This window comes from Streptomyces sp. NPDC026394, assembly GCF_055567735.1.
The window spans coordinates 114463-170142 of sequence record NZ_JBVHPX010000013.1 but is presented as its reverse complement, the minus strand read 5'-3'; the positions used below and the strand labels follow the sequence as shown (position 1 = coordinate 170142).

The following is a 55680-nucleotide window of genomic DNA, read 5'->3' as shown; positions in this document are numbered from 1 at the left end:
CGAGCTGGGAGACCCCGTGGGGCCGCGGCCGCCCCGGCTGGCACCTGGAGTGCTCGGCGATGGCGCACAAGTACCTGGGCACCGCCTTCGACATCCACGGCGGCGGCGTCGACCTGGTCTTCCCGCACCACGACAACGAGATCGCGCAGGCCAAGGCGTACGGCGACGACTTCGCCGCGTACTGGTGCCACAACGCCTGGGTGACCATGAGCGGCGAGAAGATGTCCAAGTCGCTGGGCAACTCCGTGCTGGTCTCGGAGATGGTCAAGCGCTGGCGTCCGATCGTGCTGCGCTACTACCTGGGCACCCCGCACTACCGCTCGATGATCGAGTACAGCGAGGAGGCGCTGCGCGAGGCCGAGTCCGCGTTCGCGCGGATCGAGGGCTTCGTCCAGCGTGTGGTGGAGAAGGCCGGCCCTGTGGAGCCCGCCGCCGAGGTGCCGCCGGCCTTCGCCGAGGCGATGGACGACGATCTCGGGGTACCGCAGGCGCTCGCCGTCGTGCACACCACCGTCCGCCAGGGGAACTCCGCGCTGACGGCCGACGACAAGGAATCGGCCGTCGCCCGCCTGGCCGAGGTCCGCGCCATGCTCGGCGTGCTCGGGCTGGACCCGCTGGACGAGCAGTGGTCGGGCGGCGGCACGGACCGCGGCGAGGACCTGCACGGCGTCGTCGACTCGCTGGTGCGGCTGATCCTGGACCAGCGCCAGGCGGCCCGTACCCGCAAGGACTACGCGACCGCCGACGCCATCCGCGACGAGCTCCAGCAGTCCGGCCTGGCCATCGAGGACACGCCGTCGGGACCGCGGTGGTCGCTGTCCTGAGCGGGGTCGGCACGGTGGGTCCGGCGCGGCGGGGCAGGCGGGGCTACGGCCTGCCGGTTCTCGACCGGCCGGAGCCCGGCCCGTGGGTGTGGGCCTCGCAGGCCCTCGGCCCGTAGGCTCTGAGCCCGCAGGCCCTCGGCCCGCAGGCCCCGTCCTGCGGGCTCCCGCCCCACCGGGCGCCGGTACCAGCGGGTACCCGTCCCGGCTGGTACCCGCCGCGGCCGCCTCCCCGTGCCGGCCGGTCCCCGTCAGGCGGGTGCCGGTTGGCCGTACCGGCCGTCTCCGGGCGACACTTCTTGCAGACACACAGCAGACACACATCCGTACGTACGTATCCACTCCACGTCGCGAGACGTCGAGAGCAGTGAAGAGACAGGTGACCCATGGCCGGCAACAGCCAGCGCAGGAACCGCCGCACGTCCAACAAGAAGGGTATGCAGGTCGGCAGCGGTGGCCAGCGGCGCCGGGGCCTGGAAGGCAAGGGCCCGACCCCGCCCGCGTCCGCGCGCAAGGGGCATGTGAAGAACCGCATCGCCAACGCCCAGGCCAAGCAGGCGGCCAACCGGCGCCCGGCCCCGCGGCGCGGTGGCGCCAAGGGCACCTCGGAGCTGGTCGTCGGCCGTAACCCGGTCTTCGAGGCGCTGCGCGACGGCGTGCCCGCGACGACGCTGTACGTGCAGCAGTTCATCGAGAACGACGAGCGGGTGCGCGAGGCGCTGCAGCTCGCCGCCGACCGCGGCAACATCAACCTGATGGAAGCGCCGCGCCCCGAGCTCGACCGCATGACCAACGGGCTCAACCACCAGGGCATGGTGCTCCAGGTGCCGCCGTACGAGTACGCGCACCCCGAGGACCTCGCGGCCGCCGCCTTCGACGACGGCGAGGACCCGCTGATCGTCGCGCTCGACGGCGTCACCGACCCGCGCAACCTCGGCGCCGTGGTGCGCTCCGTGGCAGCGTTCGGCGGGCACGGCGTGGTAGTGCCGGAGCGGCGCGCCGCCGGTATGACGGCCGGGGCGTGGAAGACCTCGGCGGGCACGGCGGCCCGTACGCCGGTCGCCCGCGCCACAAACCTGACGCGCGCCCTGGAGGGCTACCAGAAGGCGGGCATGACCGTCGTGGGTCTGGCGGCGGACGGCGAGATGGAGCTCCAGGACCTGGAGGTGCTGGACGGCCCGGTCGTCATCGTCGTCGGCAGCGAGGGCAAGGGCCTGTCGCGGCTGGTCGGCGAGACCTGCGACGTACGCGTGCGCATTCCGATGCCGGGCGGCGCGGAGTCGCTGAACGCGGGCGTCGCGGCGGGCGTGGTGCTGTGGGAGGCCGCGCGGCGGCGCGGGTGAGCCCGGCCGCGAGGCGGTAGAGGGCCGGTCCTGAGGCGGTAAGGGACCCACCACGAGGTGGCAGGGGCTGGGCAGCGAGGTGGTGTGGGCGCGCGGGCGGGGGCTCCGGGTCGCGCGCACGCCCCTGCTCCGTCCGCTGTCCTCGCCGCCGGAGCCACGCGCTCGCCGACGCGGCCATTTCGTACGGACGTGCGAACGGTCATCCGAAAGGCTGTGCGGTGCCGCGTGTGGACCCGCGCCGCCGACGTGCCGAGGTGGCCCTGCGGAGGTCATCCGCCGGGTCGGGGGTGATCCCGCGCTTCCTTGACGGGTCTCGGACAGTTCGGGGCGGTCAAGGCAGTGTCTTAAACGCGGGTCACTCGGTTAGATGAGCGTGGACACCAGAACACCCCGCACGCCTACGGGGGGACGCTCGCCGGGCTTCGATGACGAGCCGGTGCTGAGCTCGGTCAAGGTGCCGTGCGATCCCGCGCAGGTCATTGTCAATCACGCCAGCTTCCGCGTGCAGCTCGCCGCGCCCGCCGCGAGCGGCAACGCGATGGCCGACACCGCGCGCATCCCCGTGGTCCGGGAGCCGGCGGGCGGCAGACGCCGCGCACCCGTGGTGTGGAGCGGCCGCACCGAACCGGGTGGCACCACCGCCGCCACCAGCCAACTCCTCCATGCCGTACGGATGTCGGGCCGGACCACGGTCACCGCCGACGGGAGTGACGACATCGGCACCACGACCCAGGTCCTGCCCAGGGTCCGGCTCGACGAGGAGCAGCCCGGCACGAGCACGGGCACGGGGACCGGCGCGGGCATGGGCGCGGGTACGCTCACCGGCTCCGGCGGCCCGGCCCCCACCATGGTCGGCCAGCAGCGCGGCCCCGTGGACGCGGACACCACCCTGCTCAAGGGCGTGCGCCCGACCACCGGCGCCTACGACCACTACGACGACGAACCGCCGTACTCGGACGAGGAGACGGCGGCGTACGAGCGGTACGGCGACGCGGCCAGGCGGCGCGGCGGCGACCCGACGATCCGGCACGCGTACTACCCCGGCCGCCGGATGAACCTCGGTGTCGTCCTGCTGCCGCTGCGCGTCTTCCTCGGCTTCATCAGCGTGTACGCGGGCATGGGCAAGCTCTGCGACCCCGTCTACTTCGACGGCGGCGAACGCGGCTCGATGGTCAAGTGGCTCCAGTCGCTGCACCCGTGGTCGCTGGTCGCGCCGCTGCGCGACTTCGCGCTCTCGCACCCCGTGGGGGCCGGCCTGACCGTGGCCTTCCTCCAGGTCGTGGTGGGCGTACTGACCATGTGCGGACTGTGGCAGCGGGTCGCCGCCACGTTCGGCGCCCTGCTCTCCGCGACCCTCCTGATGACGGTCAGCTGGCGCACCGTGCCCGTCTACGACGCGCCCGACATCATCTACCTCGCCGCCTGGAGCCCGCTGCTCATCGCGGGCGCGCCGGTCTACTCGATGGACGCCCGGCTCGCCGGCGAGGCGTGGCGGCGGCTGGGCCCGCGCGTCGAGCTGTGGGACCTGCGCCGCCGGGTCCTGCGCCGCGGCGCCGTCCTGACGGCGGTGGTCGCCGGACTGACGCTGCTGGTCGGGTCGCTGCTGGGCGGAGCCGTACGGTCCGCCCAGGTACCGTCCGTACCGGAGCCCGGCGAGCCCGCGACGAACAACCTCCCCGGTTCGCCGCTGCCGCAGCAGTCGCAGCCCGGCGGCCCGAAGGCGCAGCACGGCCCCGGCCACCCCGGCAAGTCGCCGAAGCACCCCGGAAAGCCGTCGGCGGGCGCCTCGCGCAAGGCGGGCTCCCCGAAGTCGAAGACCCCCTCCGCCTCGGCCCCCGGCACGGCCCGGGCCACCGGCAGCGTGAGCGGATCGGCACCGGACTTCGGCCGCTCCTCCAGCGGCACCCCGCCGCGGCAGACCGCTCCGACGCGGGCCCCGGCGACGACACCCCAGGCACCGTCCGTCGGCGGCACCGCCGGCGGCACCAACGGCGGCGCGAGCGACAGCGGTTCGAGCAGCTCCAGCAGTGGCAGGGGGCGCGGGGGCACGCTGGGCGGCCTCCTGGGGTAGGGGAGGGGCTCCTGGGGCGCAGCAAGGCCCCTGGAGCCCCGTGAGACCCTCACAGATGAACGGACCGCCCCCATGGCATCGGCCATGGGGGCGGTTCCTTGCGTCGGCTGTCGATCGGATGCGGCACTCCTCCGATGCGCCCTCATGAGCGCTGCCCGAACGCGTCACCCGTGGGGATGGCTCACCGGTGTGGCTCAATCCCGCTGAGAGCGCAGCTCCTTGGCGGCCTCGGTGAGGTCCTTGGCCGTGTCGATGGCGCGCCAGTACGCGCCGTGCGGCAGCGGGAAGCCGGCCAGTCGCCGCTCCCGGGCCAGACGGGGGAACGTCGTACGCTCGTGGTCCCCGCGCGCGGGCAGCAGCCCGGTGAAGGCGGCGGAGAACACATACACACCGGCGTTGATCAGATAAGGCGAGGGCGGCGACTCGATGAAGTCGAGGACGTGGCCGAACTCGTCGGTCTCCACGGCGCCCCAGGGAATGCGCGGCCGGGCCAGCGCGAGCGTGGCGTCGGCGCCGCGCTCATGGTGGAAGTCCGCCATCTCGCGCAGCGAGAAGCGGGTCCAGATGTCACCGTTGGTCGCGTACCAGGGCTCTTCGGGCCGGGGCAGCGAGGCGGCGGCGTACTTGAGACCGCCACCGCGACCGAGTGGTTCGGTCTCGACAACGGCCGTGACACGCAGGGGTAGTTGTGCCTGGGACAGCCAGTCCTGGAGCACCTCGGCGAGGTGGCCGCAGGAGACGACCGCGTCCGTGACGCCCTCGGCGGCCAGCCAGGCGAGCTGGTGGCCGATGATCGGGGTTCCGGTGCCGGGAATCTCGACCATCGGCTTGGGACGGTCGTCGGTGTACGGGCGGAGTCGCGAACCCTGGCCTCCGGCCAGGATCACGGCCTGCGTGGGGTGCGGGTACGGGGCTGTCATGGTTCGCACCCTATGCGGTGCGAGCCGGGCTCACTGGACAGAGGCGACACCGGTGGCGAACGACGTGTCACAGACCGGTCGGGACCATGCCTGGGCACGGTGCGCGGCGCCGCCGTACTTGGCGACCGCGGCACGGCCGAGGGCGCGCGCGATGGCCACGCAGTGCTTGGCCAGGGAGGGGCGCTTGGTGGTCTCCTCCTGGAGGTGGGTCAGCGCGACACCGGGATTCTTCTCCTGGAGTTCCACCAGGAGCCGGTCGCGGAGCACGTCCTGCGGCGCCCGGGAGCCCGCCTTGGTGGAGGCGTTCTCGGAGGACGCGGTCAGCATCTGCGAGTCCGTACCCGGCGACGCCCACGGGACGCGGGTGACCGCGAGCGTCCCGGACAGGACGAGCACGACGGGAAGGACAAGGGCGAGGGTTCGGCCGATACGGCGGGCTGCGGAGTTCACGGGGCGATGGTAGCGAGTAGTGATGATTTGGCGACATTTAGTCACCGAATCGAGGGATCTTTTCCTCCTAAGTGCGTGCGTGATGTTGACGTACAGGCTCGAAATGACGGCTCTGCCGGGGTATTTGTCGACACGGAGCGTACGGTGACCCGTGCGATGTCCGGGCGTATCGCTGACCCGCGCGGTGTCCCGCACCCTACGGAAAGCGGCGGTGCCGGCCCCGAAGGACCGGCACCGCCGCGTACAGAAGGCGTCAGGTCGTCGTACGGCCGGTGCCCCGCTCATCCACTGAGCGCGTCACCGGCTTCACCGGCTTCACCGGCCGGCTCTGTGGGCTCGACCGTTGGGCAGCTCAGCGACTCGGCGGCCGCTCAGCTACTCCCTCACTCACTCAGCCGCTCACCCGTCGACGTGGAGAAGACGTGCGTCTCGCCCGGCCGCGGCACGACGTGCAGCTCGGTGCCCTTCTCCGGCACCTGCCGCCCGTTGACGCGCACGACCAGGTCCTTGTGCTCGTCACCGACGACCGCGGACCCGTACACGTACCCGTCGGCGCCGAGCTCCTCGACGACGTTCACGGTGACGGCCAGGCCCGCCGGGGCGTCCGCGGCCTCCTTGGTGAGGGACTTCGCGGCGCCGCCGTTCTGCTCGACGATGTCGAAGTGCTCGGGCCGGACGCCGACGGTGACCGTACGGTCGCCCTTGTCGGCGGCCGCGGCCAGTGCCTCCCGGCTGACCGGCACGACGCTGTTGCCGAACTTCACGCCGCCGTCCGTGATCGGCACCTCGACCAGGTTCATCGCCGGCGAGCCGATGAAGCCCGCGACGAAGAGGTTGCTGGGCCGGTCGTACATGTTGCGCGGCGAGTCGACCTGCTGGAGCAGCCCGTCCTTGAGGACGGCGACCCGGTCGCCCATGGTCATGGCCTCGACCTGGTCGTGGGTGACGTACACGGTGGTGATTCCGAGGCGGCGCTGCAGACCGGCGATCTGCGTACGGGTCTGCACGCGCAGTTTCGCGTCCAGGTTGGACAGCGGCTCGTCCATGAGGAACACCTGCGGCTCCCGGACGATCGCCCGGCCCATCGCGACCCGCTGCCGCTGACCACCGGAGAGCGCCTTCGGCTTGCGCCCCAGGTACTCGGTCAGGTCCAGGATCTTCGCCGCGTCCTCGACCTTCTGCCGGATCTCCGCCTTGTTCACGCCCGCGATCTTGAGCGCGAAGCCCATGTTGTCGGCGACGGTCATGTGCGGGTACAGCGCGTAGTTCTGGAACACCATGGCGATGTCCCGGTCCTTGGGCGGCAGGTGGGTGACGTCCCGCTCCCCGATCCGGATCGCGCCGTCGTTGACGTCCTCCAGCCCCGCCAGCATCCGCAGCGACGTGGACTTCCCGCACCCGGAGGGCCCGACCAGGACGAGGAACTCGCCGTCCTCGATCTCGATGTTCAGCTTGTCGACGGCCGGCTTCTCGGAACCCGGGTAGATGCGGGTCGCCTGGTCGTACGTGACCGTAGCCATGGTGTGTCCCTTCACCGGCAGGAACGTGCCGGACGATCCGAGTAAAAGGAGTGGTGTAGTCCACTGCTGTGAACTGTCCGTGACGGTACCCGGGCCGACGCCCGGTGTCAGTAGCCCGCGGGTCACGAAATAGCGGCGCCAGGTAGGCTGCGAGCCTGGGTACACTGCACCAGGCGCGCCTCCTTAGCTCAGCTGGTCAGAGCAACGCTCTTGTAAAGCGTAGGTCGTCGGTTCGAATCCGACAGGGGGCTCAGAGAGGGAAAGCCCCAGGTCACCGGTGGTGGCCTGGGGCTTTCTGCTGCTACTTGATCCAGCGGCGACGCCGGGCGCGTGCGTCCTTGGGATTCGTGGTCTCAGCCCAGGTGCGCATGCCGACGCCCAGCTCGTTCAGGATCGTCCCGCCCGTGTGGCGGCTACTGTCGTGCAGTCGGCGATCACTGATACCGGCCTCGGCCGGGGTCTCCTTGCACTCTTCCCAGGCGTCGCGCGGGTCGATCGGGTGCCCCTCCGGTCGGGCGAATACGAGGTCGTGCTCCTCCCAGAAGGCGCCCGCCTGAGCACGCTCGGCCCCCTGCCGAGCTTTGTGCTCACGCAAGAACGGCATAAGGGGCGGTGGGATGTCCAGGGGACGTTGACTCTCTCTTCTTGCTCTTCGGAGGCGTGCAGATCAGTCCACAGTCCACCGCCCTTCCGTTCCGGACAAGCGCCGGCTTGCTTTGTGCAGTTCTTGGCGCACGGTTCGGGGCAGCCTCTAGCGAGGACACGGGCCTCCTGATGGCGCTGAACGCAGTCGGCCGCGGCCACTTCTCCGCCGAGATGGGGCTGCTGTACTGCAAGTGGCCTGGGCGGCGACCAGCCAGGCAGCCCGGATTCAGGAAGGGGAGCGGGAGGCGCGGTTCGCGGTTGTGGAGGCGCGCGCTCGGGTTCTGGCGGCGATGAATGATTGGCGGTACGGGGCCGCACAGTCACGACTTGAGAGCGGCTGTGGGGTGCCGAAGCCCCCTTGCAGCCGCTCTTCGCTATCTGGCCCGCCGAGTCCGGATCCTGACACGACAATGCCATCTCGCGGTGGCGGGTGAACGGTGCTCGGAGCCAGGCTGGATAGCTGCACCATGGTCTCAGCCGCGCCACCACCTCCGTTAAGGCGTGGTCATGGTTGGTCCTCCCCGCCGCGCCGGGATCTTGTCGCTGTTAGGCTGCTCTGCCCGTACGGCAGATTGGCGCAGGAGAAAAGGGGAGGGCTCTCTTGCCGGGGACTTTCACAGTCGATGTGCGCGAACTCGGCTCCATCTCGCGAAAGCTCGACGAGAGCGTCACCGGGATGCGGACCGTGACGCGCAAGATGGACCAAGCCACCGCAGGACAGCTGGGACACGACTCCTTGGATTCCGCCTGCTCGGACTTTCAGGCGAAGTGGAAGTACGGAATCGGGCAGATCGCCGGGCTGGCGAACTCCATACGCGGATCAGTGGATGCCACTGCGGAATCGTACCGAGCCTGCGAGACGGGAATTCAGCAAGCGTTCGCCAAGGGCCTTGAGGAAAGTCCCCCCGGTTCTTCGTCGCCGCATTCGGCATCGGCATCCGATGCCACGTCCCGGGTCTTCGGGTAGGCGGGTGGGGAGGGGTCATGAGTGGCGGCGGGAAGATACCTTCCGAGGCTGCGGGTTTCCCGGGCCTCGGCTTCGATCCGGCACCCGGAAGTCTCTCGGCGGTGCGTGCACTCTCGGATCAGTCTTTCGAGGCGCACAGAAACCTGAGCTCAGTTTGGCAGACTCTGAACTCCATAACCCGTGGCGGAGGCGCCTGGGAGGGCGTTGCCGCAGACGCGTTTTCCGCGCAGCTGAAGGAACTGCCGAAGCTGGTCGACTCCGCGACGCAAAGCTTCTATGACTGTGGCTTCCAGCTGAACGAGTGGTCCGCGAAGCTGAGCGGCATGAAGTCCCGGTCGGCAGATCTGGAGGCTCGCGCGGTAACCGCCCGGTCTCGTGTGCGGGACGCGGAGGGGAACCCGAACCTGGGACTGGCGGGGCAGACATTCGACACCGATGAAGAGCTGCACAGCGCCGAACAGCGGTTGAACCGGGCAGTGAGAGAGCTTGATGCTGCCAGGAATGCCCTCAATGCTCTCATCCAGGACGCGAAACGTCTCAAGCATCAGCATGACGAGGCTGCGGAGAAGATCGCCGAGGCCGTACGCAAAGCCTCGGAAGAAGCTCCCGACGAACCAGGGCTGCTGGATCGAATCGGCGACGCCATCAAGTCGCTGGCCGAGGCAAACTCCCTTCTGGCGCACCAAGCCTGGGATTGGGTGAAGAACCACGCCCATGCCATCGCTGCTGTCGGTGATGTCCTGTCGACGGTCAGCGCCATACTCGGCGCAGCCGGTGTAGGAATCGCTGCTCTCGGCCTCGTCTTCCCGCCCTCTGAGATCGTTCTTGGACCACTGGCTGCGGGCCTGGAGGTCACATCGTCCGGCTTCGCGGCAGGAGCGCTCGTGCTGCACGGAACCGCTCGTATGGCGGGTGGCGAAGACGTCGTGTCGAACCGGACGCTGGCGCAGGACGCGCTGGGCACGGTCCCGTTCGGGGGCGCAGTTCGCGTCGGAGGCAAGCTGGGCACCGCGATATTCAAGAGCCGTGTGGCGGACGCGGCGTCCAACTTCGGACTGGTCGACTCCTGGGCAGGCCTGTTCGGGGACCCGTCCGTTTTCGAGAACTTCAAGCCGACAGACCGCCGTCAGGCCATGGAGATGGGAGTTCCCGGTGCCGGCCCTCTGCTGGTCGCTATGGAGAACGCGTGGAAGAAGGGCAGCGCGAAAGACCAGGACAGCAACGACGGCGGGTGAGAGACGAGCATGAAAGACGCGGACGAGGCGGCGGTAGCAGCAGGTTTCGACGGACGCCCGACTGTTGAAGTCGTCTTCACCGGGTTCGGGGCGATGCGCGCTGATCGGGTTACCTGGATCGGCGCGGAGTTGGGCTATGCGCTCAGCGCGGATGAACCTTACGGACGAGGGCAGCGCCGTTTGCTCTTCACTCGCGACGACAGCCCGGGGGCCCGGCGGCGTGCCCAGGCGACTCTGGCGCGCGTGCAGGCGGCCGGCTCGTGGACCGCCGCCACTCAGCCTTGGCCAGGAGCTGTTCCCCACAATCCGTCGGCGGCCACTGCACCTCCGCTGATCCATCCGAAGCGTGCTGCGCGGGCACAGAGGCAGGCCAAAGCCTATGAGGGGTGGCATCCGGCGCGGCTGATCAGTGTGTGCTGCGTCTTCGCCGTCGGCTTCTTCACGTTGGCGTGGGCCGTACGTGAGACGGTGCCGACCGCAGTGGGCTCTTGCCTCGTCGGCCTTCTGTGCCTGGTCGGGGCCGTCCTCGGGCCGCGCTACACGAGACGCTGGCACCGAGAGAACCTGCAACTGCTTGAGCGCTTCCGCCGTCAGCAGGCAGCCCAGCTCCCCGTCCCGCCGCCTTCCTTACCTTCCCCTCCCGCGGGGCCGCACCATAACCAGAGGGGGAGCTAGAGTTGGAATTCAACGTACCTGCGGGATTCACGGAAATTCCCCTAGGGATGAGCGTTGAAGAAGCGCGACAGGAACTCATCACTCGCGTGTCCCGGGAAGCTCTCGAAGCGAGGCCCGCAGCCTACGAGAACCTTGTGAGCAACCTGCAGAAGGTGTCGCAGGCGCTCGAAGAGTCCGGGGCGCTGTACGCCGGAACCTGCCTGCGCTCCTACGAAGGTGAGCTGTCCCTCGGCACCTTGCTTGTCACGGTGACGCCCTTCGCATTCGGGGATTCGGCAGTTGCGGCAGACGGAATGGTGCGCGCTCTGATCGCCGCGCGGGGAGATTCTTGGGCAGGAACGGTACTCGGCACCCCGGTCGGACCTGCGGCGGTGCTGACGGGCGTGAACAGTTTCCACATCCCCGCTGAAACCTCCGCATCCGGGGAAGAGCTGAATCTGCCGATGGCAGAAATGCAGGTGTACCTGCCGGTGCCGGAAGGGGTGGAGGGTCAGGAACAGTGTCTCGTCTCCTTCAACCTCACGACGCCGTGCGAGGGCCATTGGGACGCGTACTGCTCCGACATCGTGGCACTGCTGAACAGCGTGACGTTCGACGAGCCGGACCAAACGTTCCCTCAGGGAAGCCCTCAGCCCACCTCACCGAGGACGCCCATGGGCTCCCCAACAACCCCCTCGACCAGCCAACACCATGCTGATGGTGCGGCACCTGCGACACCCTTCGGCTGAGACCTTGACGGAGTTGAGCGGCTGTCGTGTTGGTGTGCCGACGCGAACGCTTCACCGCCCCCCCCGGGCCTACGGCACGTATTCAGTGTCGATGCGGGAGAAGAGCATTTCGCCCTCCTCGGTAGTCGGCTCCCGCCACCGGATCGGCATCTCTGATCCGTGTCGCAAGGCTTGCCGAGTAGCGGCTGGCGGTGCAGTTGTTCCGAAGGCGATACATGTGGAACCCGTTTGTCTGTAGCGCGCCCAGGTGTTCCATGGCCGTCTCCCTTAATTCGAGCATCCGCTGCGGCGTCACCTCGATGGCCAGCTCCGCGTCGGGTCGAAACTGGTCGAGCAGCGGGACCATCCCCCGTACAACGAATCCTTCAGTCCCCTCCTTATCAACCTTGAACACCCTCGCGCGGGTGTTCTCCTCGGGGCTGAGGACGTCCGACAGCGGCTGAGCAGCCACTTCGAAGACGGATTCGGCCTCATCGAGCTTGAACTGCGTGAGGAGCGACGGCACCTGAGTCCCCGGAGAAGGTGAGCCGGCGTGCGGATCGGATCACCCTATGCATGGTGCTCGATCGGGCCCTCGTAAACGATCCCGCAGTACGCGGCCGATACGACGATGTCCGCCGTCTCGACCGGCTGGCCGTCCTCCGAGATGTACGTACGTCTGATGTGAGTCACCAGCGCGCTCTACTGGATGCCGAGGAGGTTGGCCTCCGCGGCCGTGACCTGGGCCCCCACAGGGCGGAGCGGGCCCAGGACATTTCTGTCTCGTACTGCAGGATCAGGATGATGGTGACCCAGGTTGCGACCGCGAACGCGCCGATTTTCGCCTTTTGTGTCGTCATCTGTGATGAGTAGCCCAGTGGAGATGGACATGTCCTGCTGGGAGTGGGGCGGGTACGGCAAGAGCCCATTAGTGCTTGATCGGCGGGCAGTAACCGGTCTTGTCGCCGAGGGTGTTGATTTCGGCGTTGGACCTGGGGTCGCCCGCGTAGTTGATCTGGTTCGTGCAGCTGACGCCGGGCTTCTTGGGGGTGCCGGGCGGCGTGGCGTTCTTCTTCTTGGGGGTCGGGCAGTGGCCGGTTTCTGCGCCGATGCTGTTGATCTCGGCGTTGGACCTCGGGTCGTCTGCGTAGTCGAACTTGTTCGTGCAGCGCTCACCCGTCTCCTTGGAGGCGCTCGACGAAGCGCCGTGGGAGGTCTTCGGGGTGGTCTTGGTCGAGGTGGCGGGTGCCTGCCGGCCACCGTCGGAGGCGGACGACGAAGAGGCCGACGACGAGGATGCGGAGGAGGACGTCGACGGCGAGGAAGCGGCCTTGGTGCCGCCGTCCTGGCCACAGGCGGTGAGACCGAATGCGGCGGCAGCGATGACCACGGCGGCGGCAGCCTTGCGTACGTGACCAAGTGCGGTGAGGTGCGACATGCTTTTTCTCCCCGTTCGGCGTCGGTTGGTGAGAACAAGGTTGTCGGCCACCGCTACCTTTTCGCCGTTGTCCGACTAACGCTGCGCTAACGCGTGACGCGCACGGCCCCGGGGCGGGCCCGTCCCTGCCCCCGTCCAGTGCCGGAGGGCACTGGTGGGACAATCCCGTCATCCGTAACATCAGGGTGAGGGGACTATGCGGGACCGGGAAGCCGTCTGGCGCGAACTGGACAACGGCAACGGGGTGGCAGCCGTCTCCATGGGCTGGCTGCGTGAGCAGTACAACGCCGAATGGGGTCGTCTCAGCATCGGCCGGGCCGCCGAAATCAGTAAGTGGCTCATCGACGACGGCATAGCCCATCTGCCGTCGCCGATGCCGTCCCGGGAGGCCGAGGACGTCATGCTGTACAAACGGGAGTCCCCCGTAGGGCTGCTCATCAGGGCCGCCCGGCTGGAGCCGCCCTTTGCCGAGAAACCGGTGGCCGCGGCCTACTTCCTCTCGGCAGTGCACAGCGCTCAGGCCGCCCCGGGCTCCGGCGCCGACACCATCGCCGCCGACGCATAGGACGATGTGGCCGGACGGGCCGCGTCAGTCGGAAACGGGTACCCGCTCCACAGGAATCCACAGTTCCGCGTCCGCCTGGTTTCCGTTTTCCGAGAGGCGGGTGCGGAGGATTTCGGGCCCCGGCCTGCTCTGGTACGGGTTGGACGGAAACCACTGCGTGAACACGTCGCGCCACAGAATCTGCAGCGCTTCCGGGAACGGTCCGGAATTCTCGAAGACTGCCCAGGTGCCCGGCGGGACGACGAGCGTGTCCAGGTCTTCCAGGTCGTCCTGGTCGGGCGCGTCGGGCGCGTCGTCCAGCGGGCCCGACCGGGTCACCACACCGTGGTAGTAGTCGAGTTCGGTGCCCTCCGCGCGGCTCGGATCGAGGTCGTCGCACACGGCTACGAGTCCTTCCGGCTGCTGGTCGGAGAGCGCGGTGATCCGCTGCATCGTCTCCTGGCCGATACTCCGGACGAATTCCGCGATCGCCGGGTTCGCTCCTTGATGGACGAGCGGGACCCGTGCCTTCTTGCCTACGACGCGGAACTGTTCCTTCTTCACGATCCGGTAGCGCATACTGCTGCTTCCTTCGACGACGAGACGGAAGGACATCCGGGGTTGGGCATGCAGCGGAGCACCGTCCCGCCGTGCTTCGCCCGGTCCCACACCGTGTACGGCCCGGAACGCCCGCGCGAACGCTTCCCCTGAGCCGTATCCGTACCGCACCGCGATGTCCAGCAACGTCCGGTCCTTGGAGAGCACTTCGGCTCCCGCGACCGTGAGCCGCCGACGGCGGATGTATTCGGAAAGAGGCATCCCGGCGAGCGCGGAGAACATACGGCGGAAGTGGTATTCCGACGTCATGGCGATTCTGGCCAGCTCGGCCACCTCGATTCGTCGGCGGATCTGTGCCTCGATGTGATCCAGGGCCTCGTTCAGCGGTTCCAGCACTCCGGTCTCCTTCTCTTACGCCTATGACGGTAGGAAGACTGCATGGTTCCGCACCCGATATCTCGGGTCCGGTTCGGTCGGGCGCGGTTCGGTCGGGTGCGAGGTAGGAGGCGGGCTGGGGCCGGACGCCGACTGTGGCTTTCGGGTGGCGTGTTGGTGGGGGTGGGAAACGGGCGTAGCGGCGTAGGTTCTCGCCATGGCGACGTCGATGAGGGCCGAGGGCTACGGACGGCGGTTGACGCGGGCCGCCCGCGCGGCGGAGGACGCGGGGCTGGCGGGGATGATTGTGACGCCAGGGCCGTTGATGGAGTGGTTGTGCGGCTACACGCCGGCGCGCTTCAGGGGGCTGATGACCGCGCTGGTCGTCACCGCGCAGGGGCAGCCGCGACTGCTGGTACCGGCGGACGAGGAGGCCGTCGCGGAGCAGGCCGCAGGGGCGGGCGCGCTGTCGGTGGCCGCTTGGGCGGAAGGCGCGGACCCGTATGGCCTTGTCGCGAAATGGCTGGGGGAGGGGGGACGTTACGGCGTTTCGGACATGACGTGGGCCCGTGACCTGCTGGCGTTGCAGCGCGCCGCGCCGGGGGCCTCGTACGTCGCGGTGACGGAGGCGCTGCCGATGTTGCGTGCGGTCAAGGACGCTTTCGAGGTGGAACGGCTGGCAGCCGCGGCGGCGGCCTCGGACGCCGTGTACGAGGCGGTCCTCGGCCTGCGTTTCGCCGGGCGGCGGGAGAGCGAAGTGGCTGCGGACATCGCCCGATTGCTCGCTGAGAACGGTCACGAGGTGGTCGTTTTCGCGGTCGTCGGGTCGGGGCCCAACGGCGCCGACCCGCGGCACGAGGCGGGCGAACGGGTCGTCACCAGCGGCGACATGGTGGTGCTCGATTTCGCCGGCCTGCGGGACGGGTACGGCTCGAACACCGGGCGGACCGTGCACGTAGGGCCGCCGTCGCCCGAGGACCGCAAGGTGCACGGCGTCGTACGGGAGGCGCAACAGGCCGCCTTCGAGGCGGTCCGCCCGGGTGTGACCTGCCAGGAGATCGATCGGGCGGCCCGGCGGGTCGTCAAGGCGGCGGGCTACGGCGAGTACTTCACCCACCGTACGGGCCGTGGAATAGGCCCCCTCACCCACGAGCCGCCGTACCTGGCCGAGGGCGAACAACTAGCGCTGGCCCCGGGAATGTGCTTCTCGGTCGAGCCGGGGATCTACCTTCCTGGACGCTTCGGCGTGCGGATCGGGGACATCGTGACGTGTACGGAGACGGGCGGGCGGTGGCTGAACGCGAGTGAGCGGGCGTTGAGGGTGGTGGAGTGAGGGGAGATGGTTGAGAGGGAGGAGATGGTGAGGGGGAGGGGGCGGTGAAGGGCTGAAGGGGGTAGGGAGGGGCGGGCTGGGCGCTACGGACGTCTGTTTATGGGCTTCCGGCTTTCGGCTTCGGGCTTCGGGTTTGCGACTACGGGATCAGGACGACCTTGCCCATCGTGCCGCGGCTCTCCAGGGCGCGGTGCGCGGCGGCCGCCTCGGCCAGCGGGAAACGCTGCACATCCGGTACGAGCCGGCCGGCCGCCGCCTCGGCGAGGGACGCGGTCTCCAGGGTGCGCATCGGCTGGTCGCCGCCCGCCTTGGCCATCATCGCCGGGCCGAGTACGTGTTCCGAGGTGATGCCGCGTTCGGCCAGCTCACCTTCGGCGAACTCCAACGGTCCGCCGGTCAGCAGGCCGCCCGAGGACCAGCCGAAGACGAGGTGACGTCCGCCGCGGGCGAGCAGTTCCACGGCGGCGCGGCCCGGTGCGCCGCCCACGGAGTCGAAGACGAGGGTGGCACCGGGGGCGTCCCGTCCGTCCAGGAAGGCGCGTACCTCGGAGGGCCAGTCGGCTTCCTTGTAGTCCACGGCCAGATCGGCCCCCAGCTTTCGTACGCGTTCGGTTTTGACCGGGCCGCCGGCGAGGCCGATGACGGTCGCGCCGGCGTTCTTCGCGTATTGGACGAGCAGGGAGCCGATGCCGCCGGCCGCTGCCGGGACGATCGCGATGTCGTCGGCGGTGAGGTCGGCGAAGAGCAGGATGCCCATGGTGGTGCGGCCGGTGCCGATCATGGCTACGGCCTGGGCTTCGTCCAGATTTCCGGGGATGTCGTGGAGCTTGCCGGCGTCGACGACGGCCTTCTCGGCGTAACCGCCCGGGTTCATTCCCAGGTGGGCGACGACCCGGCGGCCCAGCCATACGGCATCCGTGCCCTCGCCGAGGGCCTCCACCGTGCCTGCGACCTCCCGGCCGGGGACGGTCGGCAGGACGGGGAGCGGGGCGGGGCCGCCGGCGAGTCCTTCGCGGAGGGCTGTGTCGAGCAGGTGGACGCCGGCCGCCGCCACCGCGATCCGCACCTGCCCGGGGCCCGGGCAGGGGTCTTCGACCTGCTCGTAGGTGAGGTTTTCGGCGGGGCCGAAGGCGTGCAGCCGGATCGCGTGCATGGTGATCTCCAGGTGAGGGCGATGGCCGTCCCGCCGGGCGAGCCGGCGGGGCGGGTGAGCGGGCCGTTGGCTCTCACTCTGTTTCCTCAACTTTGGTTGAGGTCAAGGCCGGGCCGCGAAATCGCGTGCGTGTGCCGACGGGAGCTGGAGCGGGTCGGCGCGAGCTGGCGCGAGGGGGCGTGAACCGAGTGACGTTTTCGCTGGTCAACTGGCTGGTCCGGGGGATTGTCAGTGGGGTGGTTCACGATGGGGTCAGTTGGTCGTGCAGGTGGGTTCGGCACGGAAGATCAGGACGGCGGTGAACGGCGGTGGACGGCGTGAGGGAGCGTGGCGGCGGGACGGGGCGGCCGGTGCGGCGGGACGAAGCGGGGCGTTCCGTGCGGGAGGGCGGAGGGGCACGGCCGGTGCCGGAGGTGCGACGGCCGACGGTGCGGTTGCCGGAGTTGCAGGCGTACGCGGACGCCGAGTTGGAGACCGAGGGGGACTACGACGGGCTGGAGTTCGCGGACACCGACCTGACGGGGCAGTCGGGGCGCGGGGCCCGGTTCATGGACTGCGCTCTGCGGCGGTGCGCGCTGGACGAAGCGGTCCTGAGCCGGGCGCGGTTCATCGACAGCGTGCTGGACGGAGTGCGCGGGGTGGGCACGGACCTGTCGCAGGTGTCGCTGAGGGATGTCGAGGTCTTGGACGCGCGGCTCGGCGGCGTCCAGATGCACGCGGCGGTGCTGGAGCGGGTGGTGGTGCGCGGCGGGAAGATCGACTTCCTGAATCTGCGCAAGGCGAAGCTGAGGGATGTCGCCTTCGAGGGGTGCGTACTGGTCGAGGCGGACTTCGCCGGCGCGGAGCTGGGACGGGTGAGCTTCGACGACTGCACGCTGACCCGGGCGGACTTCAGCGGCGTACGGATGCGGGATGTGGACCTGCGCGGGGTGGCCCGGCTGGACATCGCCCGGGGGATCGACCGGCTGGCAGGCGCGGTGATCAGCTCGGCGCAGCTGATGGACCTGGCGCCGGCCTTCGCGGCGGAGATAGGGGTGCGGGTGGAGTGAGCGGAGGGTGCGGCGGGGAGTAAGTCATGGGGAGTGGATTACAGGGAGTGGTCTGAACGTCGGAGGCGCGGCGGACCGGCCGGGGAGGGGACTGCGGAGTGGCACGGGTGAGTGGAGCGCGCGAGCGGAGTGGTCGAGGCGCGCAGCGACGAACGTTCAGACACGGGGGAAGCGGGCCTGGAGGTCCCATACGGCCGGGTTGTCACCGAGTCCGTCGTGCAGGTCGGTGAGGTCGGCGATCAGGTCGTGCAGGAAGTCACGGGCCTCGCGGCGCAGGGCGGAGTGCTGGAAGGTGAGCGGGGCTTCGTCGGCCGGCATCCAGTCGGCGTCGACGTCCACCCAGCCGAAGCGGCGCTCGAAGTACATCCGGTCCGCCGATTCGGTGAAATCCAGCTCCGCGAACTGCGGCTGCGCGGCGCGGTTGCCGAGGGGGTCACGGTCGATCCGTTCGACGATGTCGCACAGGGCCCAGGCGAAGTCCAGCACCGGCACCCAGCCCCAGGACGTCTGGACCTCGCGGTCCTCCTTGGTGTCGGCCAGGTAGACATCGCCGCAGAAGAGGTCGTGGCGCAGGGCCCGCACGTCCGCGGTCCGGTAGTCCGTCTGCGGCGGGTCCGGAAAACGGCGGGAAAGGGAATAGCCGAGGTCGATCACGTTCTTGATGGTGTCACGCTCGTACGTTCGGCCGCGCCGTCGCGGTCGTCCCAGCGAGTGGAGGGGCCGGACAGATCGGCCGACCTGCCGGTGAAAGAGCAGTGACGGACCGACGGACCGACGGACTGATGTAGCGATGTAGCGATGTAGCGAAGCACCGCAGTAGTCAGCATCGAAGTGGTCAAGCAGCGAGACAACGAACCAACGGACAGGGCAGCGGACGAGCGGGACAACAAGGCAGAGGGTGGGGAAGGATCATGACGGGTTCCATGACCAGACGTTCTGGCGTCGCACTGTTCGCCGCCGCGGTACTGGCGGCACTTCCCGTGCTCGGTACGGAGCGGGAGGCGGCCGCGGTGGCCGCGTCGGCGCCCGTGGCGGGGGTCGCAGGGGCGTCGGGGATATCGGGGACGGCGGCGGGCTCGGGTGAGGGGAGCACCGGGCGCTTCGCGGAAGCTCACGGCAGCGGTTACGGCAACGGTGGCGACGGCCACGGCCACGGCCAGCGATGGCGAGGCGGCTGGGCGACCTCCGTGCAGGCACCGAACGCGCTGAGCCCGAACTGGTCGACGCAGGGTTTCACCGATCAGACGGTCCGGCAGGTGGTGCGGGTCAGTACGGGTGGCACCCAGGCCCGTATCGAGCTGTCCAACCGTTACGGCCGTACGCCGCTGACGGTGACCGGCGCGACCGTCGCCCGTGCGGGCAAGGGAGCGACGGTGCAGGACGGGACCGTACGGAAGCTGCTCTTCGGGCGGCAGCAGTCGGTGACCGTGCCCGCGGGCGGAGAGGTACGCAGTGACGGGCTGCCGATGAAGGTCAAAGCGCTGGAGTCCCTGACCGTGACGCTGTACCTGGCCGGACCCACCGGACCGGCCACCTTCCATCAGTCGTCCTTTGCCACGACCTACCGCGCGGCGGGTGATCACCGTGCGGACACCGGGGGCGCGGCCTTCACCGAACAGTCCCAGTCCTGGTACTACCTGTCGGGGGTGGAGGTCACCGGCGGCAAGGACGACGCCCGCCGGAGCGCGGTGGTGGCCTTCGGTGACTCCATCACCGACGGCTACGGCTCGACCGTGGACGCGAACCGCCGCTACCCGGACGCGCTGGCGGAGCGCTTGGCGGCCACCGGGCATCCGCGCAGCGTACTAAACCAGGGCATCGGCGGGAACCGGGTCACCGCGGACTCGACATGGGCCGGGGAGAAGGGCGTGGCCCGTTTCCGGCACGACGTACTCGGTGAGCCGAACGTGGGCACGGTCATCGTGCTGGAGGGGATCAACGACATCGGCGCCAGCGCCTCGCCGGACTGGCCCGGCGGCCCGGCCCCGGACGTATCGCTCGCCCAGCTCATCGAGGGGCACCGTTCGTTGATCCGCCAGGCGCACGCGGCGGGAGTGAAGGTGATCGGTGCGACGGTGACGCCGTTCAAGGGCGCCGCGTACTACTCCGAGCGGGGCGAGGCCAAGCGGGACGCGCTCAACGAGTGGATACGCACCTCCGGCGAGTACGACGAGGTCGCGGACCTGGACCGGGCACTGGCCGACCCGGCCGACCGGGACCGCCTGGCCCCCGCCTATGACGTCGGCGATCACCTGCATCCGAGCGACGCGGGGTACCGCGCCATGGCGGAGGCGGTCGACCTGGACGAGCTGTAAGGAGGAGGGCCGACGGGGCGGCTGTTTGGCTGCTTGGCCGCTCGGCGGCCAGAACTGGCAGTCGATGGTCGCGGCTTCGCCGGGGCGGGTCGGGACAGGCCGGGCATGCGGTGGTTACGGCAGGGGCAGTACACGGGGCCTGTGTCCGTGATGGGCACGGTGTATTCGAAGTGGGCGGCTCGGCTGCCGGCGGTGGCGCACGTTGTGCACAGCGTTCCGCCGTCGGCGGCCGGGTGGTAGTCGTCTCCGCCGTCCGTCAGGAAATCGGTTCGATCGCGGCCGACCGCGTGGGTGACGTCCCCGACACGGGCGTCGGCGACGGCCGCGGTGATGTCCGCGGTGATGCCCGCCTCCAGGGCCTGTCGGGTGGTGTCCATCAGCTTCCGGTCCACCGGGCTCGCCGGGCTCGCGGCTCGGTGGCGACGGTGGAGCTGACGACCGCTTCGTCTGCCCAGCCGTTCATGGTCACGGCGCAGTCGACGCTGATCAGGTCGCGTCGTGCAGCCGGTACGGGACGGGGAGGCCGTACGTGATGGCGTCGTTGACGGGGATGCAGAGGACGGCAGGGAAGGGGGCGGGGGCGGACTGCGGGCGGGGCCCGAGGAGGGGGAGGCGGCGCCGGCCTTGTGCAGGACCGTACGGGCCACGTCGTCCAGTTCGCGTAGCTGCATGCCGGGGAGGCGGCACTCCGTACCGACTCCAGCGCGTCGGTCGGCACGCGTCCGGCCACACGCATCGCATCCAGTGCCGCGTCTGTGGTGATCTCCACCATGGTTGGTCCTCCGTCGCTCGTGGCCACGGAGGCCGCAGTGTGGTCGCGGACGCGGCGGCGGGGCTCTCCGCCGAGATGCTGCGCGAGATCGAGACGGGGCGGACGCCGAGACCGGTCTTCTTCACCGTGGCTGCTTGAGTCCGTGCGGCCGGGGCTCGGTGGCGCGGCTGGACGGCCGGGAGGGTGGCGCGGCTGGTCGGGGAGGTGGGTGGACGAGCGGGACTGCGCGTGCGGTGCAGTAGGGAAGGGAGGGCGGGCCCTGCGAGGGCCGAGCCGCGCTGTGCCGAGCCCGAGCCCGAGCCGTGCCGAGCCGCGCTGTGCCCGAGCCGCGCTGAGCCGTGTCGTGCTGAGGGCGGGTGTTACGGCTTCGGGATGGTGGCCTCGTGGATGGTGTGGAGGTGGATGAGGACGTCGAAGGAGCGGGCGATGGCGACGTGCGCGTCGGGGTGGGGGTGCTGGGTGCCGATGTTGCGGGTGGGGCGGGTGACGTCCAGCCAGGCGTGTGCGGTGGGTGAGGTGCGGCGGACGTCGAAGTAGAAGTTCCGGTGGCGGACCTTGTCGAGGGTGTGCTCGTTCATGTCGATATCGGGGGCGCCCACGGTGAATTTCTTCCAGTCGCCGGTGAGGGCCGCGTCCTTCGACAGGAAGGAACCCTGGTGGAAGGTGAAGCCGATGGGTGTGTAGTTCTTGCCCAGCGCGTCGCGTAGGAAGGAGCCCTGCGTTTTGGGGTATGTGGTGGGGTCCCCGGCGACGTAGCCGACGTGGTCGTTCTGTGCGGAGAGCAGGATTTTGTGGCCGGTTCGGCGCTGCCACCAGGTGATGTTCTGGGCCATCACCTGGTCGCGGTAGCGCTGGGAGGCGGAGACCGAGGCGGGGTCGGTGACGTCCATGGTGAGGAACTTGGTGGTCTGGGCGATGGAGCGGGCATTCTGCTCGGCCCAGTCGAAGGCGTCCCCGCCGGAGCCCTTCAGGCCGCTGATCAGGTTCAGGGCCTGCTGAGCCTTGACGGCGAGCCGTTGGCGTTCCGCGGGCGGTTTGCGCAGGTAGGCGAAGACGTCGTTGATCGGGCGCAGGCCGGTGTACAGCTTGTCGAGTTTCGGTAGCGACTGCGGGTGGTTCCGTCGTACGTAGCCGGTCACGCGGTCGAAGAACTCGTCGTTGATGCTGGGGGCGCCGATGTCGTCGCCCATGAAGTGGACGGTACGGCCGGGGTGCCGGCGGTTGTGGTCGCGCATCCAGGTGATGAGGCTGACGAACTCCTCGCGGTCCCATGGAGAGTTGGCCAGGGCCTGCTTGGCGACCTGACGGGCGTCGCCTTTGCCGGTCTGGAGGTACTCGTCGATCTGGAGCCCCGCGGACCAGCTCAGCTCCAGGGCGAAGGTGGTGAAACCTTTCTCCTCGACGAGGTGGCGGAAGACGCGGTGCTTCATGGTGAAGAACTCGTGGGAACCGTGGGTGGCCTCACCGAGGCCGACGACCTTGGCGTTGCCGACCATGGTGGACAAGGCGCGCAGGTCGGACGTGTCTCCGCCCGGTTCGGTCGAGCGCAGCGGATGGGCTGCTCGCTCCAGCGCGGGAACCGGGTTGCGCGCCGGGCGTTCTGTGTGTGCTGGGGCGGCTGAGCCGGCCGAGGTGGCAGAGGGGATGGGGGCGATGGTCAGGGGAGCGGCGGAGGAAGAAGCTTGGGCGGTTTCGGCTGTCACGGGGGCGAGGAGTGCTCCCGTTGCGATCACTGCCGTAGCCAGTAGCGCCCGTCGGTCGATGCGGTGTCGGTGTCGGTGTTCAGGCATGTTCTTCGTTCCTCAACTCGTCTGCGGCAACTTGAGAAGGATCATGGCCCGTAGCCCCATGGCCACGCGCTACGGACAGCCGCCCGGTTTTTGAGGGGGGTGGACCGCGCCGGGTGGTGGGCCTGGCAACACCTCACGGCCGTAGCCACGAGAGAGCCACACGGTCACGGCCATGCCCACAGCCACGGCCGTGCCCACAGCCACGCTTGCAGTCACACCCACGCCCGTAGTCACACACATGGCTACGGCCTCGAAGGGCCGGCGGGCGAGGGGCGCGAGGGGGGAGGGGCGCGAGGGGGGAGGGGCGACAGGTAGGTGGGCGAGCGGTCGGTGTTCACCGCCGCGGTCCCTCGTACAGACCATCAAGCCCAGGGCCGCTGCCAGAGCCCACCGGATCCGTTCGGTGCTCACGTTCACTGCTCACGCTTGCCGCGTGTCCCGACCATCCCACCGGCTCACCGACTCCCACCCGCCGCTCGCGCCTCCCACGCCCGCTCGCTCAGAATCACCGCGTCACGACATGCCACGCCGCAAGACAGGCCGGCCGCCGTGGGATCCGTGACCAACCGGTGCGCGGTGGTCACCGGGCATCGGATCGCGACGCCGTTCCGTCCTGAAACCAATCCTGTACGCCCGGGGACCACGAGACGTATCCATGCTGTCGGCCGCCATGCGGAGGTCAACCCCGTCCGCTCGGGGACCACTACGAACGCAACGCCAGGTTGTCGTCGCTGTCGGGGCACCCCGGCCCCGCGCGGGCAGCCCGGCCGCGCGGGACCACCCGGTCAGGGAACCGTCCAGCCAGGGGGCCGCCCACTTGCGGGGAGAGTGTCTCTTCGAGGGGCGGGAGCAGCCGCGTCCCCGCCAGTACCGGGTATCACCGCAAACTCCGCCCCTGCCCGAAGCGACGCGCTCCCGTAAACCTTGCCGCCCCGCCTGAGCGGCGTGCCGTGCGGTCAACAATCCGGGCCCCATACGCCGCGCCCCGAAGCAAGTCTCGCCCCTGCCCCAGGCCCACCCCAAGCACTTCACCCCGCCCCAAGTACCGTCCCACCCCCACACAAGCCCCGCCCCACCCCACCCCCGAGCCCCGCGCCCGTCCCAAGCACCTCTCTCCGCCCCAAGCCCCGCGCCCGCCCCCCAAAGCGTCCCACCCCACCCCAAGCACCTCACCCCGCTCTCCACACCACCCCAAGCGCCCCCCGCTCTCTCCACACTCCAAGCCCCTCATCGCCCCAAGCCCCTCATCGCCCCAAGCCCCTCATCGCCCCAAGCCCCCCACCGCCCCAAGCACCCCCACCCAAAGCACCGCCCCCGCCAAGACCTCGGTCTTGGCGGGGGCGGTGTGTGGCTGTCCGAGGCGCAGGTCCGTCAGGGGTGGGCTGCGTCGGGGAAGGGGGTTCGGGGTCAGACGTTGACGCCGAAGTCCTTCGCGATGCCGACCAGGCCGGAGGCGTAGCCCTGGCCGACGGCGCGGAACTTCCACTCGGCACCGTTGCGGTAGAGCTCGCCGAAGACCATGGCGGTCTCGGTCGCCGCGTCCTCGCTCAGGTCGTAGCGGGCGATCTCGGCGCCGCCGGCCTGGTTGACGATGCGGATGAAGGCGTTGCGCACCTGGCCGAAGTTCTGGCTGCGGTTCTCGGCGTCGTAGATCGAGACCGGGAAGACGATCTTGTCGATGTCCGCCGGGAGGGCGGCCAGGTTGACCTTGATCTGCTCGTCGTCGCCCTCGCCCTCACCGGTGACGTTGTCACCGGTGTGCTCGATGGACTGGTCCGGCGTGACCTTGTTGTTGAAGAAGACGAAGTGCTGGTCCGAGTAGACCTTGCCGCTCGTGTTGACCGCGATGGCGCTCGCGTCGAGGTCGAAGTCCGTGCCGGTGGTGGTGCGGACGTCCCAGCCGAGGCCGACCGTGACGGCGGTCAGGCCCGGTGCCTCCTTGGTGAGCGAGACGTTGCCGCCCTTGGACAGGCTTACAGCCATGGGGATGTCCCTTTCCTCGTCGAATCGTCGGGCTCCGTACTGCGGACGAAGCTACCGTCACCCTGCACAACGCCACGAAGGGACCGTCGGGTTCCAGCTCCCTTTACTTTCTTTGCCAATTCCTGATGCCGGGGGGCGGGAAGAGGCCACGGGCGAAGGCGGGCGGCCGGGAGGATGCGGCAAAAGAAGGTGACGGGAGCGGGTGGACGCGGGATCATGGGGGCATGTCAGGGCCCTATGTCATCCGCGGTTCGGTCGCTCTTCCGGAGGCCGAGCTGGTGTGGCGTTTCACGCGTTCCTCGGGGCCCGGCGGGCAGCACGTCAACACGTCGGACAGCCAGGTGGAGTTGCGTTTCGACGTCGCGGCCACCGATGCGCTGCCCGAGGTCTGGAAGGAGCGGGCCCTCCAGCGGCTCGCCGAACGCGGCCGCCTGCTGAACGGCGGAGTGGTGTCCGTACGAGCCTCCGAGCACCGTTCCCAGTGGCGCAACCGGGAGACCGCCGCCGTCCGGCTCGCCTCGCTCCTCGCCGAGGTCACCGCGCCGCCGCCCAAGCCCCGGCGCAAGAGCCGGATACCGCGCGGCATCAACGAACGCCGGTTGCGGGAGAAGAAGCAGCGCGGCGACGTCAAGCGGGGTCGCTCCGGCCGCGACTGGGGCTGAAGCCTCCTCCTCGGCAGCGGCCTTCGGACCGCGCGGGCCGCCCCGTACCCCCGCGCCCTGTACCCCCGTACCCTCCGCCCCCCCCCCCGCTCTCCAGCCCGGCCCCCCTTGGCCGAGCCGCCCCCTTCACCCCGAGCCGCACCTCCTTTCACCCCGAGCCCCCCTCACCCCAGATGCCGGTACTTCCCCCGGAAGTAAGCGAGCGGCCCCTTGTCCTCCCCGGCCACGTCCGCCGCCAGGACGCGCCCGATCACCAGGGTGTGATCGCCGGCCACGACCCGCTGTTCCGTACGGCATTCCAGGTGGGCCAGGGCGCCGCCGATCAGAGGGGCTCCGGCCTGTTCGCCCCGTTCCGTAGGAATGTCCTCGAAGAGCAGTCGGTCGCTGATGCGGTTCTTCATGGCGAACCGGCCCGCAATGTGCCGCTGCCCCTGCGACAGCACCGAAATTGCCCAAAGGGGCTGGCGCTCCAGAAGGTCGTCCATGCGGGAGTCGTTGCGAACGCTCACCATCACCAAGGGCGGTTCGAGCGACACCGACATGAAGGCCGTGGCGGTCATGCCCACGTCCTCGCCGCGCGGTCCGTCCTCCGGATCGTGCGCGGTGATCAGTACGACCCCGGCGGCGAGCCGGGACAGGGCGGCGCGGAACTCGTCGTCACTCACCCCTCCAGGATGGGGGATCGACCCTTCACCGGGCGCGGAGAGTGGCGTGACGGGCGCCGCGGGGTGATCACCGGGCGTGGCGGCGGAGGTTTTCGTGAACACGCCATGAACGCTAACGGGGGCCGTAGGCTGCTCGCATCGGGCCCGGGGACCAGACGCGGCCTAGGTCCGGCGGCCGAGCGTGTCGTGAGTCCGGATTTGCGTTCAGGAATTGTAGAAGTGCCTCCAGTGGCACCTCTGTGAAGATCGCCAAACGGTCACCACGCTCTGTGACTTGAGTCACAGCAGCCGGTAATTGTTGACCCTGTGTACCGAGTGAACAGCTCACTGTGATTCAGTGGCCGTGGCAATCGGACGACACAGAATCCTGGAGTTGCTGTCGAGGTCTCGGGGAGAGCGAGCGATGGAGACCGAGTCGGAGCCATACGTCCGTCTTGCGACCCTGAGGCAGCTGCACCAAGTGGTCGCCGAGCTGAACACCGCACGCAGCCTTGCAGACACCCTGCAGACCGTCGCCGACGGAGTGATCACGGGGCTCGGGTACGAGCTGGCCGCGGTCAACCTCGTACGGCCGGACGGTGACCTTGTGGTGGCCGCGGTGGCCGGCAGCGCCGGTGCCGAGGCCCTCATGGCGGGCCGGGTCGGCTCCCGCGGCTCGTGGGACCGCCGGCTGAACATGGCCGAACGCTGGGGCGGCCTGTGCTTCATCCCGCACACCGAGGGCTGGGTGCTGGACGACGACGATGTGCCGCAGTGGCACGCCGCCGGACCCGAGCCGCGCTTCCCCGACGAGTGGCATCCGATGGACCGCCTCTTCGCGCCCATGTACACGGCCGCGAACGGCGGGGGCGAGCTGCTCGGCGTGCTCTCCGTCGACAAGCCGCGCAACGGCCGCCGCCCCGGCGCGTGGGGGCAGGAAGCGCTGCAGATGTACGCGTTCCAGTCCGCCATCGCGATCAGCAACGCCCGGCTGCGCGCCAACATGCAGCGCGCGCTGGTCCGCCTGGAGCGCGAGCAGCAGGCCCTGCGTGCCAGTGAGGAAAGCTTCCGGCAGGCGTTCGAGTACGCGCCCAGCGGCATGGCCATCGCCGAGATGGGCGGTGACCAGCACGGCCGGCTCCACCGTACGAACGACGCGCTCTGCCGTCTGCTGGGCCGCCCGGCCTCCGCGATGCGCCGCTACTCCTTCTCCGACCTCGTACACCCCGAGGACATCGGCACCCTGCTGCGCACCTCCGCCGAGGGCGGGCGCGCCGAGCTGCGGCTCGCCCGCCGCGACGGCACGTACGTGTGGGTCTCGCTGCGCAACTCCGTCGTCGCCGACACCGCCGACGGCCCGCGCTTCCTGCTCACCCATGTCGAGGACATCGAGGAGCGCAAGCGCCACGAGCTCCAGCTCGCGCACCGTGCCAGCCACGACGCGCTGACCGGGCTGCCCAACAGCGCCGAGCTGCGGGCCCGGCTCGGCGCCCGGCTGTGTTCGCGCCCGCCCGGCTCGGACGCGGACGCGTACGCCTCGGCCGCCTCCGCCGCGTCGGTCGCCGCCTTCCAGGAGGCGCACGGGTTCGGCTCGGACGGCCCCGAGGTCTTCGACGGGTACGACGCCGCCGACGGCCCGGAGCGGGGACCGTCCGGACCGTACGACCACCATGTCCACGTCATCGCGCCGTCGGACGGACCGGAGGACGACGGGGCCAAGGGGCTCGCGGTGCTCTTCTGCGACCTGGACGGCTTCAAGTCGATCAACGACCGGTTCGGGCACCACACGGGTGACGCGGTGCTCATCGAGGTGGCCCGGCGGCTGACCAACGGGGTCCGGGACGGCGACACGGTCGCCCGGCTCGGCGGCGACGAGTTCGTGGTGCTCGCGGACGGCCTGGGCAAGGCCGACGCGCAGGACCTCGCGGTCCGGTTGCGCAACGGCATCATCCCGCCCATCCGGGTGGACGGGCGCGGCGTACGGGTCGGCGCGAGCTTCGGCATCGGGTGGGCGGCCTGCGGGATGTCGGCCGAGGAGGTCCTGCAGTCAGCGGACCAGCGGATGTACGTCGAGAAGCGGTCCCGCTCGAAGGCGAGCCGGCGCGCGGGGTGAGCCGGCGTGCGGGCCGAGCGGGCGCGCGGGCCGAGCGGAAGTGCGGAGCGAGCGGGCGCGCGGGGCGGACGGGCGCGCGGACCCAGCGGGAGTGGGGGCGAGCGGGCGCGCGCTGTCCGAACGCGCGGTCTGATGCCCTGGTACGCCCCTGACCACCGCAGTGCGCCTCCCGGGGGGCCCGACAGGACCCCCGCCGCATGTTTCTGTAGCGACCCTGTGGCCGTTCCGGCTCCGCGTGCCATCGCTCGAACGGGGTAGGCTGCGCCGATGCGGCGGGGCCGCCGCCGGGGGCCCGAAGATCAGCGCAGCCACCTCGTACAGACCGCTGGGGAGTGACACGGAATGACGGCCGGCAACAACGGTGCGGGCACGCCCGAGGACGACGACCCGTTCGCCCACCTCTACCGCTCCGAAGGCGGCGAGGGCGGCGCGCAGGGCGCGGCGGGCGGCGGCTCGGCAGCGCGCCGGCCGGGCGTACCGCGTGCCTCGTACAACCAGGTGCGCGCGGTCGGTGAGCGCCAGTACGGGCAGCGGCCGCACGGCCAGCAGCAGGTCCCCCCGCAGCAGCCGTACGGGCAGCAGAACGCCCACTACGCGGCCCCCGAGACACTCCCGGGCGCCGACAGCGCCCGCCAGGGCCCGCCCCCCGGTCACGGTGACGGCGGCGCGCCCCGGCGCAACCACAAGGGCCTGCTGATCGGCGCGGTCTCGGTCGTCGCGGTGGTCTGCATCGGTATCGGCGTGGCGATGATCACCAACAAGAGCGGCGACAAGAAGGACGAAGCGGGCGGCGCCGACCCGACCCCGACGGCCGGGGAGTCCGTCAAGCCCAGCGACAAGCCGTCCGGCAAGCCGTCCCAGGGGCCGCTGCCGAAGGAGGCCGCGGCGTCGCTCTCGCTCAGCCCGGAGGCGAGCACCGACAAGTCGGTGCCGGGTGCCAAGGCGGCGAACGGCGCTTACGTGTCGCTGAACAAGGTCGGCGCCTCCGCCACCTGGTCGGTCGACGTCCCCAAGAGCGGTGAGTACACCCTGCTCATCGACTACGGGGTGCCGGGGAAGGACATGAAGGCGTCGCTCGGGGTGAACGGCGGGCAGCCCGACAAGATCAACATGTCGAACTTCGCGCACGCCGCCGAAGGCGCCTGGGACAAGGGCTGGACGACCACTTACCGGTGGATCACCCTCAACCAGGGCACCAACACGCTCAAGATCTCCTGCGAGCAGGGCGACCAGTGCGAGGTCAAACTCGACCGGGTCTACCTCAAGGCGGGGCACGTGCAGCGCTGAGCCGCGGCCCGCAGCAGTACTCGGCAGTACCCGGCCTCACCCGGAAGGGCCGGGCCGCCACGGCCCCTACGCCGCCACCGGATGCTCCGTCACCGTCACGCGCCCCAGCAGCTCTTCGTACGTGCCCCGGTCGAACTCCCCGGCCGCCGGAGCCCGTACGGTCGCCGCCGACAGGGCCACCGCACGCGCCAGGCGGGCCGGCCAGGGCAGGTCCTCCACCAGGCCGGAGAGCAGGCCGGCCACCGCGGAGTCACCGGCGCCGGTCGGGTTGCCGGCGATCCGGCGGGGCGGGGCGGCCTGCCAGGCGCCGTCCGCGGTGACCACGAGCATGCCGTCGGCGCCCAGCGAGGCGGCCACCGTGTGAGCGCCGCGGCGGCGGGCGTCGCGGGCGGCGCGCAGGGGTTCGGTGGAGCCGGTGAGGGCGGCCAGTTCGTCGGCGTTGGGCTTGGCGAGGTCGGGGCGGGCGGCCAGGCCGCGGCGCAGCGGTTCGCCGCTGGTGTCCAGCAGGACGGGCACGCCCGCCGTACGGGCTGCGCGGGTCAGCCGTGCGTAGACGTCGACGGGGACGCCCGGCGGGAGGCTGCCGCACAGGGCCACCGCCTGCGCGCCGTTGAGCAGTTCGCGGTAGGTGGACATGAACGCGTCCCACTCGGCGGGTGTGACGATCGGCCCCGGCTCGTTGAGCTGGGTGGTGTCGCCGGTGGACTCGTCCACGACGGCGACGGTGCGCCGGGTCGCGCCGCCGACCGGGACCAGCGCGTCGGTCACCGAGGTCTCCTGGGTGAGCAGCGAGCGCAGCGCGTCGCCGGTGCCGCCGCCCGCGAAGCCGGTGGCGACCGCCCGGTGGCCGAGCGCGGTCAGGACCCGGGCGACGTTCAGGCCCTTGCCGCCCGGGCGCTCGGAGACTTCGGTGACGCGATGGGTGGAGTGCGGCTGGAGCCGGGGCACGCGGTAGGTGATGTCGAGGGCTGCGTTCAGCGTGACCGTGAGGATCATGGTTCCCCCTCCCCGGAACGTACGTGGACATACGGCGGCACACCGGGCCGGTGGCCGGTGGGTCCGTACGGGACGGACCGGTGCGCTGGTGCGCGAGTGCGCAGCGATCATGCCATCGCGAGCGGTGGTTGGCCCAGCCCTTGGGCCGACCGCCGCACGGTCTGCACCGGTCCGGGCACCCCGAACCGGCCATGTGGCACGTGCCGGGGCCTGTTCGGCCCTGTCGCACGTCACGCGGGCGCAGGCGCTCCGCCCCGCTGTCCGGTACGTCCCCTCACACCCCCGCCGGCCGCACCACCCATTCCCCGCGCCGCACCACGCCCACCAGGTCGTACGCGGCGTCCAGGACGACCAGGTCCGCGTCCTTGCCCGCCTCGATCGAGCCGGTGCGGTCGGCGACGCCGAGCAGCCGGGCCGGGTTGCCGGACAGGGCCTGCACGGCTTGCGCGACGGTGAGCCCGTCGATGGTGAGCGCGCGCTTGAAGGCGAGGTCGAGGGTGAGGGTGGAGCCCGCGATGGAACCGGCGGTGGGGCCGTCGGCGATGCGGGCGACACCGTCCTTGACCTCGACGGTCATCGGGCCGAGCGGGTACATGCCGTCGTTCATGCCGGCCGCGCCCATCGCGTCGGTGATGAAGGCGACCCGGTCCGCGCCCGCGTCCCGGAAGGCCATCTCCAGGACGGCGGGGTGCAGGTGCGTACCGTCGTTGATCAACTCGACGGTGATCCGCTCGTCCTCCAGGAGTGCGGCGATCGGGCCCGGCGCACGGTGCCCGAGCGGCGGCATCGCGTTGAACAGGTGGGTGGCGACGGTCGCGCCCGCGTCGATGGCCTCACGTGTCGCGTCGTACGAGGAGTCGGTGTGGCCGATGGCGGCGATCACGCCCGCCTCGGCGAGCAGCCGCACGGAGTCCAGGCCGCCGGGCAGCTCGGGCGCCAGGGTCATCATCTTCGCGGTGCCGCGCGCGGCGTCGACGAGCTTGCGCACGTCCGCCGGGTCGGGGTCGCGCAGCAGGCCGGGCTGGTGGGCGCCGCAGCGGTGCGGGGAGATGAACGGGCCCTCGAAGTGGATGCCGGCCAGGTCGCCCTGCTCGGTCAGCTCGGACAGCACGGCGGCCTGCCGGGCCAGGTCGTCGAGGTCGCCGGTGACGGTAGAGGCGAGCAGGGTGGTGGTGCCGCGCCGCCGGTGGGTGCCGATCGCCGTCAGGCACTCCTCGGCGTCGGCGGACGAGAAGGAGCCGCCGCCACCGCCGTGTACGTGGATGTCGACGAAGCCGGGGACGACGAGGTGGCCGGTCAGGTCGATCACCTGGTCGCCGGGGGCCGGGGCGGTCGCCCCGGCGGCGTCCGCCGCGTCGGTGATACGGGTGCCCTCGAAGGCCACCAGGCCCGCGTCGGCCACACCGGACGGCAGGGCGACCCGGGCGCCGGTCAGGACGGTGCGCCGGGGGCTCGGGGCGCTGTCCCCGGACTGTTGCAGCGGCATCAGGCAGTTACCTCCGTGGAGAGAAGATCCCAGGCGAGCAGACCTGCGCCCAGGCAGCCGGCGGCGTCCCCGAGCGCCGCCGGAACGATCAGGGGGAGCCGCTGGAAGGTCACCCGGGAGCGGACCGCCGCACGCAGCGGCTCGAACAGCGTGTCGCCCGCCTCGGCGAGCCCGCCGCCGATGATCAGCGTGTGCGGGTCGAGCAGGGTGAGCGAGGTGACCAGGCCGTCGGCGAGGGCGTCCACCGCGTCCTGCCAGACGGCCCGCGCGCGGGCGTCACCGGACTCGACGGCCTTGGCGGCGTCGGCGGCGGTGGCCTGCGGATCGCCGCACGCCTCGGCCCAGGCGCGGCCGACGGCGGCGGCCGAGGCCAGTGTCTCCAGGCAGCCACGCTGGCCGCAGCCGCACTCGGGGCCGCCGGGCCGTACGACGATGTGGCCGATCTCGCCCGCGCTGCCGTGCGCGCCCGCCTCGATGCGGCCCTCGATGCCGATGGCGCCGGCGATGCCGGTGCCGAGCGGTACGAACAGGAAGCGGTCGGCGCCGCGGCCCGCGCCGATGCGGCCCTCGGCGAGGCCGCCGGTGCGGACGTCGTGGCCGAGGGCGACCGGGACGCCGCCCAGGCGCTCGGAGAGCAGCGTGCGCAGGGGGACGTCGCGCCAGCCCAGGTTGGCGGAGTACGCGGCGATGCCGCGCGCGTCGTCGACGATGCCGGGGACGGCGACGCCGGCCGCCGCGGCGGTGCTGCCGAACCGCTGCCGTCCGGTTTCGCGCAGTTCCTCGGCGAAGTCCAGGATCGAGGCGACGACCGCTTCCGGGCCGCGATCGCGGCCGGTCGGGCGCCGTGCCTCGTGGAGCAGCGTGCCGTCCGCGCCTGCCAGGGCGGCCTTCATTCCGGTGCCGCCCACATCAAGGGCGATGACGTGTCTCACGGGAACAGTTTCGCGCGATCGGCCGCGAAAGGTCTAGTCCACTCGCGGGGATGGCGTGGTTCCGCTCGTGCGAAGGGCGTGCTCGGGCCCGGGGAAGGGGGGATTCCGCCGGTCGGGACGGGGTGATGCCGCCGGCCGGGGCGGGGAGGTCCCGCCCGCCGGGACGGGGTGGTTCCGCTCCGTACGGCCGCTGCCCTGCCATCGTGACCTGCTTGTGTGACAGGCGATACGCCAGCGAAATGAGGGGTGGTGTAGACCTTGTGTGGGTAAACGGGGGAGACTCGTCGTTCATGTCGGTTGAGGGTGGACCTCTGAAGCCACCGGGCATTCCCCGGCAAGCACGGAACATTCGGGACAAAAGGCGGTAATGGCAGTGCAGCGGCGGTACTTGAGCCTGGCGGCAGCGGGACTCACCACGGCCATGACGCTCTCCTTGTCCTCCTGCGGCAGCGGCGTGGGCGGCGGTGGCGACGTCACGCTCAAGCTCGTCGCGGCGGACTACGGCGACAACGCGGCGAACTCCTCCCGGCACTACTGGGACAGGCTCGTCAAGGACTTCGAGAAGAAGAACCCGGGCATCAAGGTGGACGTCTCGGTATACAGCTGGACGGACGTCGACAAGAAGGTCGAGGACCTGGTCAAGTCCGGTAAGGCTCCGGACATGGCGCAGATCGGCGCGTACGCGGACTACGCGGCCGAAGGCAAGCTCTACAAGGCCAGGGACGTGCTCTCCATCCCCGTGCAGGCCGACTTCGTGCCCGCCCTCGCGGAGGCGGGGGAGTACGGGCGCGAGCAGTACGGGATGCCTTTCGGCTCCAGCACCCGACGCCTCTTCTACAACAAGAAGCTCTTCGCCGAGGCGGGCATCACCGACCCGCCCGAGACCTGGGCACAGGTCTCGGCCGACGCGGCCAAGCTCAAGGCCAAGGGCGTGAAGATGCCGTACGCGCTGCCGCTGGGCCCGGAGGAGACGCAGGCCGAGACGCTGATGTGGATGCTCAGCGGCGGCGGCAGCTACACCGACAGCATCGGCAAGTACACGATCGACTCGAAGGAGAACATCAAGACCTTCGAGTGGCTGAAGAAGGACCTGGTCGCCCCGGGGCTGACCGGCGGCGACCCGGCCAAGCTCAACCGCCAGGACGCGTTCGACGCCTTCGCGGCCGGCGACGTGGGCATGCTCAACGGCCACCCCACCCTGATGAAGCAGGCCGAGGCCAAGGGCGTCGAGTACGGCACCGTCGAGCTGCCGGGCCCCACCGGCAAGGCCAAGGCCACCATGGGCGTCGCCGACTGGATGACGGCGTTCAAGCAGAACGGCCACCGCGACCAGGTCGGCAAGTTCCTCGACTTCGTCTACGACGAGAAGAACGTCATGGACTTCTCGGGCCACTACGGCCTGCTGCCGGTCACCACCTCCGGCTCCCAGGCGATGCTCGCCGACAGCAAGTACGCCAAGCTGCACAGCTTCCTGCGCCAGCTGGACAACGCCGTGTTCTACCCCGCCGACAAGACCTCCTGGCCGCTGGTCAGCAAGACCGTCAAGGCGAAGATGGGCAAGGCGGTGGGCGCCAACGGCAACCCGGCCGGCGTGCTCGGCGACATCCAGAACACGGCCAACGAGGCGGACAACACCGCCGAGTGAGCCGCCGCACAACCCGGCACCCCCGCCCCCGGACCGGTGGCGGGGGATTGTCGTACCGCGGCCTTATCGTGGACGGGTGATGACGAGCGACGGCACCGACGGCGGCACCGGAGGCGGTGGCATAGGAGAACTGTCCCCCCAGGACGAGGCGGTGCTCGGCGTCGAGCGCCGCTCCTGGCCCCGGCCGGGCGCCAAGGAGCGGGTCATCCGCGAGCGGCTCGGCATCTCGCCCACCCGCTACTACCAACTGCTGAACGCGCTGCTGGACGACCCGCGGGCGCTCGCCCACGACCCGGTCACGGTCAACCGGCTGCGCCGCGTCCGCGAGGCCCGGCGCGGCCGCCGCTGAGCGTCAGCCGTGGCCGCGGGCCCGCGGAGGCCGCCGAGGGGCGCGCCGCCGCTGACACACCCGTATCCGGCCGGTGCCCGGCACCCGCCGCCGAAGCCGCGCCGGCGCTGATACCCCGTACCCGGCACCCGCCCGCGCGCGACCGGTAATGTCGTCACCATGGGCAGCCCCCCGAACTCCTTGCCGACGCCGGTCACCGAAGCGGGCCGGGACGGTCTCGCCGCGCTGCTGGACAGCCCCGGCCGCGCCGTCCTCGCGCTCGACTTCGACGGCACGCTCGCCGACATCGTGCCCGACCCCGAGAAGGCCCGCGCCCACCCCGGCGCCGTGGCCGCGCTGGCCCGCCTCGCGCCGCGGCTGTGTTCCCTGGTGGTCATCACCGGCCGTCCGGCCGGCGTCGCGGTCCGCCTCGGCGGCTTCACGGACGCGCCGGGCCTGGAGCGGCTGGTGGTCCTCGGCGGCTACGGCGCCGAGCGCTGGGACGCGGCCACCGGCACGGTACGGGCGCCGGCGCCCCCGCCCGGCGTCGCCGCCGTACAGGCCGAACTCCCCGGCGTCCTGGACAAACTGGGCGCCTGGCACGCCTCCTGGGTGGAGGACAAGGGCCGCGCCATCGCCGTGCACACCCGCCGTGCCGAGGATCCGCAGGCCGCCTTCGAGCTGCTGCGCGAGCCCCTGTACGCGCTCGCCGAGCGGCACGGCCTGATCGTCGAACCCGGCCGGTACGTCCTCGAACTGCGACCGCCCGGTATGGACAAGGGCGTCGCCCTCGCCGAGTACGTACGGGAGACCGGCGCCACCACCGTCCTGTACGGGGGCGACGACCTCGGCGACCTCGCCGCCTACTCCGCCGTGGACAAGCTGCGGTCGGACGGCCTGGCCGGGGTGCTGGTGTGCAGCGGCAGCGCGGAGGTCGCCGAGCTGGCAGGCCGGGCGGACCTGGTCGTCGACGGCCCGACGGGCGTCGTCGCGCTGCTGCACGCCCTCGCGGACCGGCTGGGAGCACCCGCCTGACGGATGCGGCCGGGACCCTCCCGGGGCCCCGGCGCCGCTACTCCTCCAGCGCCCGCAACTGCTGGAGGAACCACCGGTCCGGCGGCAGCGCGGTGGCCGCGGCGGCCAGCCGCTTCGTGCGCTCGGCCCGCTCGCCGTCCTCCATGGACAGCGCCTCGTGCAGCGCGCGCGCCGTGGCCGAGATGTCGTACGGATTGACGCAGACGGCGTCCTCGCCCAGCTCCGCGTAGGCCCCGGCCTCCCGGGACAGCACCAGCGCGCAGCCCGCCTCGGAGATCACCGGGACCTCCTTGGCGACCAGGTTCATGCCGTCCCTGATCGGGTTGACCAGCGCCACGTCGGCGATCCGGTAGGCGGCCAGCGACCGCGCGAAGTCGTCCTTCACGTGCAGCACGACCGGCTGCCAGCCCGGGGTGCCGTACTCCTCGTTGATCTCCGCGGCCAGCCGCCCGACCTCGTCCGTGTAGGCGCGGTAGACCGCCAGGTCCTGGCGGGAGGGGTAGGCGAACGCGACGTGCACGACCCGTTCGCGCCACTCGGGCCGGCCGGCCAGCAGCGCCCGGTAGGCGCGCAGCCCGCGCACGATGTTCTTGGACAGCTCCGTACGGTCCACCCGCACGATCGTCTTCCGGTCCGGCCCGCCGATCTGCTCGCGCAGCGCCGCCAGCCGCTCGTCCACGTCGGGCTGGTGCGCCCGCTCCCGCAGGAACTCCGCGTCCGCGCCCAGGCCGTGCACGCCGAGCCGCGTCGTCCGGCCCTCGTGGACGACGCTCAGTCCGCCGTCCGCGCCGTGCGTCACCTCGGCGCCCAGCACCGCCGCGCAGCACTCCGCGAACGCCTCGGCCCAGCGCCGCGTCAGGAACGCGGCGCGGTCGCCGCCCAGCATGCCGCGCAGCACCGCCTCGGCCACGTCGTCCGGCAGCATCCGGAAGTAGTCGGCGGGCGCCCACGGCGTGTGCGAGAAGTGGCCGATGCGCAGGTCGGGGCGGCGGGCGCGGAGCAGTCCCGGCACCAGCGTGAGGTGGTAGTCCTGCACGAGCACCACGGCGCCGGGCGCCGCCTCGTCGGCGAGCGCGTCCGCGAAGGCCGCGTTGTACGCCTCGTACGACGCCCACTGCGCGCGGAACCCGTCGTCGAAGGAGGGCTCCAGCGGCGTCTGGTAGAGCAGGTGGTGGACGAACCACAGCACGGAGTTCGCGATGCCGTTGTAGGCGTCGGTGAAGACGTCGGCGGGGATGTCCAGCATGCGTACGTGCTGGTCGCCCGTGTCGGCGGGGTCCAGATGGCCGCCGCTGCGCCGGGCGGCCTCGCGGTCGCCGTCCCCGAGGGCGGCGCACACCCACACCGCACCGGCGTCCGGGCCGATCGCGGACAGTCCGGAGACCAGCCCGCCGCCGCCCCGTTTGGCAGTCAGCGTGCCGTCGTCCCCCTTCGTGTACGAGACCGGGCCGCGGTTGGACGCGACGAGGACCTTGGCACCAGAACGCTCGGAGACCATGTTGCGAGACTAGCCCGCCACCCATCCGCTCAAACGTGCGGAGCGGAGGCGGAACGTCACGGTTCACGCGGCGTCCGGAGCGGGCCACGCAGCGTCCGGAGCGTGGCCCGGGCCGGGCGCCGCGGGCCGCCCACCGGCCGTCTCAGGCCGCCCGGCGCTCCGCGTACTCCGGTATCTCCGCCATCGGCGGCCGCTCCTCGGTGTCCACGTCCCAGGTGCGCGGTACGAAACCGGTCTCGCCGCGCTCGAACTGGGTCAGCCGCGGGCGCACCAGATGGCCGCGGGCCAGCCGTAGCTGCGCGGTGCGGTAGATGGCCGCCGCCATCCTGCCGAGCGCCTGGCCGCTCTGGTGGCGGTGCTTGCGCACCCCGATGTCCACCTGCGCCAGCGCGTCCAGCCCCACCGTGTGCAGCGCGTCGACCAGCAGGCCCAGCTCGACGCCGTAGCCCACCGGGAACGGCAGCCGCTCCAGCAGCGACCGGCGGGCCGCGTACTCCCCGCCGAGCGGCTGCACGAACCCGGCGAGCTGCGGCCAGTGCAGATTCAGCAGCGGCCGGGCGACCAGCTCGGTGACCCGGCCGCCCTGGCCCGCCGCCTCGCCCAGCGGACGGTCGTACATGCCCTTGACGAACTGCACGTCCGGGTCGGTCAGCAGCGGACCGACGATCCCGGAGACGAAGCCCGCGTCGAACTCGCGCAGGTCGGCGTCGACGAAGCAGACGATGTCGCCGCCGGTCGCCAGCAGGGAGCGCCAGAGCACCTCGCCCTTGCCGGGCAGCGCGGGCAGCCGGGGCAGCACCTCGTCCCGGTGGACCACCCGCGCGCCCGCGTCGGCCGCGACCTTGGCGGTGCCGTCCGTGGAGCCGGAGTCGAGCACCACCAGCTCGTCGACGAGCGGCGCCGACGGGGTCATCAGCTCCGTACGGATCGCCTCGACGATCGCGCCGACCGTCGCCTCCTCGTCGAGCGCCGGCAGCACGACGGAGACCGTCTGCCCCGTCTCGCGCTTCGCGGCCAGCAGCCGGTCGAGCGGGCGGTCCGCGGCCGACCAGGACCGGCTGGCCAGCCAGCGCTCCACCTCTTCCAGCACGTGCGCGTCTCCTTCGTTCCCGGACCAGCGATGTGATCCATCTCGCGGTGCGGACGGCTGTCTCAACCGCCCGGCCCTTCGGCTACAGTCTTGAACAACGCGATCGCCCCGGACATGCCGGGGTCGGCGCGACAAACGCCTGGGCTCCGGCCCGGCGCCATACCGCTCATCCAGAGGGGCAGAGGGACACGGCCCGTTGAAGCCCCGGCAACCCTCCAGCCGGTCTCCGTCGCCGCGCACGTACGCGGCCCGCGAGGCTCCCGGCTCGGGAAGGTGCCAATTCCGTCTCGCGGCGAGGTGCGTCGCGAGGAAGATGAGGAGAAAGGGCCTCGCCTCCATGGCTGTGCAATCCGTCGAAAGCACCACTTCCGCCACTGTTTCCCTGGGCCCCGCCGTCGCGCTGTCCTGCCGCGAGTGCGGCGAGCGCTTCGACCTCGGACCGATCTTCGCCTGCGGGTCCTGCTTCGGGCCGCTGGAGGTGGCGTACGACCTGCCGGCCGGCGACCCCGAGGGCCTGCGCAAGCGGATCGAGGCGGGCCCCCACAGCATCTGGCGGTACGCGCCGCTGCTGCCCGTCCCGGCGGACGTCGCGGCCAAGCCCAACCTCAATCCCGGCCTGACCAAGCTGGTCAAGGCCGACAACCTGGCCCGTGAGCTGGGCGTCACCGGCGGCCTGTACGTCAAGGACGACTCCGGCAACCCGACGCACTCCTTCAAGGACCGCGTCGTCGCCATCGCCGTCGAGGCCGCCCGCGCCTTCGGCTTCACCACCCTGTCCTGCTCCTCCACCGGCAACCTCGCCGGGGCGGTCGGCGCCGCGGCGGCCCGGGCCGGCTTCCGCTCCTGTGTGTTCATCCCGCACGACCTGGAGGCGGGCAAGGTCGTCATGGCCGCGGTGTACGGCGGCGAGCTGGTCGGCATCGAGGGCACCTACGACGACGTCAACCGCTTCTGCTCGGAGCTGATCGGCGACCCGCTCGGCGAGGGCTGGGGCTTCGTGAACGTGAACCTGCGCCCGTACTACGGAGAGGGCTCCAAGACGCTCGCCTACGAGATCTGCGAACAGCTCGGCTGGCGGCTGCCGGACCAGATCGTCGTCCCGATCGCCTCCGGCTCCCAGCTCACCAAGATCGACAAGGGGCTGAAGGAGCTGATCGCGCTCGGGCTGGTCGAGGACAAGCCGTACAAGATCTTCGGCGCCCAGGCCGAAGGCTGTTCCCCGGTCTCCACCGCCTTCAAGGCGGGCCACGACGTCGTACGGCCGCAGAAGCCGGACACCATCGCCAAGTCGCTGGCCATCGGCAACCCGGCCGACGGCCCGTACGTGCTCGACATCGCCCGGCGCACCGGCGGCGCGGTGGAGGACGTCAACGACGAGCAGGTGGTCGACGCGATCAAGCTGCTGGCCCGTACGGAGGGCATCTTCGCCGAGACCGCCGGCGGGGTGACCGTGGGTGTCACGAAGAAGCTGATCGAGGACGGGCTGCTCGACCCGGCGCTGACCACCGTCGTGCTCAACACCGGCGACGGCCTCAAGACGCTGGACGCCGTGGCGCCGACGACCGGGCCCTCGGCCACCATCCGCCCGAGCCTGGAGGCGTTCCGCGCCGCCGGCCTGGCGCGCTGACCGCCGCGCGCGGCCGTACACACCCGTACGCGGTCGCGCGCACCCGTACGCGTCGGCACACACCGGCACGCGTCCGCACACCACGACACGCGCCGGCGTACCTCCGTCCGCGCCCGCGGCCACCGGTACGCCCGCCGCCCTTACGCACTCCTCCCGCGAGCTGGAAGGCAGAACACCATGAGCGTCAACGTCCGCATCCCGACCATCCTGCGCACCTACACTGGCGGTCAGGCCGAGGTCCCCGCCGAGGGGGCGACCCTCTCCGAGGTCATCCAGAACCTGGAGCAGAACCACGCCGGCATCGCGGCCCGCGTCTTGGACGACACCGGCAAGCTGCGGCGCTTCGTGAACGTCTACGTCAACGACGACGACGTGCGCTTCGAGCAGGGCCTGGCGACGCCGACGCCGGACGGCGCGGGCGTCTCGATCATCCCGGCGGTGGCCGGCGGCTGCTGAGCCGGTCGCCCGGGACGCCGTAACGATCTTTTTCGGCCCTTCCCCGGCCCGACGGCTGGAATCGCCCTGTCCGCCACGAAGCGGACGGGGCGATTCCGTGTTGTTAAAGGCGATACAGTTGGGGTGATTCCTCGTCCAGCGCGTGCCGAACGCATATGAGAGCCCGGCAAGTTGTGCGCGAAGTGTGGACATGATTTGTCGTGTTGGTGAGCTTTGCCCGGCCCGACTTGCCCTGCCGAATGGGCTTTTCTCCGTATATTTGCGATTGTTCGCGAGAAGAATTCTCGTCCGACTGACCTGTTGCGCTGGGCAGTTGGACAGATACATTCAGCGGCGGTCGACGCGTTCCGGCGCACACCCCCTCCTGTCGGGGGGTGAGGTCTGACCCGGGTCCGCGGAGTGCGGTCCTGTGCAAGGGCCAGTAATAGGGGAGTTAGGCATGGCTCAGGGCACCGTCAAGTGGTTCAACGCGGAGAAGGGGTACGGCTTCATCGCGGTCGACGGTGGTGCGGATGTATTCGTCCACTACAGCGCGATCCAGATGGACGGTTACCGCACCCTTGAGGAGGGTCAGCGGGTCGAGTTCGAGATCTCGCAGGGCCAGAAAGGGCCGCAGGCGGACATGGTCCGCGTGGCCGGCTGAAGCGCCGACCGACTGCTGCGTACGAAGGTCCGCGTCCCCTGTGGGGGCGCGGGCCTTCTGTGTTTGGGTGGGGCGGGCGGGAGTGTCCCGGGGGAGGGCGGGGCGTCCGCCCGCGCCTGGTTTGGCACCCGCCCCCCATGGGGATGGCTCCCGCCAAGCCGCTTGCACTCTCATGGGTCGAGTGCTAATCATTGCGTTAGCACTCTACGAGTGAGAGTGACAGCTAAGGACCGACTCGGTGAGGTCCGCGGGCAGGTGGGGCAAGGAACCACCAGCTCACGAACCGTCCGTCGCGGGCGCCAGCGCGGTCCGGAGTATCCACCCTCCCCCAGACGCAGTCCGGGGGGACCCCCAGTCCGGGAGGACCACTTCACATGGCCAAGATCATCGCGTTCGACGAGGAGGCACGGCGCGGTCTCGAGCGCGGGATGAACCAGCTCGCCGACGCCGTCAAGGTCACCCTTGGCCCCAAGGGCCGCAACGTCGTCCTCGAGAAGAAGTGGGGCGCCCCCACGATCACCAACGATGGTGTGTCCATCGCCAAGGAGATCGAGCTCGAGGACCCGTACGAGAAGATCGGCGCCGAGCTGGTCAAGGAGGTCGCGAAGAAGACGGACGACGTCGCCGGTGACGGCACGACGACCGCGACCGTCCTGGCCCAGGCCCTGGTCCGCGAGGGCCTGCGCAACGTGGCCGCCGGCGCCAACCCGATGGCCCTCAAGCGCGGCATCGAGCGCGCCGTCGAGGCCGTCTCCGCCGCCCTGCTGGAGCAGGCCAAGGACGTGGAGACCAAGGAGCAGATCGCTTCGACCGCCTCCATCTCCGCCGCCGACACCCAGATCGGCGAGCTGATCGCCGAGGCCATGGACAAGGTCGGCAAGGAAGGCGTCATCACCGTCGAGGAGTCCCAGACCTTCGGTCTGGAGCTGGAGCTCACCGAGGGTATGCGCTTCGACAAGGGCTACATCTCGGCGTACTTCGCCACCGACATGGAGCGTATGGAGGCGTCGCTCGACGACCCGTACATCCTCATCGTCAACTCGAAGATCTCCAACGTGAAGGACCTCCTTCCGCTGCTGGAGAAGGTCATGCAGTCGGGCAAGCCGCTGCTGATCATCGCCGAGGACGTCGAGGGCGAGGCCCTGTCGACCCTGGTCGTCAACAAGATCCGCGGCACCTTCAAGTCCGTCGCCGTCAAGGCCCCGGGCTTCGGCGACCGCCGCAAGGCCATGCTCGGCGACATCGCCATCCTCACCGGTGGCACGGTCATCTCCGAGGAGGTCGGCCTCAAGCTGGAGAACGCCGGTCTCGACCTGCTGGGCCGCGCCCGCAAGGTCGTCATCACCAAGGACGAGACCACCATCGTCGACGGTGCCGGTGACAGCGAGCAGGTCCAGGGCCGCGTCAACCAGATCCGCGCCGAGATCGAGAACAGCGACTCGGACTACGACCGCGAGAAGCTCCAGGAGCGTCTGGCGAAGCTGGCCGGCGGCGTGGCCGTCATCAAGGCCGGTGCCGCCACCGAGGTCGAGCTCAAGGAGCGCAAGCACCGCATCGAGGACGCCGTGCGCAACGCGAAGGCGGCCGTCGAGGAGGGCATCGTCGCCGGCGGTGGCGTCGCCCTGCTGCAGGCCTCCTCGGTCTTCGAGAAGCTGGAGCTGGAGGGTGACGAGGCCACCGGTGCCGCCGCTGTGAAGCTGGCGCTGGAGGCTCCGCTGAAGCAGATCTCCGTCAACGGCGGTCTTGAGGGCGGCGTCGTGGTGGAGAAGGTGCGCAACCTGGCCGTCGGCCACGGTCTGAACGCCGCGACCGGCGAGTACGTCGACATGATCGCCGAGGGCATCATCGACCCCGCCAAGGTCACGCGCTCCGCGCTGCAGAACGCCGCGTCGATCGCCGCGCTGTTCCTGACCACCGAGGCCGTCATCGCCGACAAGCCGGAGAAGGCCGCCGCGGCCGCTCCGGGCGGCATGCCGGGCGGTGACATGGACTTCTGATCCTCCCGGATCATCGTCCTCAGATCGCTGGGGCGGCACTCCTCCTCCCAGGGGGGTGCCGCCCCGGCGGCGTTTCGGGGGCATTCCGGTACGGCCGTCCGAGCGGTCACCGGTACGGCCTTCTGTACGGCCGGGGCGCACCGCTGCCGATTCCGTACGGCGGTCCTTGCACTGACCCCGGCCCGACGGGGCACGATCGCCCTATGACGACTCGAAACGGGCAGACCGCCCGACCGGACCGGTTCCCCGCGGACACCGTCGCCCTGATCACCGGCGGCAGCAGCGGAGTGGGCCTGGCAGCCGCGCGGCGGCTGCTCGCGGACGGCGCGCGGGTGGTGGTGTGCGGCCGCGACGAGCGCCGCCTGGACGCCGCCGTGGCGCACTTGAAGGAGCGGGCGCGGGAGGCGGTGACGGGCGGCGAGGCGGCCGTTGCGGATGCGACGGCGACGGGCCCGGGGGCGGCCGGTGGCGCGGCGGACCGGGTGTTCGGCGTACGGGCCGACACGGCCTCCGTCGCCGACCTGGACGCCGCGGTCGAAGCGGTACGCGACCGCTTCGGGCACCTCGACATCATCTTCGCCAACGCGGGCCGGTACGCCGCCGCGCCTTTCGAGGAGATCACCGAGGCCGACTTCGACCGGGCGGTCGGCGTGAACTTCAAGGGCGTGTTCTTCACCGTCCAGCGGGCGCTCCCGCTGCTGCGGGACGGCGGCGCGGTGGTCATCAACGCCTCGTCGCTCGTGCAACGCGGGCAGGCGGACGCCACCCTGCACTCCGCGACCAAGGCCGCCGCGCTCAACCTCGCCCGGACGCTCGCGGCGGCGCTCGCCGGGCGCCGCGTCCGTGTCAATTCGGTCAGTCCCGGCTACGTCGAGACGCCGATGTTCGTGGACTCGGACATCGATGTGGCGGAGGCGGAGAAGCTGCGGGCGCAGACGGCCGCGGGCCGGTTCGCGCGGCCCGAGGAGATCGCCGACGCGGTGGCCTTCCTGGCGTCCGGTGAGGCGTCGTACGTCAACGGGCAGGACCTGGTGGTGGACGGCGGGCTGCACGGCTGCGCCATGTGAGGGCCGGACGGTCGTCGGAACGCGCCGACGTTATGTCGTTTTCTGTGAGATACGGCATGTAAGGCGGCGCTGGTCCTGGTATGGGCATGGCGGCCATACTTTCCGGAGCCTCACCGGAAGGTGATCTTCCGCGATGGCCGTCCCCGTACCCCGGACGCCCCGCTAGGACGCCCATGAGCACGCTCGATTCCCTGATCGTCGAAGTCAACGACGGTCTCTGGACCTACCTGCTGATACCGCTGGTGGTCTGCGCCGGTCTGTATTTCACGGTCCGCTCCAGGGCCGTGCAACTGCGGCTCTTCCCGGAGATGCTGCGCGTGCTGAAGGACAAGTCGCAGCCCAGGGCGGACGGCTCCAAGCCGGTCTCGTCCTTCGGCGCCTTCACCATCTCGGCGGCCGCCCGGGTCGGTACGGGCAACATCGCGGGCGTCGCCACCGCCATCACCCTCGGCGGCGCGGGCGCGGTGTTCTGGATGTGGGTGATGGCGCTCGTCGGCGGCGCCTCGGCGTTCGTCGAGTCGGCGCTGGCCCAGCTCTACAAGGTCCGCGACGGCAAGGACCCCGACGGCGCCGCCTCCGGTACGTACCGGGGCGGGCCCGCCTACTACATGCAGCGCGGGCTCGGAAAGCGCTGGCCCGGTGTGCTCTTCGCGGTCGCCATCACCGTGACCTTCGGGTTCGTCTTCAACGCCGTGCAGTCCAACACGATCACCTCGGTCGCCTCCGGGTCCGTCGCCGGCAGCGGTGCGTCGTGGTTCGCCCCGGCGGTCGGCCTGCTGCTGGCCGTACTGCTGGGCGTCGCGATCTGCGGCGGCGTCCGCCGGATCACCTCCGTCACGACCGTCCTCGTACCGGTCATGGCCGTCGTCTACCTGCTGCTGGGCACCGCCGTCGTCCTTCTCAACCTCGGCGACCTGCCGCGGGTCTTCGGCGACATCGTCGGCGGCGCGTTCGGCTTCAAGGAGCTGGCGGCCGGCGGGATCGGCGCGGCCATCCAGCAGGGCGTACGGCGCGGCATGTTCTCCAACGAGGCGGGCCTGGGCTCGGCGCCCAACGCGGGCGCCGCCGCCGAAGTCACCCACCCGGTCAAGCAGGGGCTCGTGCAGTCCCTCGGCGTCTTCTTCGACACCCTGCTGATCTGCTCGATGACCGCCTTCATCATCCTGACGACCACCCCGGAGCTGAGCGGGCGGCAGGGCGCCGACCTCACCCAGTCCGCGCTGACCGACACGCTCGGCGGCTGGGCCGGTCACGTGCTGACGGCCGTGGTCTTCCTGCTCGCCTTCAGCTCCATGATCGGGAACTACTACTACGGCGAGTCGAACATCGGCTTCATGACGCGGCGCGCCTGGGTCCTGCCCGTCTACCGCGCCCTCGTCCTCGCGGTCGTCTTCCTCGGCGCGCTGGGCTCGGTCGGCGTCATCTGGAACCTCGCCGACGTCTTCATGGGCCTCATGGCCCTGATCAATCTCCTGGCCATCATCCCCCTCTCGGCCATCGCCTTCCGCCTCCTGGACGACTACACGGCCCAGCGCCGGTCCGGCCTCGACCCGGTGTTCACCCGGTCCCGGATGCCGGATCTGACGGGGGTGGAGTGCTGGCCGGACACGCCGACGGCGCCCGAGCGCCGGGAGACGGTGGGGGCGGGGTCGGGGGCGCCCTAGCCTCCGGCGCCGTCCCTCGTCAGGTGCTGGGTGCCGTCCACCCACGGGCCCGTGGTGGCGTTCAGTTCCGGCAGGGCCTGTTTGCGGAAGCCGAAGAAGTACGTCGCGAGGAAGCCGGCCGCGTAGCCGACGAGCAGGCCCAGGGCGTAGACGGCGAGGGTGGCGCCGAGCGGCCGGTCGCCCTTGAGCAGGGGGAACAGGGCCCACCCCGACGGGCCGATGGCGGTGGAGCCGGCCGTCGTACCGAGCTGGTGGAACAGGCCCACGAAGCCGCCGCCGAACGCGCCGCCCACGCAGGCGGTGACGAACGGGCGGCCCAGCGGCAGCGAGACGCCGTAGATGAGGGGTTCGCCGACACCGAGGAAACCGGCGGGCAGCGCGGACCTGACGGTCCTGCGGATCGAGCGGTTGCCGGGCAGACGGACGTAGACCGCGAGGGCGGCGCCCACCTGGCCGGCGCCGGCCATCGCGAGGATGGGCAGCAGGACCGTGTAGCCCTGCTGCTCGATCAGCGTGGTGTGGATGGGGATCAGGGCCTGGTGCAGACCGAGCATGACGAGCGGGAGGAAGAGGCCGCCGAGCAGGAATCCGGCCGCGGCGCCGCCGTGGGCCAGCAGCCAGTTCGCGCAGGTACCGATGGCGGTGGCGACCTCGCCGGCCAGGAACATCAGGCCGAAGAGCGTGACCAGGCCGGAGACCAGCACGGTCACGGTGGGCGTGACCAGGACGTCGAGCGCCTCGGGGACGTACCTGCGGCACGCCTTCTCGACCTGTACGGCGAGCAGCGCCGCGCCCAGGGCCCCGAGCACCCCGCCCTGGCCCGGGGAGAGCTGCTGGCCGAAGGCGCTCACCTGGGCGACGCCCGCGTACACGATGATCGCGGCGACCGCGCCGCCCAGGACGGGTGTACCGCCGAACTCCTTCGCGGTGTTGTGGCCCACGAAGACCGCGATCAGGGACATGAAGCCGGAGGCGATGGCGGCCAGCGCCGGGACGAGGGCGGGCAGCACGCCGAAGTTGGTCAGCAGGCCGTTCAGTCCGGCGATGATGCCGCAGCCGATGAGGGCGGGGATCAGCGGGACGAAGATGTCGGCGATCCGGCGGAGGAAGAGTTTGACCGGGGTCGCGTTCCTGGCCTTCTGGCGGGCTTTGAGGGCGGCGCCCCGGGCGGCCAGTTCTTCGGCGGGGGAGGGGGCGGAGTCGGTGGAACCGGTGGTGGTGGGATCGGGTGTGGCGGGCGGCGTTTCCGGGGCGGGTGACGCGTCGCGTCCGGCGTCGACCAGGGCGGCGAACTCCGGGGTGACGCGGGCGACCGTGCCCGGACCCAGCACGATCTGGTACGTGTCGTCCTCCACCACGCCCAGGACGGCGGGCAGCGCCTTCAGGGCGTCGTCCTGGACCAGCGAGCGGTCCGCGACGCCGAGGCGCAGCCGGGTCATGCAGTGGGTGACGGACGTGACGTTGGCGGCGCCGCCGACCAGGGGGAGGATCGCGACGGCGGTGGCGCGGTTCTTCTCATCGGACATGGTGGTGCCTTGCTGTGCGGGTGGGCTGGCCGGAACGGACTGGTGGTGGAGGGACGCCTGGCCGGGTCAGCCGCTCTCGGAGGGCGGGGTGTGCAGGGCGGTGTGCAGCGCGGCCCTGAGGTGGCCGCCGGAGTCGGCCAGCAGCCGGGCTGCCGTCGGCCCGTCGACCCCGGCCAGCACGACCAGGATGGCGTTCTTGACCTCCCCGTCGGTGGCGGCGAGCGCGGCCTCGATCTCCGGGTCACCGGCGCCGGTGGCCAGCGCCACGATGCGGCGCGAGCGGGCCCGCAGCTTCTCGTTGGAGGCGCGGACGTCCACCATCAGGTTCCCGTAGGTCTTGCCCAGCCGGATCATGGTGATGGTCGACAGCATGTTGAGGACCAGCTTCTGCGCCGTGCCGGCCTTCAGCCGGGTGGAGCCCGTGAGGAGTTCGGGCCCGACGACGACCTCGATGCCGTGGTCGGCGGCCGCGGCCAGCGCCGAGTCCGCGTTGCAGGAGAGGCCGACGGTCAGCGCGCCGCGGGCCGCGCGGGCGTGTTCGACGGCACCGATCGCGTACGGGGTGCGGCCGGAGGCGGAGACGCCGACCACCGTGTCGTCGGCGGTCAGGCCCAGTGCGTCCAGGTCGGCGGCGGCCAGCTCCTTGCTGTCCTCGGCGCCCTCGACGGCGGCGACCATGGCGGTGGGGCCGCCCGCGATCAGGCCCACGACCTCGGACGGATCGGTGTTGAAGGTGGGCGGGCACTCGCTCGCGTCCAGTACGCCGAGCCGGCCGGCCGTGCCCGCGCCCGCGTAGATCAGCCGACCGCCGCGGGCCATCCGCTCGGCGGTGGCGTCGATGGCGGCGGCGATCTCGGGGAGCCGGACGGCGACGGCGGCGGGGACGGTGGTGTCCTCGCCGTTCATCGTGCGGGCGATCTCCAGGGTGGACAGCCGGTCGATCTCGGCGAGTTCGGGCCGGAAGGCTTCGGTGGTGAGCGTGTCGAGCTGGGCGCGAAGCTGTGCGTACTCGGCGGGGGAGGACATGGCGGTGGCGGCTCTTTCCGGGCGCGTACGGCTCGGTACGGGCGCGTACGGCTCTGTACGGGGGCGCGGAGGCGGCGGGCCGGCGGGATCCGGTACGGCCGGTGGGTCAGCGGTGGGGCGTACGGGGTGAGTGGCGGTGGGCGAGCGCTTCGTAGGAGGCGGACAGGGCGGGCGCCGCGGTCTCGTACGTACGCTGCGCCACGCCCACGAAAAGGCAGTCCACGACCAGCAGTTGGCTGGTGCGCGAGGACATGGCGGCGGGGCGCAGCTCGCTCTCCCGCGCCGTGGACGTGGTGAGGACGTGATCGGCGTACGCGGCGATGCCGCCGTCCGGGCGGCCGGTGATCGCGATGGTCGTCGCGCCCCGGTCGAAGGCCACCCGCAGCGGCTCTATGACGTCGGTCGTACGACCCGAATGGGTGATCGCGATGGCCACGTCACCGGCGCGCATCTGGACCGCGTTGGTCACGGCGAGGTGCGGGTCGGAGTGGGCGTGCGCGATCAGGCCGATCCGCAGCAGCTTCTGGACCAGGTCCTGGCCGACGAGGTTGGAGGCCCCTATGCCGTACACGTCGATGCGCCGGGCCGCGGCCAGCGCGCCGACCGCGGCCTCCAACTGCGTCAGGTCCAGTCCGGCCGCGGTGTCGGCCAGGCACTGCTGCTCCTCCTGCGCCAGCTTCGCGACCACGTCGGGGAGCGCGTCGTCGACCGCTATGTCGGCGGTGACGGCGGGCGCGCGGCCGGTGGCCTGCTGGGTGGCGAGGGCGGCCAGCGCGATGCGCAGGTCGCGGTAGCCCGGGTAGCCGAGCAGGCGCGAGGTCCGTACGACGGTGGCCTCGCTCGTGCCCGTGCGTTCCGCGAGGCCGGTGACGGTGAGCGCGGCGCAGCCGGCCGGGTCGCTCGCGACCGCCTCCGCGACCCGCTGCATGGAACGGGTCATGGACGGCGCCAGCGTGCGTACCTTGGCGGCCAGGGCCGCGGGGGCGGGCGGGCTCGGGGCGGCCCGGACGGCGGCGCCGGAGTCCTTGAAAGTTTCCTTCAGGTCGGGGCTCACGGTTGAAAAGTAATTTCAGCGCCGGTCCGCGTCAATACCCGCCGGGCGCCGGGTGTCGGGCGTCTGGCGCCGGCGTCCGGCGCCGGGTGTCGGCATCGGCGTCGGGTGCCGGCCGGCCGTCGGCGCGGGCAGCCGGAGCGGTTGTCGGTGGTGCGGGAGAGAATGGGGGGCATGGAGCTCGAACAGGCACTGCACGCGGCCCGCGCGCTGGTCCTCGCGGACCTGGTGGCGGGCGAAGTCGCCGACGCGGAGATCGTCTCGCTGGTCGAGGACTCCGTGACGCACCGCCGATGGTGGGTGGAGCAGTGGCCCGAGGGCGCCGAGTTCGTGGCCGGGCTGATAGCGCAGGACGTCCAGGACGCGCTCCTGGAGCGGTACGGCCGCTGGCCGCTGTGCCCCGTGTGCCTGCACGGCGGCGACCCGCACGCCCTCGACGTCGAGCCCGAGTTGGGGCCCGACCCGCACTGGGTCTGCCCCAAGACGGCGGTCTCGGTGGCCCGGGTCGGCTCGCTGGGCGCCACCGGGGGAGGCTGACGTGGCGCTCTACATCGACCCGCCGACCTGGCCCGGCCACGGCCGGATGTGGTCCCACCTCGTCAGCGACACCTCCTTCGAGGAACTGCACGCCTTCGCGGAGCGCATCGGCTGCCCCCGCAAGGCGTTCGACGGCGATCACTACGACATACCGGCGGAGCGGCACGCCGACGCGGTGCGCGCGGGCGCGCTGGAGATCGGCAGCAAGGAGCTGGTCCGCCGCCTGCGCGCGGCGGGCCTGCGCCGCCCGAAGAGCCGGGAGAGCGGAGCGGTGGGGCAGTAGGGGAGTGAGGGAGTAAGGGGCCAGAGGGCGGGTGCCGCGTCGGCTCCGGGTCCGGATACGGCGAAGGCCCGCCCGGGATGCCGGACGGGCCTGGTGGAGGCGTGCTGGACGCGGTGTGCCTCAGCTCCGGTCTGCCGCCTCCATCGTCCCCGCCGCTTCCACCGTCCTGGCGGTCTCGGCCGGGTGCGCCGCTTCCACCGTTCCGGCCGTGTGCTGCGGCGTGCCCGCCGAGGAGGCGACCAGGCGGGAGGTGCTCTTCGCACGGTGCAGCCGCAGGGCGACGAGGGTGGTGGCGACGCCCAGTGCCGCGAGCGCCGCGGCCGTCCACGCGACGGCCGGGTAGCCCCAGCCCGCGCCGATGACGAGCCCGCCGAGCCACGGCCCGATGGTGTTGCCCAGGTTGAAGGCGGAGGTGGTGGTCGCGCCGGCCAGCGTCGGCGCGGCGGTCGCCACGTTGAACATCCGGGCGTTCAGGGCCGGTGCGGTGGCGAACGCGGTGATGCCGAGCAGCAGGGAGAGTGTGATGGCGGCGACGGAGTGGTGCGCGGTCAGGGCCAGCAGCGCCAGCACGGTGGCCGAGGCGCTGATACCGCCGATGATCGTCCCGAACGGGTGCGCGTCCGCTGTCCGTCCGCCGACGAACGTACCGATCAGCGCGCCGACACCGAACAGCGCCAGTACGGTCGGCACGCTGCCTTCGGCCAGCCCGGCCGTGTCGGTGAGCAGCGGCGCCAGGTAGGAGAACAGCGCGAAGACCGCGGCGCCGTTCAGCGCGGTGCCGATCAGGGCCAGCCAGACCTGCTTGTCGCGGTAGATGCTCAGCTCGCGGCGGAGCACGGGGCGCTCGTCACCGGTCGGTACGGCCGTCCGCGGCACCAGCGCGATCACGCCGACCAGGCCGATCGCCGAGAGGGCCGCCACGGCCCAGAAGGCGGACCGCCAGCCCGCGTGCTGCCCGAGCAGCGCGCCGGCCGGCACCCCCGCGATGTTGGCGATGCTCAGCCCGCCGACCATGACGGCCATCGCGCGGGCCCGTGCCGTGACCGGCACCAGCGACACCGCGACGGCCGCGCCGACCGCCCAGAACCCGGCGCAGGCGAGCGCGCTGACCACGCGGGAGACGAAGAGCACGCCGTACGACGGTGCCACCGCGCCCGCGACCTGCCCGAGCCCGAAGACGGTGAGCAGGGCTATCAGCGTGGTGCGGCGGGGCAGTTGCAGGGTGGCGCCGGCGAGCACCGGCGCGCCGACCACCATGCCGATCGCGAAGGCGGAGACCAGGAGACCGGCCTGGGGAATGGTCACCCCCATGTCCCGGGCCAGGGGCTGGAGGATGCCCGACAGCATGAATTCGCTGGTGCCGAGGGCGAAGACGGAGAGGCCGAGGACGTAGACGGCCAGGGGCATGCGGGTGCGATCGGGATGGTCTTGCATGTCACGCACGAACAGTGCTGACGCCCATGACATTCCCGGCCACGGTGCCGGTCCCGGCACGGTACCGGGCGGTTCCGGACGGATGGCCGGGTCGCGTCCCCACGGCGTTTTGCCCCCTCGGCCCGGGGTACCCCGGCGGCTCCGCCCGGTCCGCGACGGCGAGGAGGCCCGTATGGGGTGTCCGGCGAGGAGGTGCGTATGAGGCGTACGAGGACGGTGGTCAGCGGCGTGCTGACGGGCATCGGCACGGCCGCGTTCCTCGACGAGACGGTGTTCCACCAACTGCTGCACTGGCACCACTTCTACGACAAGTCCACCACGGACGTCGGTCTGGTCTCCGACGGCCTGTTCCACGCGGGCAGCTGGCTCGCGATGGTGGCGGGCCTGGTCCTGTACGCGGACGTCCGGCGCCGCGGGACGCTGGTGCCGCAGGCGTGGTGGGGCGGGCTGTGTCTGGGGCTGGGCGGGTTCCAGCTCTACGACGGAACGTTCCAGCACAAGGGGCTGGGCATCCACCAGATCCGGTACGGCGTGGACCTGGCGCCGTACGACTGGACGTGGAACGGGATCGCCGTCCTGCTCCTGGTGGCCGGCGCACTCCTGCTGGTGCGCGCCTCCCGCACGACTCCACGCGCCACGTCGTCCCGCCGCGCCGCGCCCACCACCCGCAGCCGATGACGCCCGCCATGCCCGCCACCTCTGCCCCATCCACATTCGCCATGTCCGGCGCGTCCGCCACCCTGCCCCCGCCCTTCGCCGCGGCCGTCACCGCCGTCACCGTCCTCGGCTGCCTCGCCTACCTGGCCGCCGCGGCCCGGCTGCGCGCCCGCGGGGACGCCTGGCCGTACGGGCGCGACGCGCTGTTCTGCGCGGGCGGTGCGGTGCTGGTGGCAGGCGTGGCCGAGCCCTGGGGCGCCGCGCCGCCGTTCACCGCGCACATGCTCACGCACCTGTGCGTGGGCATGGTGGCGCCGCTGCTCCTGGTCCTCGGCCGCCCCCTGACGCTGACCCTGCGCACCGCGCCCGTGCCCGTACGCCGCGGGCTCGTGGCCCTGACCCGCTCGCGCTGGGCGGCGGTCCCGGTGCTGCCGCCGGTGGCGGCCCTGCTCGACTTCGGCGGGCTGTGGCTGCTGTACCGCACCCCGCTGCTGTCCGTCAGCCACCACAGCGCCTGGCTGAACGCGGCCGTGCACCTGCACATCCTGCTCGCCGGCGTCCTGTTCTCCTTCGGGCTGCTCGCCCTGGACCCCGTACGCCACCGCCCCGGCATGCCCCTGCGGGCAGCCGTGCTGCTGGCGGCGGGCGCGGCGCACGCCGTCCTCGCCAAGTCCCTGTACGCGGTGGGCCCGCCCGGCACTTCCTTCGGCACCGCCGACCTGCACCTGGCCTCGCAGGTCATGTACTACGGCGGCGATGCCGTCGAGCTGGCGCTGGCGGCCGTCGTGGCGTGCCGCTGGTACCGGGCCGAGGGCCGTGCGCTGCGGCGCGCGCGGCGCACGGACCGGCCGGCGCCGCGCGGCGCGACGGCGACCGCCGCTAGCCGGTGGTGAGCAGCTCCAGCTCGGTGGTCAGGTTGCGGCGGGCCACCCGCTCCCACTGCTGCTTGCCGTACGGCGTGCGGAACAGGCTCGCCATGTCCAGGAGGTGCCGCAGCACCTCGGCGCGCCCGGCGCGGAACTCCCGGTCCGGCACGAACCCGTACTCCTCGCGGACGGCGGCGGCGTAGGCCGCGTACTGCTCGGGCGCTCCTGCCAGGACCGCCAGGTCCGCGTCGCACAGGGCCGCGCCGTTGTGGTCGTCGGGGTCCGGGTCGTGGCCCGCGGTGAGGCGTACGAGGCGGGCGACCTCGGCCGTACATGCGTCGTCGATGCCCAGCTCGGGCAGCGCGCGCTCGGCGAGGGCGGCGCTGCGCTCCTCGTTCTCGGAGCGTTCGGGCCGGTAGACCGCGTCGTGGAACCAGGCGGCGAGGCGGACGGTGTCCCAGTCCACGGGGACGCCGGCGTCCAGGTCGGTCGCGTGCACGGCCAGCTCGTCGATGCGGTCCAGTACGGCGATGAGGTGACCGGTGGTGTGGTACCGGCGCTGCGGCTCCGACCAGCGGCCGAGCAGGTTGTCCGCGTACGGGGCCGGGTCGGGGTCGGCGGGGCCGCTGCCGCCCCGGGCGCCCGCGACGGCGGTGGCCCAGCGGTGGTGCAGATCCGGGAACGGGTCGGCGCCGCCACCGAAGTGGGTGTGGGCCGTACCGGACGGAGGTGTCGTGCGAGCCATACGGCCCATTGTGCCCGGGTGGAGGTCAAGAGGGGGTTTCCGGTCGAGTACCGGGGCGTTGTGGTCCCGGTGGGCGGGTCGGCCCGTACCCTGGATATTGGACTAGACCTGTCGTCCTCTCGCTGTCCGTGTCGGCATCCCGTCCAGTCCTGCTGAAGTCGTCACGTCGAAGGAATGGGGACCCATGACCAAGCGCGCACTCCTGGAGGTGATCGCGCTCGATGCCGCCGACGCGGTGGCCGCCCAGGCCGGTGGGGCGGACCGCCTCGAACTCGTCAGCGACATGGCCGCCGACGGCCTCACCCCGTCGCCGCGGACCGTCGCGGCGGTCCGGGCGGCCGTCGACATCCCCGTACGGGTGATGCTGCGGGCGGCCGACGGCTTCGCGGCGGGCGACGTCGACGCCCTGTGCGCGTCGGCCGCCGCCCTGCGGGCCGAAGGGGCGGAGGAGTTCGTCTTCGGCTTCCTGGACGCGGACGGCAGGCCCGACCTGGCCGCCGTCCAGGCACTGGCCGCCGAGGTCCACGGCTGCCGGTGGACGTTCCACCGGGCCATCGACCGGGCCGCCGACCGCGACGCGCTGCGCAAGGAGCTGGCCGGGCTGCCCGGCCTCGACACGTACCTGACGGCGGGATCGCCGGCCGGTGTCGAGGACGGGCTGCCGACGCTGCTGGCCGAGCGGGCCCGTACGGCGGAGGGAGAGCCCGGCTACGGGCCGCGGCTCCTGATCGGCGGCGGGCTGGTGCTCGCGCACCTGCCGGAACTGCTGGCGGCCGGGGTGGACGCCTTCCACATCGGCGGCGCCGCCCGCCCCTCCGGCTGGGAAGCACCGGTGGACGCGGGGGCCGTGGCGGCGTGGCGGGAGGCGCTGGAGGGGGTGCCGGTCTAGAGCCGGGCCGGGGACGGGCGCTGCGGTTCCGTACGGGGCCGCAGCGCCTGTGCGTCTTCCGGTGCTCCTTCCTGCACCCCTTCCGGTGCTTCCTCCGGCGCCTCCTCCGGGACCGCGGCAGCCGTCGCGGCCGTCGCCCGCAGCCGTGCCCAGGTACCGGGCACGGCTGTTGAGCGAGCGCAGCAGGGGCGCGTCGGCCGGGGCGGGGAAGGCCATCCGGCGGGCCTCTTCCGGGGCTACGCGACGGGCGAGCAGTGCGACTGCTCCTCCGAACGGCTGGGCCTGGACCACCTGCACAAGTCGACGGTCTCCCACCCCATGCGGATCATGCGCGAGGCCGGACTCGCCTCGCCCCGGGCCGTCGGGCGCAACCGCTCCGTACGGCTGCGCCGCGCCGGCCTCGACGCGCGGTTCCCCGGACCCGTGGAGTCGCTCCTGGCGTCCACGCCGCCCTCGGCGCAGTGAGGGGACCGGCCTCAGGCGCCCTCGGAGCGGTGCGGAAACCGGTCACGGGCGCCCTCGGGCCGGTACGGGGACCGGCTCACCCGGCGGCCGCGCCGAGCCGCTCCGGCAGGTCCGCCGCGTGGACCACCGTCAGCCCGGAGACCGCGCGGGTCAGGCAGACGTACAGGCGGCGCAGTCCGGTGCGTTCGTCCGGCTCGCCGTCGACGATCGCGGCGGGCTCGTCGACCACCACGTAGTCGTACTCCAGGCCCTTGGCGAGCGTGGCCGGGACCAGGGTCAGACGGGCCTCGGCCGAGGTCTCCTCGCCGGGCGCCAGAACGGTCAGTTCCGCCGCTTCCAGCGCCGCGCGCAGGGCGGGCAGCCGGGC

At 71.4% G+C, this 55680-nt stretch carries 50 protein-coding genes, 1 tRNA gene, 2 pseudogenes and 1 riboswitch (2 of these 54 cut by a window edge); of the genes and pseudogenes, 28 read left to right on the top strand and 25 right to left on the bottom strand.

Annotated features, from left to right (window positions below):
* The 3 genes from cysS to ACZ4QV_RS27425 all read left to right on the top strand — a co-directional run.
* Window positions 1-824 carry the 3' portion of a cysteine--tRNA ligase gene (gene cysS / locus ACZ4QV_RS27435; RefSeq protein WP_361157120.1) on the top strand. 571 nt of this gene lie to the left of the window's left edge, so the window shows 824 of its 1395 coding nt (coding positions 572-1395); the start codon falls outside the window, past its left edge; the stop codon is at window positions 822-824.
* Between the two features lie 383 nt (window positions 825-1207).
* Window positions 1208-2164, top strand: a complete 957-nt coding sequence (rlmB, locus tag ACZ4QV_RS27430) for a 23S rRNA (guanosine(2251)-2'-O)-methyltransferase RlmB (RefSeq protein ID WP_030022525.1) — start codon at window positions 1208-1210, stop codon at window positions 2162-2164.
* Between the two features lie 367 nt (window positions 2165-2531).
* Window positions 2532-4235, top strand: a complete 1704-nt coding sequence (locus ACZ4QV_RS27425; protein ID WP_467763543.1) for a DoxX family protein — start codon at window positions 2532-2534, stop codon at window positions 4233-4235.
* 194 nt (window positions 4236-4429) lie between these two features.
* Here ACZ4QV_RS27425 and ACZ4QV_RS27420 read toward each other — a convergent pair whose 3' ends face one another.
* The 3 genes from ACZ4QV_RS27420 to ACZ4QV_RS27410 all read right to left on the bottom strand — a co-directional run bounded on the left by ACZ4QV_RS27420 (window position 4430) and on the right by ACZ4QV_RS27410 (window position 7125).
* On the bottom strand, window positions 4430-5155 hold the full coding sequence (locus tag ACZ4QV_RS27420) for a nucleotidyltransferase family protein (RefSeq protein WP_467763542.1): 726 nt from the start codon (window positions 5153-5155) through the stop codon (window positions 4430-4432).
* A gap of 30 nt (window positions 5156-5185) precedes the next feature.
* Window positions 5186-5605, bottom strand: a complete 420-nt coding sequence (locus ACZ4QV_RS27415; protein ID WP_031004864.1) for a hypothetical protein — start codon at window positions 5603-5605, stop codon at window positions 5186-5188.
* Window positions 5606-5988: 383 nt separating this feature from the next.
* Window positions 5989-7125, bottom strand: coding sequence for an ABC transporter ATP-binding protein (locus tag ACZ4QV_RS27410; protein ID WP_361157112.1), 1137 nt, complete (start codon window positions 7123-7125; stop codon window positions 5989-5991).
* 177 nt (window positions 7126-7302) lie between these two features.
* Between ACZ4QV_RS27410 and ACZ4QV_RS27405 the strand changes: the two genes are divergently transcribed.
* Window positions 7303-7376: transfer RNA gene (locus ACZ4QV_RS27405), tRNA-Thr, on the top strand.
* Window positions 7377-7426: 50 nt separating this feature from the next.
* On the opposite strand, the gene ACZ4QV_RS27400 is transcribed toward ACZ4QV_RS27405, so the two are convergent.
* Window positions 7427-7720 (bottom strand): site-specific integrase, encoded by a 294-nt coding sequence (locus tag ACZ4QV_RS27400; RefSeq protein WP_361633931.1) that lies wholly within the window; start codon window positions 7718-7720, stop codon window positions 7427-7429.
* A 1034-nt stretch (window positions 7721-8754) separates the two neighbouring features.
* Between ACZ4QV_RS27400 and ACZ4QV_RS27395 the strand changes: the two genes are divergently transcribed.
* Window positions 8755-9972: a putative T7SS-secreted protein gene (locus ACZ4QV_RS27395; protein ID WP_467763541.1), complete on the top strand. Its 1218-nt coding sequence runs from the start codon at window positions 8755-8757 to the stop codon at window positions 9970-9972.
* A 677-nt stretch (window positions 9973-10649) separates the two neighbouring features.
* Entirely contained in the window at window positions 10650-11375 is a 726-nt protein-coding gene (locus ACZ4QV_RS27390) for a hypothetical protein (RefSeq protein ID WP_361875766.1), read from the top strand.
* An 82-nt stretch (window positions 11376-11457) separates the two neighbouring features.
* Here ACZ4QV_RS27390 and ACZ4QV_RS27385 read toward each other — a convergent pair whose 3' ends face one another.
* The 3 genes and pseudogenes from ACZ4QV_RS27385 to ACZ4QV_RS27375 all read right to left on the bottom strand — a co-directional run bounded on the left by ACZ4QV_RS27385 (window position 11458) and on the right by ACZ4QV_RS27375 (window position 12792).
* On the bottom strand, window positions 11458-11880 hold the full coding sequence (locus tag ACZ4QV_RS27385; RefSeq protein ID WP_467763540.1) for a class I SAM-dependent methyltransferase: 423 nt from the start codon (window positions 11878-11880) through the stop codon (window positions 11458-11460).
* A 44-nt stretch (window positions 11881-11924) separates the two neighbouring features.
* Window positions 11925-12092, bottom strand: a pseudogene (locus ACZ4QV_RS27380) (GntR family transcriptional regulator); the annotation flags it as partial.
* 190 nt (window positions 12093-12282) lie between these two features.
* Entirely contained in the window at window positions 12283-12792 is a 510-nt protein-coding gene (locus ACZ4QV_RS27375; protein ID WP_467763539.1) for a hypothetical protein, read from the bottom strand.
* Window positions 12793-12988: 196 nt separating this feature from the next.
* On the opposite strand from ACZ4QV_RS27375, the gene ACZ4QV_RS27370 reads away from it, so the two are divergent.
* The gene (locus ACZ4QV_RS27370) at window positions 12989-13357 is read left to right on the top strand and encodes a hypothetical protein (RefSeq protein ID WP_361157094.1); all 369 of its coding nucleotides are present in this window, start codon (window positions 12989-12991) and stop codon (window positions 13355-13357) included.
* 24 nt (window positions 13358-13381) lie between these two features.
* On the opposite strand, the gene ACZ4QV_RS27365 is transcribed toward ACZ4QV_RS27370, so the two are convergent.
* Window positions 13382-14290 (bottom strand): AraC family transcriptional regulator, encoded by a 909-nt coding sequence (locus tag ACZ4QV_RS27365; protein ID WP_467763538.1) that lies wholly within the window; start codon window positions 14288-14290, stop codon window positions 13382-13384.
* Between the two features lie 196 nt (window positions 14291-14486).
* On the opposite strand from ACZ4QV_RS27365, the gene ACZ4QV_RS27360 reads away from it, so the two are divergent.
* Complete coding sequence (locus ACZ4QV_RS27360; protein ID WP_467763537.1) at window positions 14487-15602, top strand: aminopeptidase P family protein; 1116 nt, start codon at window positions 14487-14489, stop codon at window positions 15600-15602.
* A gap of 139 nt (window positions 15603-15741) precedes the next feature.
* On the opposite strand, the gene ACZ4QV_RS27355 is transcribed toward ACZ4QV_RS27360, so the two are convergent.
* The gene (locus ACZ4QV_RS27355; protein WP_361585200.1) at window positions 15742-16755 is read right to left on the bottom strand and encodes a zinc-binding dehydrogenase; all 1014 of its coding nucleotides are present in this window, start codon (window positions 16753-16755) and stop codon (window positions 15742-15744) included.
* Window positions 16756-17159: 404 nt separating this feature from the next.
* Between ACZ4QV_RS27355 and ACZ4QV_RS27350 the strand changes: the two genes are divergently transcribed.
* Window positions 17160-17804: a pentapeptide repeat-containing protein gene (locus ACZ4QV_RS27350; protein ID WP_361875776.1), complete on the top strand. Its 645-nt coding sequence runs from the start codon at window positions 17160-17162 to the stop codon at window positions 17802-17804.
* 156 nt (window positions 17805-17960) lie between these two features.
* On the opposite strand, the gene ACZ4QV_RS27345 is transcribed toward ACZ4QV_RS27350, so the two are convergent.
* On the bottom strand, window positions 17961-18458 hold the full coding sequence (locus tag ACZ4QV_RS27345; protein ID WP_031004826.1) for a hypothetical protein: 498 nt from the start codon (window positions 18456-18458) through the stop codon (window positions 17961-17963).
* A 269-nt stretch (window positions 18459-18727) separates the two neighbouring features.
* Between ACZ4QV_RS27345 and ACZ4QV_RS27340 the strand changes: the two genes are divergently transcribed.
* Window positions 18728-20119: an SGNH/GDSL hydrolase family protein gene (locus ACZ4QV_RS27340; RefSeq protein WP_361157080.1), complete on the top strand. Its 1392-nt coding sequence runs from the start codon at window positions 18728-18730 to the stop codon at window positions 20117-20119.
* A 134-nt stretch (window positions 20120-20253) separates the two neighbouring features.
* On the opposite strand, the pseudogene ACZ4QV_RS27335 reads toward ACZ4QV_RS27340, so the two are convergent.
* The 3 genes and pseudogenes from ACZ4QV_RS27335 to ACZ4QV_RS27325 form a co-directional block, all read right to left on the bottom strand.
* A pseudogene (locus ACZ4QV_RS27335) lies at window positions 20254-20891 on the bottom strand (M24 family metallopeptidase); the annotation flags it as partial.
* Window positions 20892-21250: 359 nt separating this feature from the next.
* Window positions 21251-22594, bottom strand: a complete 1344-nt coding sequence (locus ACZ4QV_RS27330; protein WP_361585196.1) for an erythromycin esterase family protein — start codon at window positions 22592-22594, stop codon at window positions 21251-21253.
* A 1494-nt stretch (window positions 22595-24088) separates the two neighbouring features.
* Window positions 24089-24664: a TerD family protein gene (locus ACZ4QV_RS27325; protein WP_030022317.1), complete on the bottom strand. Its 576-nt coding sequence runs from the start codon at window positions 24662-24664 to the stop codon at window positions 24089-24091.
* Window positions 24665-24888: 224 nt separating this feature from the next.
* Here ACZ4QV_RS27325 and arfB point away from each other — a divergent pair, with 224 nt between their 5' ends.
* The gene (gene arfB, locus ACZ4QV_RS27320) at window positions 24889-25326 is read left to right on the top strand and encodes an alternative ribosome rescue aminoacyl-tRNA hydrolase ArfB (protein WP_125045473.1); all 438 of its coding nucleotides are present in this window, start codon (window positions 24889-24891) and stop codon (window positions 25324-25326) included.
* A gap of 164 nt (window positions 25327-25490) precedes the next feature.
* Here arfB and ACZ4QV_RS27315 read toward each other — a convergent pair whose 3' ends face one another.
* Window positions 25491-26093: a flavin reductase family protein gene (locus ACZ4QV_RS27315; protein WP_467763536.1), complete on the bottom strand. Its 603-nt coding sequence runs from the start codon at window positions 26091-26093 to the stop codon at window positions 25491-25493.
* Between the two features lie 301 nt (window positions 26094-26394).
* Here ACZ4QV_RS27315 and cdgB point away from each other — a divergent pair, with 301 nt between their 5' ends.
* Window positions 26395-28083, top strand: coding sequence for a diguanylate cyclase CdgB (gene cdgB, locus ACZ4QV_RS27310; RefSeq protein WP_125054776.1), 1689 nt, complete (start codon window positions 26395-26397; stop codon window positions 28081-28083).
* 342 nt (window positions 28084-28425) lie between these two features.
* Entirely contained in the window at window positions 28426-29370 is a 945-nt protein-coding gene (locus tag ACZ4QV_RS27305; RefSeq protein ID WP_467763535.1) for a carbohydrate-binding protein, read from the top strand.
* 66 nt (window positions 29371-29436) lie between these two features.
* On the opposite strand, the gene ACZ4QV_RS27300 is transcribed toward ACZ4QV_RS27305, so the two are convergent.
* The 3 genes from ACZ4QV_RS27300 to ACZ4QV_RS27290 form a co-directional block, all read right to left on the bottom strand.
* Window positions 29437-30366 carry a 1-phosphofructokinase family hexose kinase gene (locus ACZ4QV_RS27300; protein WP_361157070.1) on the bottom strand — a complete coding sequence of 310 codons (930 nt, stop codon included), beginning with the start codon at window positions 30364-30366 and terminating at the stop codon, window positions 29437-29439.
* A 274-nt stretch (window positions 30367-30640) separates the two neighbouring features.
* Window positions 30641-31852, bottom strand: coding sequence for an N-acetylglucosamine-6-phosphate deacetylase (nagA, locus tag ACZ4QV_RS27295; protein WP_361157068.1), 1212 nt, complete (start codon window positions 31850-31852; stop codon window positions 30641-30643).
* On the bottom strand, window positions 31852-32784 hold the full coding sequence (locus ACZ4QV_RS27290; RefSeq protein ID WP_361157066.1) for an ROK family protein: 933 nt from the start codon (window positions 32782-32784) through the stop codon (window positions 31852-31854). The genes nagA and ACZ4QV_RS27290 overlap by 1 nt, the downstream gene beginning before the upstream one ends.
* Before the next feature lie 373 nt (window positions 32785-33157).
* Between ACZ4QV_RS27290 and ACZ4QV_RS27285 the strand changes: the two genes are divergently transcribed.
* From ACZ4QV_RS27285 to otsB, 3 genes are all read left to right on the top strand, one after another.
* Window positions 33158-34429, top strand: a complete 1272-nt coding sequence (locus ACZ4QV_RS27285; protein WP_467763555.1) for an extracellular solute-binding protein — start codon at window positions 33158-33160, stop codon at window positions 34427-34429.
* 79 nt (window positions 34430-34508) lie between these two features.
* The gene (locus tag ACZ4QV_RS27280; protein ID WP_361157156.1) at window positions 34509-34778 is read left to right on the top strand and encodes a DUF3263 domain-containing protein; all 270 of its coding nucleotides are present in this window, start codon (window positions 34509-34511) and stop codon (window positions 34776-34778) included.
* A 159-nt stretch (window positions 34779-34937) separates the two neighbouring features.
* Window positions 34938-35792, top strand: coding sequence for a trehalose-phosphatase (otsB, locus tag ACZ4QV_RS27275; RefSeq protein WP_030022302.1), 855 nt, complete (start codon window positions 34938-34940; stop codon window positions 35790-35792).
* Window positions 35793-35829: 37 nt separating this feature from the next.
* On the opposite strand, the gene ACZ4QV_RS27270 is transcribed toward otsB, so the two are convergent.
* Together ACZ4QV_RS27270 and ACZ4QV_RS27265 are read right to left on the bottom strand one after the other, a co-directional pair.
* Window positions 35830-37290 (bottom strand): alpha,alpha-trehalose-phosphate synthase (UDP-forming), encoded by a 1461-nt coding sequence (locus ACZ4QV_RS27270; RefSeq protein ID WP_361585188.1) that lies wholly within the window; start codon window positions 37288-37290, stop codon window positions 35830-35832.
* 142 nt (window positions 37291-37432) lie between these two features.
* Entirely contained in the window at window positions 37433-38380 is a 948-nt protein-coding gene (locus tag ACZ4QV_RS27265) for a glucosyl-3-phosphoglycerate synthase (protein ID WP_361157057.1), read from the bottom strand.
* Window positions 38381-38543: 163 nt separating this feature from the next.
* Window positions 38544-38700: riboswitch (SAM riboswitch) on the top strand.
* Window positions 38701-38717: 17 nt separating this feature from the next.
* On the opposite strand from ACZ4QV_RS27265, the gene thrC reads away from it, so the two are divergent.
* From thrC to ACZ4QV_RS27235, 6 genes are all read left to right on the top strand, one after another.
* Window positions 38718-40007, top strand: a complete 1290-nt coding sequence (gene thrC, locus ACZ4QV_RS27260; RefSeq protein WP_361157055.1) for a threonine synthase — start codon at window positions 38718-38720, stop codon at window positions 40005-40007.
* Window positions 40008-40184: 177 nt separating this feature from the next.
* Window positions 40185-40463 carry a MoaD/ThiS family protein gene (locus ACZ4QV_RS27255; RefSeq protein ID WP_031001649.1) on the top strand — a complete coding sequence of 93 codons (279 nt, stop codon included), beginning with the start codon at window positions 40185-40187 and terminating at the stop codon, window positions 40461-40463.
* A gap of 439 nt (window positions 40464-40902) precedes the next feature.
* Entirely contained in the window at window positions 40903-41106 is a 204-nt protein-coding gene (locus tag ACZ4QV_RS27250; RefSeq protein ID WP_003986833.1) for a cold-shock protein, read from the top strand.
* 374 nt (window positions 41107-41480) lie between these two features.
* Window positions 41481-43103, top strand: a complete 1623-nt coding sequence (groL, locus tag ACZ4QV_RS27245) for a chaperonin GroEL (RefSeq protein WP_030022296.1) — start codon at window positions 41481-41483, stop codon at window positions 43101-43103.
* A gap of 203 nt (window positions 43104-43306) precedes the next feature.
* Window positions 43307-44170 carry an SDR family NAD(P)-dependent oxidoreductase gene (locus ACZ4QV_RS27240; RefSeq protein WP_467763534.1) on the top strand — a complete coding sequence of 288 codons (864 nt, stop codon included), beginning with the start codon at window positions 43307-43309 and terminating at the stop codon, window positions 44168-44170.
* A 173-nt stretch (window positions 44171-44343) separates the two neighbouring features.
* Window positions 44344-45834, top strand: a complete 1491-nt coding sequence (locus tag ACZ4QV_RS27235; RefSeq protein ID WP_361585179.1) for an alanine/glycine:cation symporter family protein — start codon at window positions 44344-44346, stop codon at window positions 45832-45834.
* Here ACZ4QV_RS27235 and ACZ4QV_RS27230 read toward each other — a convergent pair.
* From ACZ4QV_RS27230 to ACZ4QV_RS27220, 3 genes are all read right to left on the bottom strand, one after another.
* Window positions 45831-47360, bottom strand: a complete 1530-nt coding sequence (locus tag ACZ4QV_RS27230) for a PTS transporter subunit EIIC (RefSeq protein ID WP_361585175.1) — start codon at window positions 47358-47360, stop codon at window positions 45831-45833. The two genes, ACZ4QV_RS27235 and ACZ4QV_RS27230, sit on opposite strands and share 4 nt — an antisense overlap.
* A gap of 66 nt (window positions 47361-47426) precedes the next feature.
* The gene (murQ, locus tag ACZ4QV_RS27225; RefSeq protein ID WP_361585172.1) at window positions 47427-48386 is read right to left on the bottom strand and encodes an N-acetylmuramic acid 6-phosphate etherase; all 960 of its coding nucleotides are present in this window, start codon (window positions 48384-48386) and stop codon (window positions 47427-47429) included.
* Window positions 48387-48492: 106 nt separating this feature from the next.
* Window positions 48493-49440: a MurR/RpiR family transcriptional regulator gene (locus tag ACZ4QV_RS27220; protein WP_361585169.1), complete on the bottom strand. Its 948-nt coding sequence runs from the start codon at window positions 49438-49440 to the stop codon at window positions 48493-48495.
* Between the two features lie 171 nt (window positions 49441-49611).
* On the opposite strand from ACZ4QV_RS27220, the gene ACZ4QV_RS27215 reads away from it, so the two are divergent.
* Complete coding sequence (locus ACZ4QV_RS27215) at window positions 49612-49974, top strand: hypothetical protein (protein ID WP_361157037.1); 363 nt, start codon at window positions 49612-49614, stop codon at window positions 49972-49974.
* A gap of 1 nt (window position 49975) precedes the next feature.
* A complete protein-coding gene (locus ACZ4QV_RS27210) occupies window positions 49976-50257 on the top strand; it encodes a DUF4031 domain-containing protein (RefSeq protein ID WP_361157035.1) in 282 nt (93 codons plus the stop codon).
* Between the two features lie 120 nt (window positions 50258-50377).
* Here the strand turns inward: ACZ4QV_RS27210 and ACZ4QV_RS27205 are convergent, their stop codons facing one another.
* Window positions 50378-51664, bottom strand: coding sequence for a Cmx/CmrA family chloramphenicol efflux MFS transporter (locus ACZ4QV_RS27205; RefSeq protein WP_361157033.1), 1287 nt, complete (start codon window positions 51662-51664; stop codon window positions 50378-50380).
* A gap of 225 nt (window positions 51665-51889) precedes the next feature.
* Here ACZ4QV_RS27205 and ACZ4QV_RS27200 point away from each other — a divergent pair, with 225 nt between their 5' ends.
* Window positions 51890-52369 (top strand): DUF2243 domain-containing protein, encoded by a 480-nt coding sequence (locus tag ACZ4QV_RS27200; RefSeq protein WP_361157031.1) that lies wholly within the window; start codon window positions 51890-51892, stop codon window positions 52367-52369.
* A 41-nt stretch (window positions 52370-52410) separates the two neighbouring features.
* Window positions 52411-53241 (top strand): cytochrome c oxidase assembly protein, encoded by an 831-nt coding sequence (locus ACZ4QV_RS27195; protein ID WP_361585164.1) that lies wholly within the window; start codon window positions 52411-52413, stop codon window positions 53239-53241.
* Here ACZ4QV_RS27195 and ACZ4QV_RS27190 read toward each other — a convergent pair.
* Complete coding sequence (locus ACZ4QV_RS27190; protein ID WP_361585161.1) at window positions 53228-53959, bottom strand: HD domain-containing protein; 732 nt, start codon at window positions 53957-53959, stop codon at window positions 53228-53230. The genes ACZ4QV_RS27195 and ACZ4QV_RS27190 overlap by 14 nt on opposite strands.
* A gap of 184 nt (window positions 53960-54143) precedes the next feature.
* Between ACZ4QV_RS27190 and ACZ4QV_RS27185 the strand changes: the two genes are divergently transcribed.
* Together ACZ4QV_RS27185 and ACZ4QV_RS27180 are read left to right on the top strand one after the other, a co-directional pair.
* On the top strand, window positions 54144-54848 hold the full coding sequence (locus ACZ4QV_RS27185) for a copper homeostasis protein CutC (RefSeq protein WP_361585158.1): 705 nt from the start codon (window positions 54144-54146) through the stop codon (window positions 54846-54848).
* A gap of 318 nt (window positions 54849-55166) precedes the next feature.
* Complete coding sequence (locus ACZ4QV_RS27180; protein WP_361157021.1) at window positions 55167-55313, top strand: ArsR family transcriptional regulator; 147 nt, start codon at window positions 55167-55169, stop codon at window positions 55311-55313.
* A gap of 76 nt (window positions 55314-55389) precedes the next feature.
* Here the strand turns inward: ACZ4QV_RS27180 and ACZ4QV_RS27175 are convergent, their stop codons facing one another.
* A protein-coding gene (locus tag ACZ4QV_RS27175; protein ID WP_361157153.1) for a HelD family protein crosses the window boundary here: on the bottom strand, window positions 55390-55680 show its final stretch. The gene runs 1791 nt beyond the window's last position; 291 of the gene's 2082 nt are visible here — the last part of the coding sequence; its start codon lies beyond the right edge, outside the window; its stop codon occupies window positions 55390-55392.

Excerpts from the sequence above, each read along its gene's own strand:
- ACZ4QV_RS27420 (WP_467763542.1), bottom strand. The coding sequence starts at position 5,155 with ATGACAGCCCCGTACCCGCACCCCACGCAGGCCGTGATCCTGGCCGGA.
- ACZ4QV_RS27410 (WP_361157112.1), bottom strand. The coding sequence starts at position 7,125 with ATGGCTACGGTCACGTACGACCAGGCGACCCGCATCTACCCGGGTTCC.
- ACZ4QV_RS27305 (WP_467763535.1), top strand. The coding sequence starts at position 28,426 with ATGACGGCCGGCAACAACGGTGCGGGCACGCCCGAGGACGACGACCCG.
- ACZ4QV_RS27425 (WP_467763543.1), top strand. The coding sequence starts at position 2,532 with ATGAGCGTGGACACCAGAACACCCCGCACGCCTACGGGGGGACGCTCG.
- ACZ4QV_RS27255 (WP_031001649.1), top strand. The coding sequence starts at position 40,185 with ATGAGCGTCAACGTCCGCATCCCGACCATCCTGCGCACCTACACTGGC.
- otsB (WP_030022302.1), top strand. The coding sequence starts at position 34,938 with ATGGGCAGCCCCCCGAACTCCTTGCCGACGCCGGTCACCGAAGCGGGC.
- ACZ4QV_RS27200 (WP_361157031.1), top strand. The coding sequence starts at position 51,890 with ATGAGGCGTACGAGGACGGTGGTCAGCGGCGTGCTGACGGGCATCGGC.
- rlmB (WP_030022525.1), top strand. The coding sequence starts at position 1,208 with ATGGCCGGCAACAGCCAGCGCAGGAACCGCCGCACGTCCAACAAGAAG.
- thrC (WP_361157055.1), top strand. The coding sequence starts at position 38,718 with ATGGCTGTGCAATCCGTCGAAAGCACCACTTCCGCCACTGTTTCCCTG.
- arfB (WP_125045473.1), top strand. The coding sequence starts at position 24,889 with ATGTCAGGGCCCTATGTCATCCGCGGTTCGGTCGCTCTTCCGGAGGCC.
- ACZ4QV_RS27235 (WP_361585179.1), top strand. The coding sequence starts at position 44,344 with ATGAGCACGCTCGATTCCCTGATCGTCGAAGTCAACGACGGTCTCTGG.
- cdgB (WP_125054776.1), top strand. The coding sequence starts at position 26,395 with ATGGAGACCGAGTCGGAGCCATACGTCCGTCTTGCGACCCTGAGGCAG.
- ACZ4QV_RS27395 (WP_467763541.1), top strand. The coding sequence starts at position 8,755 with ATGAGTGGCGGCGGGAAGATACCTTCCGAGGCTGCGGGTTTCCCGGGC.
- ACZ4QV_RS27355 (WP_361585200.1), bottom strand. The coding sequence starts at position 16,755 with ATGCACGCGATCCGGCTGCACGCCTTCGGCCCCGCCGAAAACCTCACC.
- ACZ4QV_RS27375 (WP_467763539.1), bottom strand. The coding sequence starts at position 12,792 with ATGTCGCACCTCACCGCACTTGGTCACGTACGCAAGGCTGCCGCCGCC.
- nagA (WP_361157068.1), bottom strand. The coding sequence starts at position 31,852 with ATGCCGCTGCAACAGTCCGGGGACAGCGCCCCGAGCCCCCGGCGCACC.
- ACZ4QV_RS27215 (WP_361157037.1), top strand. The coding sequence starts at position 49,612 with ATGGAGCTCGAACAGGCACTGCACGCGGCCCGCGCGCTGGTCCTCGCG.
- ACZ4QV_RS27300 (WP_361157070.1), bottom strand. The coding sequence starts at position 30,366 with ATGATCCTCACGGTCACGCTGAACGCAGCCCTCGACATCACCTACCGC.
- groL (WP_030022296.1), top strand. The coding sequence starts at position 41,481 with ATGGCCAAGATCATCGCGTTCGACGAGGAGGCACGGCGCGGTCTCGAG.
- ACZ4QV_RS27240 (WP_467763534.1), top strand. The coding sequence starts at position 43,307 with ATGACGACTCGAAACGGGCAGACCGCCCGACCGGACCGGTTCCCCGCG.
- ACZ4QV_RS27370 (WP_361157094.1), top strand. The coding sequence starts at position 12,989 with ATGCGGGACCGGGAAGCCGTCTGGCGCGAACTGGACAACGGCAACGGG.
- ACZ4QV_RS27270 (WP_361585188.1), bottom strand. The coding sequence starts at position 37,290 with ATGGTCTCCGAGCGTTCTGGTGCCAAGGTCCTCGTCGCGTCCAACCGC.
- ACZ4QV_RS27185 (WP_361585158.1), top strand. The coding sequence starts at position 54,144 with ATGACCAAGCGCGCACTCCTGGAGGTGATCGCGCTCGATGCCGCCGAC.
- murQ (WP_361585172.1), bottom strand. The coding sequence starts at position 48,386 with ATGTCCTCCCCCGCCGAGTACGCACAGCTTCGCGCCCAGCTCGACACG.
- ACZ4QV_RS27360 (WP_467763537.1), top strand. The coding sequence starts at position 14,487 with ATGGCGACGTCGATGAGGGCCGAGGGCTACGGACGGCGGTTGACGCGG.
- ACZ4QV_RS27325 (WP_030022317.1), bottom strand. The coding sequence starts at position 24,664 with ATGGCTGTAAGCCTGTCCAAGGGCGGCAACGTCTCGCTCACCAAGGAG.
- ACZ4QV_RS27180 (WP_361157021.1), top strand. The coding sequence starts at position 55,167 with ATGCGGATCATGCGCGAGGCCGGACTCGCCTCGCCCCGGGCCGTCGGG.
- ACZ4QV_RS27190 (WP_361585161.1), bottom strand. The coding sequence starts at position 53,959 with ATGGCTCGCACGACACCTCCGTCCGGTACGGCCCACACCCACTTCGGT.
- ACZ4QV_RS27205 (WP_361157033.1), bottom strand. The coding sequence starts at position 51,664 with ATGCCCCTGGCCGTCTACGTCCTCGGCCTCTCCGTCTTCGCCCTCGGC.
- ACZ4QV_RS27250 (WP_003986833.1), top strand. The coding sequence starts at position 40,903 with ATGGCTCAGGGCACCGTCAAGTGGTTCAACGCGGAGAAGGGGTACGGC.
- ACZ4QV_RS27280 (WP_361157156.1), top strand. The coding sequence starts at position 34,509 with ATGACGAGCGACGGCACCGACGGCGGCACCGGAGGCGGTGGCATAGGA.
- ACZ4QV_RS27230 (WP_361585175.1), bottom strand. The coding sequence starts at position 47,360 with ATGTCCGATGAGAAGAACCGCGCCACCGCCGTCGCGATCCTCCCCCTG.
- ACZ4QV_RS27340 (WP_361157080.1), top strand. The coding sequence starts at position 18,728 with ATGACCAGACGTTCTGGCGTCGCACTGTTCGCCGCCGCGGTACTGGCG.
- ACZ4QV_RS27195 (WP_361585164.1), top strand. The coding sequence starts at position 52,411 with ATGTCCGGCGCGTCCGCCACCCTGCCCCCGCCCTTCGCCGCGGCCGTC.